Genomic DNA, 57,671 nt, shown 5'->3' with positions numbered 1-57,671 from the left:
TCTTTAGATACAATTGAAAAGTTAGGTGCTTCTGATTCAGTAGTGGCGGTTCCTAGAAAAAATGTTCCTGGTTATCTATCAGCTTTTGATAATGACAATGTAATCAATGCTGGCGGATTAAAAGAGCCAGATTTCGAAGCAATTAAAGAAGCGGAGCCAGATTTAATTATCATTTCTGGACGTCAAGCTGATTCGTACGATCAATTTAGCGAAATTGCTCCTACAATTTACATGGCTGTAGACGAAGCTGATTTTGTTAACTCATTTAAAAAGAACGTAACAACTTTAGGTGAAATCTTTGGAAAAGAAGATGTTGCAAAAACAGAACTTGAAGCAATCGATAAAGAAATTGCTGATGTAAAAGCAAAAGTATCAGCTGATAAAAAAGGTTTAATTGTACTATCAAGTGCGAAAGAATTAAGTGCTTATGGTCCGGGATCTCGCTTTGGGATTATCCATGATGTATTAGGAATTACTCCTGCTGATGAATCAATTAAAGTTTCTACACATGGTAATAATGTAACATCTGAGTATGTATTCGAGAAAAACCCTGATTATCTGTTTGTTATTGATCGCGACGTAGCGGTTGGTGAAAAATCAACATTAAAAGAAACGGTTCAAAATGAAATTATTGCGAAAACAAATGCTGCAAAAGAAGGAAAAATCATTCAGTTAAATCCGGAATATTGGTATTTATCAGGTGGCGGATTAATCTCTGTAGCTGAAATGGTAAAAGAAGTATCAGAAGGAATTGCTCAATAAGGTATAACCCTAATTAATGCTAGTTTTCATCATATATAGAGAGGCTACCCCCCTTTTCTATAAAAAGCCCATCAGCTCCCCCATAGTTGATGGGCTTTACTTGTTCTATTGTGTTATTTCGATTGATATGTCTTTGTATAAGGTTGTTTCGTAGAGATGGTTTCTAACAAGTTCGGTGAAAAAAACATAAAAAGGTCGATAGAAGCGGAAGGGACGAGATTTTTGTGGGCTAGGAGAGAGACTAACCAATTACTGTGTTCCTTGATACTCACCTGTCCCGTCCCACGCTTGTTCATAGACGAGAAAGTATGTGAAAACAACCTTCCCTAAAAATGTTAGAATGATATGTAAGCGTGTGAAAAAAGAAATTTTTATGAAATCGAAAGCTAAAAGGAATTGGTAATGTTTTTTTTATTGGAAAATGATATAAAACAAGGTAAAATCAATTACTGTAAAAGAAAACGAGAGAAAACTGATGGAGAAAGAGGTCAGTTGATAAATGAAAAAAGCAACCATTAAAGATGTAGCTCGTGAGAGTAAGTTTTCTATTGCAACTGTTTCAAGGGTTTTAAATGGTAAAGGTAATGTAAGTCCTGAAATTGCTTCAAAGGTATTGGAAGTGGCACAAAAATTACACTATACTCCAAATCAATTGGCGAAGGGTTTAAAAGAACAAAAAACAAATATTATTGGAGTTGTAGTACCTGATTTAGCAGATCCTTATTTTGTAAAAGTCATTCAGCTTTTGCAAAGAAAGTTGCAATTTGAGAATATACATGTACTTGTTACAGAGTCGGAGTACAACGCTAAAAAAGAACGAGAAATCTTACAACAGCTTGAGGCAAAGCGTGTAGATGCCATTGTCGTTGCTAGTACAGGAAATAATGAAAAATATTTAATGGATTTAGTTCTGAAAGGTATTACAGTTGTTCTATTTCATACGAAAATAAAAAATCTAGATATCGAAATTCCGCAAGTAATAGAGGATGAAGAAGAAATTGTGCGTGCATTAACGCATTCATTGATAAAGGATGGTCATCGTCATATAGCCGTGATAAATGGTACGAAGTCCTTTCCAAATGCCATTGAACGCTACATTGGTTATGTAAAAGCAATGTATACTGGTGGAGAGGTTTTGGATTCAGCGTATACATACGAAGGTAAGTATAGCGTAGAAAGTGGAAGAAAAGCAGTAAAACGATTTTTAGCATTACCTAAAAGACCTACTGCTATCGTATCGCTTCATCCGTACTTTACACAAGGGGCCATTGCGGAACTTCAAAAGCAGCAAATTCGAATACCGAGAGATGTTACGATTGCTTCTATTGGCAATGATTCATCACTTTTTTTGCTTGAAGATAAAGGGATTCAGCTTTACTCTTATGACGTTGCTCTTATTGTAGAAGAAATATTATTTTATTTAATTTAAGAAAAGAGAGTAACTTCTAAAGGTCGTTCATGATACGACCTTTAGAAGTTACTCTCTTTATTTTTTAGGAAGTAAGTATGTAAGGCACCGTTCTAAATCTTATTGAATAGTTTGTTAGTTTTTATAAACAATAATTTTGTTAGTTAAGTGACTCACTATAAATGTGTCTAAAATGTGAAATATTCAAGAAAACGTTTACTCGACTTTGTAAGTATTGTAAGATAACTTTAGTAAGTCAAATGAAAACGTTATCAAAAAACAATTGGAGGATGAAATATATGAATATCATGTTAGTTTGTTCAGCAGGTATGTCAACAAGTATGTTAGTAACTAAAATGGAGGCTGCTGCTAGTTCTCAAGGTATAGATGCAAAAATTTGGGCGATTCCTGAAGCTCAATTACAAGCAGATATTGATAAATGCGATGTTATTTTATTAGGACCTCAAGTTCGTTTCTTAAAATCAAAAATTGAAGCTGTAGCTGCTCCAAAAAATATTCCGGTTGAAGTAATTGATATGATGAATTACGGCGCAATGAACGGAGAAGCAGTGTTAAAGCAAGCTTTAAACATGAAGTAATTAGATAAGCTATACATTGTATAGCTTATCCTAATTAAGAAGTGAAGGAGTGAGAGCATGAATAAAATTATTCAGTTTTTAGAAAAATATTTTGTTCCCGTTGCTGGGAAAATTGGTAGCCAAAGACATTTAGTAGCTATCCGTGATGGATTCGTAGCAATTATGCCACTTATTATTTTAGGATCATTTGCTGTATTAATTAATGGTTTACCTTTTGAAGGATACCAAGATTTTATGGTTCGAGTATTTGGTGAAGGTTGGACTGATCTTGGAGGGAATATATGGAAAGGTTCCTTTGCTATCCTTTCTTTACTAGTTGGTATAGGTATTAGTTATAACTTAGCGAAATCATATGATGTAGATGGTTTATCAGCAGCATTAGTTGCTTTTGGTTCTCTTATTATTATGAGTCCTGTAACAGCTACTGAGGGCGGAGTAGATTTTGCTTGGACAGGCGCGCAAGGATTATTCGTAGCATTAATTGTATCTATCGTTTCGACAGAAATCTTCCGTTTCTTAATCCAGAAAAATTTCACAATTAAGATGCCTAAAGGAGTTCCGACGGCGGTAGCACGTTCGTTTGCAGCTTTACTTCCAGCGACTGTTGTATTTATCGTATTCGGAATGGCGTTCTTATTATTTACACATGCAGGAACATCGTTACACAAAATCATTTTTGATACAATTCAAGAGCCTTTACAAGGGCTATCAAATACACTACCATCAGCGATTATTGTTTCTTTATTAATTCACTTATTATGGTTCTTTGGATTACATGGTACAAACATTATTGGACCGATTATGGAAACAATTTACCTACCATCGTTAGAAACAAATATGGCAGCGTTTAAAGATGGAGTATCTGCATTTAGTGATCAATTAGCAGTAGTAACAAAACCTTTCTTCGATGTATATGTACACTTAGGGGGAGCTGGTGCAACATTAGCATTAATTGTAGCTATTTTCTTAGTAGCAAAAAGTGCTCAATATAGAAGTATCGGGAAAATTACAGCGCCTGCGGGTGTGTTTAACATTAATGAACCAGTATTATTTGGTGTTCCGATTGTATTGAACCCAATTTTACTAATTCCATTCGTGTTAATTCCAATCGTATTAACTTGTACGTCATTCTTTGCTATATCAATGGGACTTGTTCCGAAAACAGTAGCATTGGTTCCGTGGTCTATGCCACCAATTTTCAGTGGTTATTTAGCATCAGGTGGAGCATGGCAAGGTGTTGCACTACAAATATTTAACTTCTTATTAGCTGTGGCAATTTATATTCCGTTTATTAAAGTACAAGATATTCAAGCTATAAAAGCAGAAAACGGAGAACAGTAGAAGTACTGTAGGAGGATCATTATGGAAACAATCATTATGGGAATTATTCTAAACGCTGGGAACGCTAGAAGTACAGCGATGGAAGCTCTTAAAGAAGCTAAACAAGGTAACTTTGAATTAGCTGAAAAATATATTGAAGAAGCTACACAAGCACTTGGTGAAGCACATAAATCACAAACTGCTTTAATTCAAGGGGAAGCTCGTGGAGAAAAATCAGAAATCTCTATCTTACTAATTCACGCTCAGGATCACTTAATGACAGCAATGACATTAAAAGATTTAGCAGGCGAAATGGTAGAATTATACAAAAGAATTGGTTAATATGTAACTGTAAGGGGCTTTCCTAAAAAGCGATTTTCAATCACTTTTTGGGACGCCCCTACGCTTTATCTTAATTCATTTTTATAACACTTTGTTTACAAATGCATTCTTACTTTGTGAAAAAAGCTGATGTTACACATTAAGGTGCTATATTATATTTTTCCTCAAAGAAGAATATGAAGGTGCGTTAAAAATGGAAGAGGGAATCCGACAAAAATTTGATGTATAGAAAGCCGCTTTCTAAATAATGTAACGGTAGTACCTGCCCATTAATTTGATTAAGAGATTAATATTTGAGGTGTAGGAAATGAGAAAATTAGGTATTTCAATTTACCCAGAACATAGTACAAGAGAAAAAGACAAAGAGTATATTTCATTAGCAGCTAAATATGGTTTTAAACGTATTTTTACATGTTTATTATCTGTTCAAGGAAGTAAAGAAGCCATTATTGAGGAGTTCACAGATATTATTACACATGCTCGTAATGAAGGTATGGAAGTCATTTTAGATGTCGCGCCACACGTTTTCCCTACTTTAGGGGCATCATACGATAATTTAGAAGTGTTTGCTCAAATGGGTGCAACAGGAATCCGTTTAGATGAAGGATTTGGTGGACAGAAAGAAGCGTTAATGACACATAATCCGTATGGCTTGAAAATTGAAATTAACATTAGTAACGGTACAAAATATTTAGAGCAAATTTTAAGTTACGGTCCAAACCGTGATACTCTAGTTGGATGTCATAACTTCTATCCTCAAGAATATACTGGTCTTTCTTATAAGCATTTTGTTGAAACATCAGAACTCTTTAGAAAGCACAATATCCGTGTGGCTGCGTTTGTATCTTCTAAGGCTGCAACTTATGGTCCGTGGCCAGTGAGTGATGGTTTATGCACGTTAGAACAGCATCGTACTTTACCAATTGTAACTCAAGCGAAACATTTATTTGCAACGGATTTAGTAGATGATGTGATTATTGGAAATGCTTATGCTTCAGAAGAAGAATTAGCAGCTTTAAGTAAATTAAATCCAAATAAGCTATCTTTCCGTGTGAACATGAACAAAGAAGCTTCTGATCTAGAGAAGCTAATTGTGGAAAAGGAAATACATTTCAACCGCGGTGATGTGTCTGAATATCTTATTCGTTCTACACAAAGTCGTGTGAAGTATAAGACAGAAGCATTTCCAAAACACAATAATTATGATATTCAAAAAGGCGATGTATTGATGGGTAATAATGATTTCGGACAATACAAAGGAGAACTTCAAATCGCACGCCTTCCGATGAAAAATGATGGACGTAAAAACGTAATTGGAAGAATTGTTGAGGAGGAAGTATTCCTTTTAGACTATATTAAGCCTTGGGACTACTTTGAAATGGTTATCGAAAAATAAAATGAAATGCAATACAAAAAGCCTTCCGTAAAAAATGGAAGGCTTTTTGTTGAGGAAAGCGTGTATAAGTACTTGTTCTATAGCTAAAGGTCACTATTACAGTACCCATGAGTTTTGTTGAAAGCTTAATGCTTTTTGTTGTTCCACTAACTTATGACGTTGGGATCGTTGTTAATCTGAAATTCCCAAATTTTGATTGGACTAATGAGGTTACCGATACGATAAAGCAAAGTGCAGCATTTTTGATTGTGATTTTTGCAGGCTTGTTTAGTATTGTCGTTCTCGTTGCAATCATGTTTGCAGGTCTAATATCAATCAGACAATTTTTATGGGATGCTGGAGTATGGTGTTAATGCTACTCTGCATGGTTATGTATAGGTATATGAAAATGAAGGGTGAACGTGTTTTTAAGGCTAGTTAAATGACTCATTTTCCAATTATTGTTTGACGAAAGGAATAATACATGTTACATTAATCACATATTATAAAAAGGTGTGGTGAAGTATGTCGGGAGTAGGTATCAACTAAATTTTAGTTGAATAAGGATTTTAATTTCTGGATTTATTCCAGTTTATTAAGAATGCCTTTTTTCAATAATGTTTACCAACATTGTTGAATACCTACTATAAGACTGCTTCCTTTTCCATATATTCGTTTAACATGTAGAATGTTAAGGCGTAAAGCATGGTGGGATTTGTCCTACCATGCTTTTTGTTCAAAGGGTTTCTAGTACCCTTATTCATTTTGTGTGGGAAGGCGATATTGTGCCTTAGTTTATGTTACAAGGCTTATGCCCGCAGGAGCTTTCTATCCAATTATGCTAATTGGTATGGTAGGAAAGGCTTTTGCGGGCTATTTTATTATCTAAATCCCATGTTGAGTTTCTTGTGGTTCTAGACGTTTATTAAATGAAGTCTAAGTGATCTTAGATTATACGGTGCTAAAGGGAAGCTTGTACAATTCAGAAATGAGGAAAATAAAAATGAATACTATGACTTTTGATAAATTACAATATAACGAATTAAAAGAGAAAGTAAAAAGCTATTGTGTTAGTGGCTTAGGGAAAGCATTAATTGATAAGTTACAGCCAAGTTCTAATATAAAAGTAGTGAAAAATCGTTTGAAAGAGACGAGTGAAGCTAGGAAGTTATTAGATGCTGAAAAGCATTTGCCATTAACGGGCATATCTAATATAGCAAGTCATATTGAAAAGTTAGAAAAAGGTATGGTTTTAACACCAATAGAATTAACAGCTGTATCTGATTTTTTGAGAGGTTGTAGGAGAATTAAAAAGTTTATGGCTGATAAAGAATTTTTTGCTCCTGTACTTCATTCGTATGCCTTTTCTATGACTGAATTTCGCGATATTGAAGAGAGTATATTATTTGCTATCAAAGGCAGTCGAGTAGATTCAAATGCTAGCAGAGAACTAAAACGTATCCGGAATCAAATGGCTAAAACAGAAGAAAAAATTGAAGAACGACTTAATAAGTTTTTGAAAAGCGGTGCGAATAAAGAGTTCATTCAAGAATTCTATATTAGTAAGAAAGATGATCGTTTTACGATTCCAATTAAGGCTTCTTTTAAAAATCAAGTAGCAGGAACTATTGTTGAAATATCCTCAAAAGGTTCAACTGTGTTTATGGAACCGGCTGCTGTTTCAAAACTTAATGTAGAACTAGCTTGTTTGAAATCAGAGGAATCCGTTGAAGAATATCAAATACTGGCTACCTTATCAGGCACTATTTATGAGGCGATTCATGCAATTCGAATTAATATCGAATGTATTAGCCAATACGATATGATTTTTGCTAAAGCCAAATATAGTAAGAGTACAGATGGTATGGAACCAAAACTAAATAATCATGGCTTTATTAAATTAGTAGACAGTAAGCATCCATTATTAGAAGGAGATATTGTTCCACTTGATTTTGAGATTGGTCAAGATTATCGAAGTTTAATCATTACGGGACCGAATGCTGGTGGAAAAACAGTTGTTCTAAAGACAATTGGAATTCTAACATTAGCAGTTATGTCTGGTCTTCATATTATTGCTAAAGAAGGAACAGAAATCGCGATTTTCGATAATGTATTTGTTGATATTGGCGATAACCAAAGCTTAGAAAATGCATTAAGCACATTTTCTTCCCATATGAAGAATATTTCTGAGATTATGAGAGCCTCTAATAATAATACGCTTCTATTGTTCGATGAGATTGGAAGTGGCACAGAGCCGAATGAAGGTGCTGCGTTAGCGATTGCGATACTAGAAGAATTTTACCATATGGGATGTATAACAATTGCTACTACCCATTATGGTGAAATAAAACGATATTCTGAAATGCATGATGACTTCATGAACGCTGCAATGTTATTTAATAGCGAGGCACTACAGCCTATGTATAAGCTTCTAATCGGTAAATCTGGAGATAGTAACGCCCTTTGGATCTCTCGAAGAATGAATATACGTGAACATGTATTAAAGAGAGCGGAATTATATATTGAGAATAAGGCATATAACTTTGATACTGTGAAAGAAAATAAAATAAAAAAACCTACAGTGGAGGCAATTCTTCCGGAAGTGCATTACAATTATGAAATAGGTGATAGAGTGAAACTTTTGGAAGAAAATGATTATGCCATCGTATATAAGCCGTTAGATAAATATAATAATGTTGTCTTATTTTATAAAAATGAAATGATAGAAGTGAATGTGAAGCGAATTCAACTTGATATTAAGGCAACTCAATTATATCCAGAAGGTTATGATTTAAATATACTGTTTACAAGCTTTCAAGAGAGAAAGTTACAGCATGATTTGGAAAGAGGATCAAAAAAAGCACTTAGAAAAGTACAAAAAGAGATTAGAAAGAGAAGAGAAGAATAAAAAAGCGTTTATTTAAATAAGAAAAAACTCGTCTTGTTACATTTCAAGACAAGTTTTTTATGTTTTTTAAGCGCATAACCGAGGCGCTTCCGCTTTTCTTATAAGATTAGAAATATAATTTGGGACCAAGACAAATGTCTGCCTTGCTCGGCTATAAGCCATTCCTTTTTGATTCCATATCATGGAATGGAAGGTTAAATGGATTTACCTTTTCACTGAGATAATGATTATACTAAAAAGGATTGGTAACGGTTTTTCTTATTGTCGCTTAAGTTGATTATAGAAACGATAACGATCAGCTCGAAAAGATGATTTGACATATTCAATCGGTGTTCGATCTTCTAAATAAGTAACCTGTATGATTTTTAATACGGGGCTACCTTTTTTTATATGCAAATGCTTAGCATCATAATCACTAGCGGCAACTGCTTCAAGTTCTTGATCGGCAACATCAATTTTAAGCGAAAATTTTTCTTCAATGAACTGATAAATAGAGTCTTTAGCTAGTTCCTTAGTTAATCCTTCAATTAGATGTAATGGCATATAGGCTGTTTCGATAGCCATTGGTACGTCATCAGCTAATCGAATTCTTTCAATTTGTAATACAGGTTTTTCAACATCAATCTCCAGTTTTTGAGAAACAGAAGGGCTAGCAGGAACAACTTCGTAAGATAGAATTTCACTACTAGGTGTCAATCCTCTTTCAATCATATCCTCTGAAAAGCTTGTTAAACCTTGCATTACCCGTTCAACCTTTCGCTCACTAACAAATGTACCTGTACCTTTCTTTCGATAAAGTAATCCATCATTTACAAGGTTTGTTAATGCTTGTCGAACTGTCATTCGGCTTATTTGATATTGTTCCGTAAATTCACGTTCAGAAGGAATAGCTTGATTAGGTTGTAGCTGACCCGAATCAATTTGTTGTTTAATTAGCTCTTCAAGCTGGTGATAAATTGGAACAGGTGACTTTTTATCAATCATTTTTCTACAGCTCCTTGAACGGACACTTAGATTAATTGTAAAGCATCCTGGTCGGCAATAATTGTTACTTTATTGTGTAAACGTAGAGCTGATGCTGGGAATTCCTCTGAGATTTCACCGTAAATAAGACGTTTGATAGCTTCTGCTTTTGAAGCACCAGATGCTAATAAGATAATTTCCTTACTGTCCATAATACTTTGAATTCCCATAGTAATGGCCTCAGTAGGTACCTCATCAATGCTGTTGAAATAACGAGCATTTGCTTCACGAGTTCTTTCAGCAAGCTTGATTGTATGTGTTTTGCTTTTGAAAGAAGTACCAGGTTCGTTGAAACCGATGTGTCCATTATGGCCGATTCCTAGAATTTGTAGATCTACTCCACCGATGTCATGGATGTATTTTTCATAACGAGCTGCTTCTTCTTCCATATTAGTTGCTGTACCATCAGGAACGTTCGTGTTATTTAAGTCTACATCAATATAGTTAAACAATTTTTCTCTCATGAAAGTAAAATAACTGTTTTTATCCTCTTTGTCTAGTCCAACATATTCATCTAAATTCACAGTTTTTACTTCTTTATAAGAAGTTCCATTGGTTTTATGATCTTCAATTAATGTTTTGTAAAGTCCTTCAGGAGTACTACCTGTTGCTAAACCTAAAATAGCATTTGGTTTTCTTTCCACTAAACCGATAATTCTTTTTGCAGCAATACGGCTCATTTCTTCGTAGTTTTCTGCACGAATAATTTCAAATATCATTGTATTCACCTTTTTAGAAGAGTTTATTTCTTGTATTGTCATTATTTATCATCCTTTTTATATGCTAGTTCACCACGACAAATTGTCATTTCAATATCTAAATCATTGTTTAAGACTACAATATCAGCATCTTTTCCGATTTCGATGCTTCCTTTTGTATCGAACATTCTTATTTGTTTTGCAGGGTTGATTGAGGCAAGTTTCATCAAATCATGTAATGTAAGATCAGTAAATTTCAACATGTTTCTAACGGAATCAATCATTTTTAGGGTACTTCCCGCAAGAGTTCCATCCTCAAGTGTTGCCTTTCCATCTCCAACAATTACAGGTTGTCCGCCTAATTCATAACGTCCATTTTTTAGGCATTTGGCACGCATCGCATCAGTAATTAATAATGCACCGTCCGTACCTTTTGCTTTGATTGCTAAGCGAATCATTTCTGGACAAATGTGAATGCCATCTGAAATTAGTTCTACTTTTAATTCATCAAATAATAAAGCAGCTCCAGCTGTTCCAGGCTCGCGATGATGTAGACCGCGCATGCCATTATATAAATGGGTTATTTGTGTTGCACCTGCACTAACTGCATCTTTAACTTCAGCGTAAGCAGAATCGGTATGTCCGATAGAAGCAGTAACGTTGTTTTCTGCTAAATACTGAATAAATTCCATTCCATTTGGCATTTCAGGAGCGACAGTTACTAATTTAATTGTTCCGTCTGCCTCTTTTTGCCACTCTTTAAAGACTTCTACATTAGGATCGATAATGTATTCTGCAGGTTGCGCACCTTTTTTGCTCGGATTAATGAAAGGTCCTTCAAGATGAACGCCAACTACCTCTGCTAATCCGGTTTGATCGTGTTCTTTTTGATATGATGCAGCATTTTGTAATGCTTTAACAATGTTACCTGGTGCTTGAGTCATTGTAGTGGCAAGAAAGCTGGTTGTTCCTTCTTGTGGAAGATGAACAGCCATTGTATGAAGTGCTTCTGGTGTTGCATCCATAGTATCCGCTCCACCGGCACCATGAATGTGGACGTCGATAAATCCAGGTATGACCTTTGATCCATTTGCTAAAGAGATAATCTTAGCGTCGGAAAATGAGTTTGGTTGAAGTGAATCAGCGGCACCAATTTCGGTAATCTTTCCATCTGAAAGAAGAACATATCCGTTTGAAATAATTTCATTTTCTAAATAAATGTCTGCATTTTTTAATAAGATGCTTGAAGATACTTTTGTCATGGTGATCCCCCTCAAATTAAGTACATATTTATATTGCATGAATGGAATATTTATAGTCCTTATCTTGATTTTATCAATATATACATCTAGTTGTCTATACCAATTATATCGGAATTTTATGGGAATAACTTATTAGATTTTATCATTAGTGGATTTGTATTATAAGGTTTTTTCATATGTACTAGTAGTATGAACCTTTCATATAAAAAGTTATGTTGTTACATTTACCCATTCATTTAAAAGAATGTTTGTTTAAGAATGGGCTGTGTTAAAATTCTTTGGTATTATTGCCTCAAAACGATTGCTTCGTGCCTTACACCAAGGAGGTGCACTGTTCGTCTTGCAGAAAGTGACATCTTGGAGTGGAATTGAATCTATATTTACTATTTGTTAAAAGGCAACAAAGCATGTCAAAACAGTTATTAAAAAAAGAAAAAATATCCAATAATAGGAAGCGTTTTGGGTCGAATATCTTAGAGATATGTAATGGGAATATACTTGTGAAATCCATTTGAAATTTGATTCAAAAATATATGAGGAAAATGAAAAAATATTATTGAAGTTTTGTTAAATTCTTGTATAATAACTAGTTGTAAAAGTAAACTCCGAGTTACGTAATAATAAACAATAGTTACTAGAAGTTTACTAACTTTAAACACGATTGAGGTTATACAATCATGCAAATCGGAAGAAAAATAAAAAATCTACGATTAAAAAAAGGCTTAACACAAGAAGAATTAGGTGAGAGGACAGATTTAAGTAAAGGCTACATATCTCAGTTGGAGCGCGATTTGAGTTCACCTTCCATCGAAACATTTTTTAGCTTACTTGAAGTATTAGGCTGTTCACCTAAAGATTTCTTTAATGAGGAAGATCATATACAGAAAGTGGTATATGGAGAAGAAGATCAAACATGCTATGAAGATGAAGAAAGAGGCTATCACATTCAATGGTTAGTTCCTGAAAGCAACGAAAAGGAAATGGAGCCAATCATTTTAACGTTTAGTGAAGAAGGCGAGTTTAAAGTTTTTGAGCCTTCGTTATCTGAGACGTTTGGTTTTGTATTAGAAGGGAAAGTTAAAGTAAACCTAGGAAAAAGTGAATACTATGCAAAAGCTGGTGAAGCTATTTACTTTCACGCATCTGATCAGCATCAAATTGTTAATGCATCCTCAGGTAAAACACAATTATTGCTAGTAGCTACAGATTCTTATTTATAGTATGAGCGTGTACAATTTTCTAGAATGACTATGGATTTTAGTTGTGCCTTTTGGGTGCAAGCAAAGAACGAACTTTTAGCCAGCGCGATTGCTACTTGAGGCTAAAAGGTTGTGGGTCACTAAGATGGTTTTGCACTAGCGCTTTTCTTATAAAAAATAACGAAGTAGTTTAGGGGAATATACAGAAAAGGAGACCGATAATGACAGAAAAAACTATTATTCGATTTAATGGCGTTACGAAACAATACGATGATGATCCACCTGTTTTAAATAACGTTAGCTTTGAAATTGAAAGAGGTAAATTTTATACACTATTAGGACCTTCAGGTTGTGGGAAAACAACAATCTTACGTCTTATTGCAGGCTTTATTGGGCCTTCAAAAGGTGAAATATATTTTAATGGTAAGCTTGTGAATAATATACCGGCAAACCGTCGTCAAGTAAATACTGTTTTTCAAGATTATGCATTATTTCCTCATTTAAACGTATTTGAAAACGTTGCATTTGGTTTACGAATTAAAAAAATGAAAAATAATGTCATTGATCAAAAAGTTCGCGAAGCATTGAAATTCGTAAACCTTGAAGGGTACGAAAATCGTGAAATTAGTGAGATGTCTGGTGGTCAGCGTCAACGTGTTGCTATTGCTAGAGCGATTGTAAATGAACCAGAGGTTATCCTGTTAGATGAACCTTTATCAGCTCTAGATTTAAAACTACGTACAGAAATGCAATATGAACTAAGAGAATTACAACGTCGTCTCGGTATTACATTTATCTTTGTTACACACGATCAAGAAGAAGCACTTGCGATGAGTGATGAAATTTTTGTTCTAAATCGAGGTAACATTGAGCAGAGTGGTACACCGATTGATATTTATGATGAGCCAATAAATCGTTTCGTTGCAGATTTTATTGGAGAGTCGAATATAGTTAAAGGCAAAATGATAGAAGATTATTTAGTTGAATTTACTGGTAAACAGTTTGAATGTGTCGATGCTGGTTTAAAACCTAATGCGGCGATTGAAATTGTAATTAGACCAGAAGATTTAGAAATCACATCTCCTGAACAAGGTAAATTACAAGTAAGAGTAGATACTCAATTATTCCGTGGTGTTCATTACGAAATTTCCTGCTATGACCAAGATGGTAACGAATGGCTCGTACATTCAACGAAAAAGGCTACTGTAGGTGAACAAATAGGCTTGTATTTTGATCCTGAATCCATCCATGTTATGGTGCCAGGTGAAACAGAAGAAGAGTTTGATGCGCGCTTAGAGGCGTATGAAGAGGCAGAACATGAAGAGTAATCGAGTACTATATGCTATTCCATATTATTTATGGATGTTATTATTCGTAGTTGCACCGATTTTACTTGTTGTCTACTTTTCGTTTTTTAATATTGAAGGAGATTTTTCCTTCGTTAATTACCAAAAGTTCTTTACACCTGTTTATTTGAAAATGACTTTGAGTTCGTTTTGGTATGCTTTTTTAATTACAGCATTTGCACTTTTAGTTGCATATCCAACTGCATATCTTTTAACGAAAACGAAGCATAAGCAATTATGGTTATTGCTTATTATTTTGCCTTCATGGATTAACCTTTTATTAAAAGCGTATGCGTTTATGGGGATTTTCGGAACATACGGACCAATTAACGCCTTTTTAGAGGTAATTGGATTAGGGGAAAAACAAATATTATTCACAGACTTTAGCTTTGTGTTTGTATCAGTATATATTTTCATTCCTTTTATGATATTACCGATATTCAATGCGCTTGAAAAATTAAATCCTTCGTTAGTTTATGCATCGAATGATTTAGGTGCTTCCAATTGGGTAACGTTTAAGCGAGTTATCTTTCCTTTAACAATTGATGGTGTTAAAGCTGGGTGCCAAGCGGTTTTCATTCCTGCATTGTCACTGTTTATGCTTACGCGATTAATTGCCGGAAACCGTGTTATAACACTTGGTACAGCTATTGAGCAGCATTTCCTTATTACACAAGATTGGGGAATGGGTTCAACGATTGCGGTATTTTTAATCATAACAATGTTTATCATTATGGCTCTTACAAGAAATCGAAAGCGAGGTATGAAGCATGAGAAAAAATAACAAGCTTTCGAGACTGTATTTAGCTATTGTATTTATAATTTTATATGCGCCTATATTTTATCTTGTGTTTTATTCCTTCAATAGCGGTGGAAACATGTCAGGATTTGAAGGATTTACATTAGATTACTATAAAGAAGTACTTCAAGATACACGTTTATTAATTATAGTGTTAAATACGCTTGTTATTGCTTTATTGTCAGCAGCAATTGCGACGATTATCGGTTTGTTAGGTGCTCTGTCCATTATGTATGTGAAAAATTCTAAAGCAAAAAATACAATGCTATCTTTAAACAATGTGTTAATCGTAAGTCCTGATGTAATTATTGGTGCTTCTTTTTTAATTCTATTTACGATAATTGGAATTAAACTTGGGTTTACTTCTGTACTTCTTTCTCATATTGCATTTAGTATCCCAATTGTTGTTATTATGATATTGCCAAAGCTACAAGAGATGAGTCCAACATTAATAGATGCGGCACTTGATCTAGGTGCAAGTAAGTGGAACGTGCTAACAAAAGTTGTGATTCCATATATCACTCCTGGTATATTTGCAGGATTTTTTATGGCTTTAACTTATTCTTTAGATGATTTTGCTGTAACATTTTTCGTAACGGGTAATGGATTCTCTACTTTATCAGTAGAAATTTATTCATTGGCACGCCGAGGAATATCTCTACAAATTAATGCATTATCTACTCTGATCTTCTTATTCACGATCGTATTAGTAATAGGCTATTACTTCATTAATCAGCGCAATAGTCGTCCGAAAGGAGCTGGAATAAGAAAATGAGTAAGATAACGAAAGTATTTATAGCTGTTTTTGTTGTTTCTTTTGGCTTATTATTTTGGATTTCAGAATTGAATGCGTCCGAAGGTTACTCTGGTGGTAACACAATCTCCGTTTATAACTGGGGAGATTACATTGATACGGATTTAATTAAAAAATTCGAAAAGGAAACAGGATATAAAGTGGTCTATCAAACCTTTGATTCGAACGAAGCTATGATTGCTAAGTTAGATCAAGGTGGCACTGTATTTGATATTGCTATACCTTCTGAATATGCGATATCAAAAATGAAAGAGGAAAATTTGTTAACACCATTGGACCATAGTAAAATTCCGAACTTAAAAAACATTGATAGTCGTTTTATGAATTTACCATTTGATCCGGAAAATAAGTACTCTGTCCCATATTTTTGGGGGACTGTAGGTATTGTTTACAACAAAAAAATGTTGAATGGTAAAACAATTACAGGCTGGAATGATTTATGGGATCCTGACTTAAAAAATGAAATATTATTAGTCGATGGTGCCCGTGAAGTAATCGGAATGGGATTAAATACACTTGGTTATTCATTAAACAGTCATAATAAAAAAGAGCTAGTAGAAGCAAAAGAAAAACTTGATAAACTAGTTCCAAATATTAAAGCAATCGTTGGTGATGAGATTAAGATGCTTATGGCTAATGAAGAAGGATCTGTTGGAGTAGTATGGTCCGGTGATGCAAGTGAAATTATGAGTGAAAATGAAAATCTAGATTATGTAGTACCAAAAGAAGGTTCTAACCTTTGGTTCGATAATATTGTTATTCCGAAATCAGCAAAGAACATAGAAGGGGCACATGCTTTCATCAATTTCATGCTTGACCCGGAAAATGGTGCTCAAAATACGGACTACGTTGGTTATTCAACTCCAAATGAAGAAGCACTTAAGTTATTAGATAAGGAAGTTAGAGAAGATAAACGTTTCTATCCTGATTCTTCATTAACGGATAAATTAGAAGTTTACGAAAATCTTGGGAAGAAAATGCAGGCATATTATAGTGAACTATTCCTAGAATTTAAGATGCACAGTAAATAAGGTTGCCTCAAAAGCGATTTTTAGTCGCTTTTGAGCGGCCTTTTTGTATGTTACGGAATTTATATTTTGTGGACTACTTATTGCCGAATATGTAGTATTTTAGTTTCAACGCCTGCTCCTTAGGGCCATAAGCCAATCCGAATAATAACATTCTAGTCGGAATCGACTTATGTTGGTCAAGGCGCTTGTGCTTTTGTTCTTTGGTGTTTTAGGAAAGAATCAAATGGATCATTACTTTTAGATTGAAGGGAAGATTCGTTATTGAAATTTCAATAATCTAGACAGACTTTCCTGAGAAGGTATAAACGCTGATATGTATATTTTCACATCATATAGACAAAATAGTTATAATAAATACACTATTGACGTTTTGGAGTTATCGTAATATAATTTCGAGTATTATTAAAAATAGTAAGTATGGGCAAAGAAGAGAACATATTAAGCCGGTCTCCCTGTTATTAGAGAATCAGTGGTTGGTGAAAACTGATACAAAGATTAGGTGAATTTCATTCTTGGAGCTCTCTTTATGTTGCATCCTAGGCTCGCGGCATAAAGACGGAAAAAACCGTTATTTTTTTGAAGTGGGAAACAAGTATGACGTTTCCAATTAGGGTGGTACCGCGTGATAAGCCACGTCCCTATCGTTTTGATAGAGATGTGGCTTTTTTTGTTTGACAAAAGTATAAAAGAAAAGCCACTGTGCTTATGTTAAATGAAGTATAACTATACAACATAGATAGGAATGATCGTATGAAGAAACAAGCACAATGGTCGTCAAAGCTCGGCTTTATATTAGCTGCTGCTGGCTCGGCTATAGGTATAGGAGCTATTTGGAAGCTACCTTATGTTACAGGAACAAGTGGTGGAGGAGCATTTTTCTTTCTATTTATATTATTTTCCTTGCTTATAGGATTTCCGCTTCTTTTAGCTGAATTTGTTATTGGTAAAAGTACACAAAAAGAAGCAATCAGTGCGTATCGAACAATAGCTCCAAACACGAAATGGCATTGGATCGGTAAACTAGGTGTTGTAACATGCTTTTTATTGCTATCCTTTTATAGTGTAATTGGTGGATGGATAGTTATCTATCTCGTAAAAGGATTATTTGGAGGAGTAGTAGAGAACTCAGCCAACTATAGTGAGTTATTCAATAGCACAATTAGTAGTCCTGTCTTAACAATAGTAGCTCAAGGAGCATTTTTGGCAATTACTATTTTCGTAGTTGCTAAAGGGATACAAGAAGGTATTGAAAAAGCATCAAAAATATTGATGCCTGCCTTGTTTATCTTATTTATTGTCCTTATCGTTCGTTCTTTAACGTTGGATCATGCGACGGATGGCGTGAAATTCTTCTTAGCGCCAGACTTTTCACATATAAAATCAGAGAGCGTTTTATTCGCACTTGGGCAATCGTTTTTCTCTTTAAGTGTAGGGGTGTCTGTAATGGTAACATACAGTTCCTATTTACCGAGAAAATCTAATCTAATTCAACCTGCTATCTCAATTGTTTCAATGAATTTAATCATTGCGTTATTGGCTGGTCTAGCAATATTCCCAGCAGTATTTTCCTTTGGATTAGAACCAGCAGAAGGACCAGGATTATTATTCGTCGTTTTACCAACTGTATTTGATCAAATTGTTTTTGGTGAATTTTTCTTATTATGTTTCCTTGCTTTATTCTTATTTGCGACTTTAACATCTGCCTTTTCAATTTTAGAAATCATTGTTGCTTCATTAGTAAAAGGAAAAGAGAAACAAAGACCTAAATATGCAGTGATTGTGGGAATGTTAATATTCGTTGTGGGAGTTCCATCTGCTTTATCATATAGTATTTTGAGTGATGTAACGATATTTTCAAAAAGTATTTTTGATGCCGCGGATTATTTAGTTAGTAACATTCTTATGCCGTTAGGTGCATTTTTAATTTCTATTTTCGTACCTCTTAAAATGAAAAAGAATATTTTACAGGCAGAGTTATTAGAGCAATCGAAATGGGGTAAGAAAGCTTTTAATGTATGGTTCTATATAATGAGATACATTATTCCTATAGTGATTATTGTCGTATTTTTAGATACGATTGGTTTATTTTAATGATAAATGCTGAATGAAAAATCCTCTTTTCATTCAGCGTTTTTTTGAAGATAATAGTTGCGTAAAGTACATTTGGGGGATTGGAAAAAGTAACAGCACACATGGAAGTATAATAAATGAAAAAGAATTGTGAAAAAAATGTATATTAAATATAAAGAATGTTAGTAATTAGTAAACATTTGAGTTGTTTTAGTATAAAATAAAATTTGAGTCACTTTTTGTAGAAGACAATCTAAAGGTGCTAATAATTAATTGGAGGAAAGAAAATGATCTTCCGTGTTCAACCTTTGAAAGGAATCTTTAGACCAGTTAACTATCGTTATCAGTTATCAGAAGCAGAAGCGTTTAAAGGTTATAAAAGATACATAGCGTTCTTTTTTTTATTGAGCATTTGTGTGTATGGTATAAGCGCTGCATTTGGTATTGGAACAGAATCTTTGTCTAAGGAAATGACGAGTTTAAGTAGTGAAGAATTTGAAACGAGAAAGCAATTATTCTTTTTAGGTAGATTGCTACTAGGTATGATTATACCAGCTATTTTTTTGTTTTTAAGCTCGCTATATTATTGGAGCTTTGTAAACATTTCCTTTCAACAACTTGTTATCGTTCAAATGTCTGTCTTTTGTGTATTTTTATTGGAAAAAATCATTCAAATACCTTTATTTCTTCTTTTGCATATTGATGAAGCATCGAACCCATTTTCGCTTGGTGTAATCGTTCAATATATAACGAATAAAGAATTAATTGTTGATTTTTTTAGTCAAATTACTATATTTCAAATGTTAATGATTACGATAGTTGTACATTATTTGAATCATTTAACGGAAAAAAGTAAAAAAGTAATTCTGTCTATTGTTCTTGGATTTTTTATTTTTTGTTGGTTAATAGCAAGTTTACTATCTTATATAAAAATCGGAGTCTTTTTTTAAGGAGGAAGGAGAAGCTTGAAAAAGTGGAAAATATATACCATTGTAGCTATTGTCATCGCCTTTGTTGGCTGTAATCTTTTTCTCCTCATTAAAGAAGATAGTAAAGCAAACAAAACTGCCTACATAGCCGATTGGACAAGTGTAAAAAATGATGATGTAAAAAAGACATTTAAAACGGAAGGCGTCGTAAAACCAGAAGAAGAGCATTCCTTTTTCTATGATGAGAACCAAGGTCCATTTGCTTCATTTCAAGTAAAAGAAGGGGATATGGTTTCTGTAGGTACAGCATTATTTACATATGGTTCTAAGGCGTTAGAGGAAGAGAAAGCTGATATTGAGGCGGAAATAACCCAAATCAAAAGTGAGATAGAAAGCATAGAAGACCAAATAAGTGATTTAGAAAAAATTAATTCTACGTCATCTAATAATAGTACTACATCTAGTGACAAAGATACGAAAGTTCAAGTAGATGTACATGTAACAAACGTTATAGAAGGTGACATCGAAAAAGCGATAGCTGAAGCACAAAGTGAGATTGGTAAGCTAGAGGCGAAACTAGTGAAACGTGAAGCGGATTTATCAAGAAATACAGATAAATTAAGTGAAGTAACGGTAAATAGCGATGTAGCTGGTCAAGTAATCTCTATTAATAGAGACATTCAAAATCCTGTTATAACGATAGCTTCCAAGACTGTTGCGGTAGAAGGTGTTCTATCCGAGAAGCAGATGAAGGAAGCAGCTATTAATCAAAAGGTTTCCATGTATTCATCATTACATGATAAAAAGTATAACGGGTCCATTCAGCAAATAGTTTCTTATCCAAAAGATAAAATTAGCGTGAAGAAAACAGCTAATTATCCTTTTACGGTTCAACTGGATGAATCGGACGAAAAGCTCTTGCCAGGTGCAAAGTTACGTTTAACAGTAGTAGTTGACGAGGTAAAAGATGTACCTGTCATATCTAAAACAGCTACATTTAAAAATAAGAAAAAGCAATATGTGTATCAGCTGACTCAAAAAGGAACTGTAGAGAAAAAGTTGATTGAAACTGGGCTTACTTTCAATGGTAAACAAGAAGTTGCTAAAGGGTTAGAAGCTGGAAACTTTATTGCAACTAATCCTAGTAAAGTCGATACTGTTAATGCGAAATTCATTACACCTATGACAACTCTTCACATTGATAAGAACGAGTGGAAAGAATTATCCAAGAAAAAGATGGCGAAATATTTCTTAATAGGGTTGCTAGAAAAATAAAAAGCTAGACGCTCTTTGATTAATTATTTATTTTAAGTGCCAATTCGAACTGAAAAAAAACCTAATCAATCAAAATTTTGATTGATTAGGTTTTTTTTATGAAAGGAAAGGATATAAAGTAGAAACATAGAAATTTTTTATCTCATTTTTAACTAAATTTATTTGATTTCAATACGGAATTTAAAGAACCAAGTGGTTAATTTTACAAGTAACTTTATTTTATAAAGTTACTTTTAAAAATAAAGTTACTGTGCTATTTTGATAAAAAAGGAAACTTCGATGTAGAAAACAATAAGGAGGAGTTACTTGTGAAAAAATATGATGCGATTATTATTGGTTTTGGAAAAGGCGGAAAAACATTAGCGGCGGAATTCGCTTCAAGGGGTTGGAATGTGGCTGTTGTTGAGAGATCTAAGAAAATGTATGGAGGAACATGCATATTGGGTGTATCCCCACTAAATCGCTCGTACATCAATCTAAATTAATTGAAAATAAAGGATTACAGAACTTTCAAGAACAAGAGATAAACTATCGGGATGCAATAAAAAATAAGGACGAATTGATTTCGTTATTACGCAAAAAAATTATGATAATCTTGATACAAAAGAAGCGGTTACTATATATACAGGGGAAGCATCATTTACATCCGATCATGAAGTACTAGTTGAGACTGTGAATGAGACTATTACATTGTATGGTGAAAAGATATTTATTAATACAGGTGCTGAAACGATTATTCCTGAAATTAAAGGACTTAAAGAGAATAGAAATGTTTACACAAGTGCGTCTATTATGGAGTTAGATAACCTTCCGAAAAGATTGGCAATCATTGGTGGGGGTTATATAGGATTAGAGTTTGCCTCAATGTATAGCCGTTTTGGTTCCGAGGTTACTGTCATAGAAGGATCATCAACATTTATTCCAAGAGAAGATAGAGACATCGCTAATTTAGTAAAGGATAGTTTGGAGAAGAACAAGATCCAAGTTAAACTGAATGCAAAGGGGAAGGAAATTAGAGAACATCAAGCTGAAACGATCCTTTCCTATGATGTAGATGGTGAAAAAGCAGATTTACAGGTAGATGCGATATTATTAGCAACAGGAAGAAAACCAAATAGTGCTCATTTAAATTTAGAAGCAGCAGGAGTTCGGATCGATGAAAGAGGAGCAATAAAAGTAGATCAAACGTTGAGAACCAACATACCTCATATTTGGGCAATTGGTGATGTAAAAGGCGGACTGCAGTTTACGTATATTTCTCTAGATGATTATAGAATTATTAAGGATGACTTATTTGGTAATAAGAAAAGAAAAATAGAAGATCGAAAAGATGTTCCTTATAGTGTTTTTATTAATCCACCACTTTCAAGAGTTGGTCTAAGTGAAGAAGAAGCTATTGAAAAAGGCTATAAAATTAAGGTAGCGAAATTACCTGTAGCGGCCATACCAAGAGCACGTTTAATTAATGAAACAGAAGGTTTAATGAAAGCCATCGTAGATGAAGAAAGTAATAAAATTCTCGGCTGCACATTACTTTGTGCGGAGTCTAGTGAAATCATAAATATTGTAGATATTGCAATGAAAACTGGACAAGATTATACTTTTTTAAGAGATCATATCTTTACACATCCAACTATGAGTGAGGCACTTAATGATTTATTTTCTCAAATAAAGTAATCCTTCCATCTGAAGGATTCTATCTCTTCACCAACGATCAATCAATAAGTTGAGTGAAAGTTTGTTGGGAATAAAGCATAGGGTAGAGAAATCCTTTTAGGAGAGCTAAGGAAATGAAAAAACAATATAACTTAAAATGTAATATAGCTGAAACACTAAATATCGTAGGAGATAAATGGTCACTTTTGATATTACATGAATTATTAGTGGGGCATTCTACTTTTAAGGATATTCAAGTGGGGCTTGATGGTATTCCAACTAACCTATTGTCCGATCGATTAAAAAGATTGGAGAATGATGGATTAATTGAAAGTAGATTATATCAGTCGCATCCGCCGAGATATGAATATATCTTAACGGAGAGTGGTGCAGATTTGAAGCATGTCTTGAACGCGTTTATGATCTGGGGATACAAACATTTGAATAGTCCATATAAGAAATTAATTCATACTGAATGTGGAGAACCAGTTACGATGCAGTATTATTGTAATCACTGCAAAACTACTATTGATCAAAGTGAGACAAGTAGCTGTCAAACAACTGTATAATAACTTATCTAAACAATAACCCTTTGGATATAGAAGTATGTTACTGTCTATATCCAGAGGGCTATTTATTTCTTTCTGTATAACGCGGTTGATTTCGGTTTTTTCTTATTTCGCGTGGGACATATCGCCTTCGTATTCAATTACTAACGAGTTTCCATCATAAATGACTTTCGTTAAACTTGTGTTTCCTGGAGGGTTTTGTTTGAAAATATCAGAAACGGGTAAGTTTTTAATGATAGCAAACATCATACGTAGGAAGATGGAGTGTGCTACTACTAAAACTGTTCCTTCTTGATTTTGATCCAAAATTAATTGTAAGGCCTTTTTTACACGGTCTTGTAGGTCATAAAAGCTTTCGTGTCCTTCACGATTAAATAGGTGAGGTGTTTCCCAGAAACAATCAAAGCCTTCAGGATCTTTATCTATTACTTCTTGACGAAGAACACCGTCCCAGCTTCCAAAGTGCATTTCTCTGAAAAGATCATCTTTAATAATTGGGATATTACGTTTGTTTTCTACAATTTCGGCAGTTAAATAAGCACGTTTACTTGTACTCGCATATATTTTATCGATGTGGGTATCATTTAAACGAGTTGCTAAATTTTTGGCATCAGAAATTCCTAGCTCAGTCAGTTCACCGTTACCCCAGCCTTGTAATCGTTGTTCTACATTCCATTCTGTTTGTCCATGACGTGTGAAGTAGATTGTTAGCATATTATTATCTCCTTTTATTAAAAACGTAATCGTTCGATTTGTAATGTAAGATATATGTATAAATTGTACAGCAATCTGGTAGAAAATTTAATTGCTACTTTGACATAAAATTTTGGAAAAAAATGAAGTAAACCTATTTACATAGGATAGGGGGGTATGGTAAGTTAAATGTGAGGGGAGGCTAAATATGTTAAAAGAGGACTCTAATGACGTAACGATGGATGAATCTTGTTGTCACAATCACTCAGATCGTAGAAGTCATCATTCTGAGAAAGTTAAAAAGAATTTGGTTACCCGCTTGAATAGAGTTGAAGGACAAATAAGAGGGATTAAAGGGATGATTGAGAAAGATGTGTATTGTGATGATATCATCACTCAACTTTCTGCCACTCAATCTGCACTAAATAGTGTAGCTAAGTTACTTCTTGAAGGACATATGAAAAGCTGTGTAGTTGAACGAATTCAAGAAGGTGACATGGAAGTATTAGATGAAGTTTTGGTTACTATACAAAAGTTAATGAAAAAATAGAAGGAGAGATTATTCATGGAAAAAGCAACATTAAATGTAAAAGGCATGTCATGTGGACATTGTGTAAAAGCTGTCGAAGGTAGCGTTGGTGAACTTACAGGTGTTCAATCTGTTAAAGTTCATTTAAATGATGGTAAAGTGGATGTTGAATTTGATTCTTCGGTAGTAACGTTAGAAGCAATTAAGGAAACGATTGATGATCAAGGTTATGATGTAGAATAAAGGTGGTAAAGCTCGGTGTTAAAAACCGAGTTTTTCTAGAATAAAAATATACCCTATATGGGTATGGTGGGTGAAGATTATGAGTAATCAAACAAAAGAAACAACCTTTACAATTACGGGTATGACTTGTGCAGCGTGCTCGGCAAGAATAGAAAAGGTTTTAAATAAAATGGATGGGATAGAGAAAGCGAATGTTAATTTAGCAATTGAAAAGTCAACAGTTTCATACGATCCAAATAAAGTAAAGCCCGAGGATATTCAACAGAAAATTGAAAATATCGGATACGGAGTGGAAATGGAGGTTGATGATTTTACGATTACAGGTATGACCTGTGCAGCTTGTTCAGCAAGAATAGAAAAAGGCCTGAATAAAATGGAAGGTGTTTCGAAAGCTACTGTGAATCTGACATTAGAGACAGCTTCTGTCACATACAATCCTAATGAATTGTCATCAAAGGATATTATAGCTAAGGTTGAGAAGCTAGGCTACGGTGCGATTAGAAAGCAAGATGAAAAAGAAGATCACATCGACCATCGACAAAAAGCAATAGAAAAACAAAAATGGAAGTTTATCATTTCAGCTATTTTAGCATTGCCATTGTTGTATACGATGGTAGGTCACTTTTCCTTTACAAGCTGGATCTATATGCCGGATATTCTGATGAACCCTTGGTTTCAGTTTGCTTTAGCAACACCGATTCAATTTATTATTGGCAGTCAGTTTTATATTGGGGCATTTAAAGCATTACGGAACAAAAGTGCAAATATGGATGTTTTAGTCGTATTAGGAACTTCAGCAGCCTATTTTTATAGTTTGTATCAAAGTATTCAAGCAGTTGGAGGACACGTTCATAATATTTCTTTATATTACGAGACAAGTGCGGTTTTAATTACATTAATACTTTTAGGAAAGCTGTTTGAAGCGAAAGCGAAGGGGCGTTCCTCAGAAGCCATTAAAAAGTTAATGGGCTTACAGGCCAAAACGGCTATGGTAGAACGTGATGGAAAAGAGATAGAAATTGCCCTTGAGGAAGTAGTACAGGATGATATCGTATTTGTAAAACCTGGTGAGAAAGTGCCTGTAGATGGTGTGATTATTGAGGGTCAATCTGTACTTGATGAGTCGATGTTAACAGGTGAAAGTGTACCAGTCGATAAAGTGGTTGGGGATACAGTCATCGGAGCAACGATAAATAAAAATGGTTTCTTAAAAATAAAGGCTACAAAGGTTGGAAGTGATACAGCTTTAGCACAAATTATTAAAGTTGTTGAGCAAGCACAAGGTTCAAAAGCACCTATTCAGAGACTAGCTGATAAAATATCAGGTGTGTTTGTGCCAATTGTGGTCGGTATTGCGATTGTTACATTTATTATTTGGTATTTCTTTGTTGATCAGGGCAATTTCCAGGCGGCATTAGAAAAGATGATTGCTGTTCTTGTTATTGCTTGTCCTTGTGCGCTTGGGTTGGCTACACCTACTTCTATTATGGCAGGGTCAGGTAGAGCAGCTGAATATGGTATCTTGTTTAAAGGTGGAGAACATTTAGAGCAAACGCATAAAATTGATACGGTCTTATTAGATAAAACGGGGACTGTAACAAATGGCAAACCTGTATTAACTGATGTAGTAGCGGCAGGCAACTGGAATGAGGAAGAATTTCTTCAGCTGATAGCATCGGCAGAAAAAAATTCAGAGCATCCGCTAGCAGAAGCGATTGTTAAAGGTGTTCAGGATAGAGGGATTTCACTTATTCATTCAGATTCTTTTACGGCTGTCCCTGGTTATGGAATTGAAGCAATAGTTCATTCACAAACGTTGTTAATAGGTACAAGAAAACTAATGAACAAATATGGTGTAATTGTACCAGAAAATGGACTACAAACAATGCAACGTATTGAAGAAGATGGAAAGACAGCCATGTTAGTGGCAATTAATAATAGCTACGCTGGAATGATTGCTGTAGCAGATACGATTAAACAATCGTCTCAAGAAGCGATTTCTCGATTGAAACAATTAGGTATCGAGGTTTGGATGATTACTGGAGATAATGAACGCACTGCACAATCAATTGGTGCTGAAGCGGGTATTACACATATAATTGCAGAAGTTTTACCAGAACAAAAAGCTGCAGAAGTGAAAAAACTTCAAGACAAGGGTAAACATGTTGCGATGGTTGGAGATGGAATAAATGATGCTCCTGCGTTAGCAGTAGCCGACATCGGCATGGCAATCGGAACAGGTACAGATGTAGCAATGGAGGCAGCAGATATTACTCTCATGAGAGGTGATTTAAATTCCATTGCAGATGCAATTGCTATGAGTAAATATACGGTTCGCAATATTAAACAAAATCTTTTTTGGGCACTAGGCTATAATACGCTAGGAATACCAATTGCCGCATTAGGCTTATTGGCTCCTTGGGTAGCGGGAGCAGCAATGGCTTTTAGTTCAGTCAGTGTTGTGTTAAATGCCTTACGTCTACAAAAAATTAAACTTTAAAGATGTAATGTAGTTTCATTAATCAAACGTTTGATTAACTAAAGAACCCCTCGACGAATCGAGGGGTTTGAACATTTGTTGTCCAATTGTTTATAGGCTTTCTTTTATACCTTTAGATGAGCTTGATGAAACGGTGTATTCTCTATTCGAGAACATATAGCCTTTATTATAATATTGAAAGCTAAATATGAGCCCCATGGCTAGCATATTTCCCATTAACGAACTTCCTCCATAACTGATAAATGGAAGTGGAATACCTGTAATAGGGAGAACTCGTATAGCCATACCTATATTTTGAAAAACATGGAAGGTAATCATACTAATTACACCGGCACTTGCATAAGAAATAAAAGGATTTTTGGTTGAAAGAGCGATTTTGGTGATATGAAAAATTAAGATGAAGTATAAACCGATGACAACACTTCCCCCAATAAATCCCCATTCCTCACCAATTACACTAAATATAGAATCCGAGTGACTTTCAGGAATGTAAACGACCCGTTCCTGAAATCCTTTTCCTGATAGCATTCCTGATCCTATTGCACTTAATGATTTTTCAATATGATAACTTATATCTCCTGATGCTTCTTCTGGTTTTAGCCAAGCATAAATACGATTGAATTGATATTTTTGAACACCTAAATAACGTTCTAATAAATCAGGAAAATATAAAACTAAATATATTAAGAAAGAACCAATTGCTGCGACACTACCTAAAATAGGAAAAAGCAATTTCCAACTGATGCCTGAGACAAATACAATCCCTAAGAAAATAGCCATAATTACTAATGATGTTCCTAGATCTGGCTGAAGCATTATTAAAAATAGTGGAATTCCCGTAAGAGCCCCAAGCTTAAGTAGTAACATAAAATCTGTTTTCAATGTTTTATGAATGGTTTTTTCATTATGAATTACCGCCATTCGACTCAAAGCTAAAATCAAAAAGGTTTTCATAAACTCAGAAGGCTGTATTGCGCCGAGCATAGGAAGAACAAACCAGCTATAAGCGCCATTTCTTTCGGGAACTATTGTACCAGGAAGTGCAAATCGAATGACAACAAGCATGATAAGTAAAAAGATTCCAAAACCATATAGGTACCAAGAGAGTTTCTTTATTTGATCAGGATCGAAATACATAACAATTGCTAGCAGAATGATTCCGAATATATACCATCGAATTTGAAGGAATACAAAGTTGGTACGATATTGACCAGTAGTTTGTGCGCTATATATGGAAAATACACTAATTAATAGAAAAAGAAATAAAATGAGACAGAGAGTCCAGTCGAATTTTTCTGAAAAGGTTTGACGCTTCACGACATGTAGCACCTTTCTTATTGATATTAGAACTTAAATGTTGTAGCCAATTTTAGAAGAAGAGATCAAGGTTTAGGGAAGCTATAACAGTTAAATAGCAGGTAAATATTCTTGAAGATTAGAGCTTTTATCTTCAGCCTGTTGTCTTTAATAGTTGAGATTTGTTTATTTATATGTTTTTGTTCCGATATGTCTTATGCTACCATTTAATGCTAGTTCTTACAATTATGCAAATCTTAATTTTCTGTATAATTATTCTAGAAATAATAAAAATAAAGGAAAGTTATGATTTTGTAAAGTAACTGCCTTTAGTTCGTAAAAGAATTTTGATATACTTTACTAAGGTTTACATTTCCTACTAAATAGGAGCGTACGGTTTGTTTTAAAGGTGAAAAATCTACATATATTTAGCTTAAAGGACTTGTTTAGGAGGCTTACTAAATTGAGAAATGAATCAAGGGAATTGTTGTATATACATCTACATGCTTCTGAACGTTTTGCAATAACTAGTGGTATAACGTTTCAAGATTTTTATCAATCACTTGCTAAGCCTATTCAAAATATTCTTTTGCTAAAACATCAATATAAATATGCTGAGTATAATATGCATACGAAGTTAGAGTTTGTTTATCAAGAGGATGTGCCTAAGCTTATAAAGGGGCATGCGGAACGATCCGAAGATTTTTGTTGGATTGATTTTGAAGATGAGGCAGCTCTATCTGCATTAGAAGGACAGGAAATAGCTGAATTACTATATCTGAGCCATAGTAAAAATCATTTGCGTCCACCTTTTTATAGAATGTTAAATAATCAATATGCGTATCTCTCACAAAATGATGGTTACTTTAATAAAATGTATTTTCGTTCGATTGATCAATTCTTTTTGCTTCTAGGGAACGTTTTACCAGATAAAATGATTTCTTTAAAAGTGGAGAAAACATGGCTTGGTATGCGGAAGAAGAGTGAATATCCAAATATCCCTTTAGAAATTTTTATCAGGCTTTCTCCACTGATGGCAGAAGGAATTATTTTTTCTTTTGAAAAGGTAGAACAGAATCGAGTAAGAATGGAAATCCCATTATGGATTATTGGTGATCATATGGATGTCGATGAAATGGTTGATGATTACCTTGCGAATAATATGATGGAACCTGATGCAAAACTTATATATATAAAGAAAACAAGAGAATGGGCTCTTGTTTTGAAATAACAATAATAAAAGGCAGGAACACAATGTGAATGATTGTGTTCCTGCCTTTTTGTTTCTATATACTAAGCAGCTTTTTCTATTTCAGCTTGCTCAGAAGGTGCAAATTTATTAGCTATTGCAGTAATTGCTCCATCTCCTGTTACATTGCATGCTGTACCAAAGCTATCTTGCGCCAGATATAAAGCAATCATTAAAGATAGCATTGTTTCTGTAAATCCTAACATACTACCTAACAAACCAAGTGCAGCCATTACAGCGCCGCCTGGTACTCCTGGTGCTGCTATCATAGTAATACCGAGCATAAGAATGAATGGGAACATTTCACCAAAAGTAGTTGACTGTCCATTAATTAACATAACAGCCATTGAACAGCAAACTAATGTGATTGTACTACCTGATAAGTGAATAGTAGCAAGTAACGGAACTGAGAAATTTGCTACACGATCCTTTACTCTTAATTTTTTTGTGTGTTTAAGAGTTACAGGGATTGTAGAAGCAGAAGATTGCGTTCCTAAAGCTGTAAAGTATGCTGGCATCATTTCTTTTAACATAGAGATAGGATTATTTTTTGATAGTGTTCCAGCGACTGTGTATTGCAATAATAACATTGTAAAATGAAGAGCAATAATCATAATAAATACTTTAGCAAAGACGCTTATGATTGCAGTAATTTGTCCACCTTGAGTCATGTTAGCGAAAATGCCGAAAATATGAATAGGTAATAAGGGAATAATAAGGACGTTAATTACTTTCTCTACAATTTCTTTAAAGTCATTCATAACGTTTTGAAGTGTATTTCCTTTAATAACCGCTAGACCAAGGCCAATTGTAAAAGCAAGTAGTAGAGCGCTCATCACTCCCATGATTGGAGGCATATCTATTTGGAAAAAGCCACTTAATAACGCTTCTTCGGGGTTATCAAAGCTGGCACTTGCTTGATTAGATAATAAGATTGGATAGAATAGTTTTGCTGCACCAAACGCTAACAAACCTGCCAATACTGTTGATAAATAGGCAAATCCGGTAGTAATACCTAACATTTTACCTGCACCTTTTCCCATGCTTCCGATTCCTGGGGCAATGAAGCCAATAATAATGAGAGGGATTACAAATCCTAAGAAATTTCCAAATATACCATTAAATGTAGCGAAAACTCGAATTAACCATTGAGGAGCAATTAATCCAATTAAGATACCGAGAGCGATAGCAAGAATAATTCTTGGTAGTAAGCCGAACTTTTTCATTTTGTCCTCCTTAAAAAAACAATTGTATTTATTACATGGATTATACAATGACATTGAAATAAAGTTAAGGTGTTTTTAAAAAGAAAAATAATTCTGAATATTATACCAAAATAACGAATTAGAGAAAATAGAATGAATGGTTAGTATTTTAAGGTGAATATTGTTATCTTGATATATCAAAGGAATTTCTTGTACTAGTTGAATATCTTTTATTAGCTTGTATGATGAGAAAAGTCATTGAAACTTGCACGTATATAGGTTAATGTACATATTTAGAAAATAGGCATAAAATATATAAATGGTTGATCTTACAAATTTGTTAAGTGAACACAATATTGTTAACTTGAATGAAAAAGAAAGTGTTACAATAGAATGGCTGAAAGAGTAATGGAGGTATCATACATGAAAATGAAATTAGGATTACTTTATGGAGGAAAATCAGCGGAGCATAAAGTATCATTGCAAACAGCTCTAGCTGTAACGAAAGCATTAGATTTTAGAAATTTTGATATATATCCAATTTATATTACAACTGATGGTGCTTGGATTACAGGTAAGCAATTAACAGCACCTGCTGAATCTGTGCAACAGTTAGCACTTACTTCAGAAGAAGCTACAACTCCAGCTAGTTTAAATACAAGCTTATTTCCAGCAGAATCTGATCGTAATGCACGTCAATTTGATGTGATATTCCCACTTTTACATGGTCCGAATGGAGAAGATGGAACGGTTCAAGGGATGTTAGAAATATTAAATCTACCTTATGTAGGTAACGGTGTACTAGCTTCTTCTGCTGGAATGGATAAAGTTATCATGAAAAATATTTTTGCTCAAGCAGGTCTACCACAAGTGAACTATGTCTGGTTTACACGTAAACAATGGGAGCAAAATCCTGAAGTAGCATATGATAAAGTTGAGCAAAATTTAGGTTACCCTTGTTTTGTTAAACCAGCAAATTTAGGATCTAGTGTTGGTATTAGCAAATGTAATACAAAAACAGAATTACAAGCTGCTTTTGCAGAAGCTTTCCAATATGATCGAAGAATTATTATTGAAGAAGGCGTTACAGCTAGAGAAATCGAAATTGGCGTACTTGGAAATGATGATCCGAAATGTTCTGTAGCTGGTGAAATCATCCCTCAGGATGTGGCTTTTTATGACTATAAAGCAAAATATGAGGATGGCACAACAGGTCTAGTTATCCCTGCAGAATTACCTGATGGAAAATATGAAGAGTTGAAAGAGTTAGCCGTAACGGCTTTTCAATCATTAGATTGTGCAGGTTTAGTTCGTGCAGATTTCTTTCTAACAGAAGATGGTGAATTTTATATTAATGAAGTAAATACAATGCCTGGATTTACACCATTCAGTATGTTCCCATTACTATGGAAAGAAACTGGAGTAGAATATCCAGAGCTTATTGAAAAATTAATCAGCCTTGCATTAGAACGTTATGAAGTGAAACAGCAAATTAAGCATACTCTATAACATACTTTGATGAATATACACAGGAAAGAGTGTTGTTAAAAATACGACACTCTTTCTGTAATAAATTTTGAGCAGAAGCTAATTTCGAGTACATACGCTTCTGCTCTATTTAAATGATTATACAAATAATAATAGTACGGCTAACGGTTTCTTATTAGGAGGAAGTTTGATGATTAAACGTACATTACAACAAATTGCAGTGATGATTGGTTTGAAAAATGACCAATTTCAAGATGTGGATGTAAAAGGTGTAACGATCGATTCTCGAAAAATAGAAAAGGGGCAATTATTTATCCCTTTTAAAGGTGAAAATTCAGATGGACATAAGTATGTTGAACAGGCTATAGAAAACGGTGCAGCAGCAGCTTTATGGCAAAAAGATGTTCCGAACCCACCTGTTCACCTGCCGATTTTGTTAGTAGATGATACATTAACAGCGATTCAGCAACTAGCTAAACAATATTTGAATCAGACAACGCCTCAAGTAATTGGCATTACAGGTAGCAATGGAAAAACAACTACCAAAGATATGACAGCATCCTTATTATCTCAAAAATACAAAGTCCATAAAACGGAAGGTAACTTTAACAATCATTTAGGTCTACCTTTAACAATATTATCAATGCCAGAAGATACGGAAGTTGTTGTACTCGAAATGGGGATGAGTAGTAAAGGGGAGATTGAATTATTATCAAACCTTGCGGAACCAGACTTAGCAATTATTACGAATATTGGAGAATCCCATTTATTAGATCTTGGTTCTCGAGAAGCAATTGCTGAAGCGAAGCTTGAAATTGTTTCCGGTTTAAAAGAAGAGGGATTGTTAGTTTACAATGGTGATGAGCCACTTCTTCAAGAAAGATTAGTAAATAGAGAAGGAAAAATGGCTTCTTTCGGTAAAGAGAAGTTTAATACTATTTATCCATTGGATATCGAAACAGGTAGTGATTATACAACGTTTACATCAAACTTGTATCCAGAAGAACTAAAACTTCCTATTTTAGGTAACCATAATGTCTTAAACGCTATGGCGGCTATTTTAGTAGCACGTGAATTAGGTGTTAGTTTTTCTGAGATAAAAACAGGATTACAGCAATTGAAAGTAACGAATATGCGTATGGAAATGCTAGAAGGTATGCATGGAGCCAAAATTATAAATGATGCTTATAATGCAAGTCCAACAGCTATGAGAGCAGCAATTGATTTAGTCAGTCAATTAAAGGGATTTCAAAACAAGTATCTTGTTCTAGGTGATATGTTAGAACTAGGAGATGATGAAGTTAAGTACCATCAAAGTATTGGCGAATATATCCAAGAGGGTGCTGTGCATCAATTATTTACTTATGGGCAGTTAGGAGCCCATATTGCTGAAGGAGCAAAAGCGGTTTTAGGTGAAGAAAATGTTCAATCTTTTCTAGACAAACAACACCTAATTAATGAATTAAAAAATCGTATCGGGAAAGATGATTTAATCCTTGTAAAGGCATCACGAGGCATGAAATTAGAAGAAGTGGTTCATGCATTACAGATAAGAAACTAGATAATTTATAAATGAATGAAGGACTTCTGGAATTAGATTGAATCTTTTTTTAGAAGTCCTTCTTGTTTATTTTAAATGACTATGAACGATACATATATCATCATTTATTTCGGAATGTTTCATTCTAGACAGCATGAGATGTGATAATAGGTCATCTGTTGATGAATCACAACCAGATATAAAACTATTGCTAATGAAATCTAAAAGTGTTTCATGTGAAGCACTAGGAGTTACAATTAATCCATTAGTAAATAGTATGAAGTCCGTATCTATTTCGTAGTAGAGTTTTTCCTCTTGAATGTAAATCTTATCAACTAATCCTATAGGTATAGTGTTTTGAGGAAGAAGCAGTAGTTTCTTTCTCTTTCTTTGATATAACATACCTGGTGGATGTCCAGAGTTTACGTAAGTAATGGATTGCTCACTAGTATTTATACAGGCGACAATCGATGTGAAGAATGGTGAATCATATATATTTTTTAATTGAAATTCTTCACATAGCTTATTCATATGTTTATTTAATGCATGGGTAATTTTTTGGGGTTGTTGTGCTGTTTGGATAAACTCGTGAAGAAGTGAACGGATAGACATACTCATTAACGCTGCGTGAATTCCATGACCATTCATGTCCATGATAATAATGACGTATTTATTTTCAGAAATTTCAACCCATAAAAATAAATCGCCTAAAAGCTGAGCGGATGAATGAAAAGTACTCTTTAGAATTATTCTTTCTCTAATTAAGGGCAACGGATGTGTTAGGTGCTGGAAAGTTTTTGCTATAAAAAGATCTTCATCCATTCTTTTCTTCATGGTTTCAAATTCATTCTTTTTAAAGGTAGTAGATAAAATTTCAATGTTTAAGTTCAACAGAGATTTAACCTTAATTGAAAGCTCATAATCCTTAATCGGAGTACTAATAGTGTCGTATATGGTTTTTGTAGGATAAGGTAATTTCCACTTCCGATTTTTTGTACGATTAATAACGAATAAAATAGGTATTAGCTCCTTTTCAGCATACTCAATTACTTGCTCAAGAATCGGATTTTCTGTCTCGAGGAACAAGGGCAATAAGAAAAAGGACGGAGAGCCCTGCACATGAGTTTTAGTAGAGAGCTGTTCGATTGTGTCGTGATGTATCAACCTTATTTTCCAGCGGCGTTTATTTAGATTTTTAGTTAATAAATTTGTAGTTGGAGGGTTTACTGTGAAAACAATCATTATAGCTACTCTCCTAATTATTTATGTGATGTATATAAATGAATTTTACTAGAAAATTGTTAAAAAAAGTAAAATAACACATATAATTCATAATTATGTCGAAATATGTAAACAAATTATAGAAATATTCATATATAATTGGAAAAAGATTCATAATTGAATAGGAATATTGACTTATTATGATTCAATTATTGCAAGAGTATTGGGGGAAACAGAAGTGGGTGCTAGTCCATTTTCGCGTTTAGTCGGTGACAAAAAGGGAGCCATTGGTTTTAGCAAACGTATGTCGAATGAAGAAAGATTATACGATCTAGAAGCTAACAGGGATAAGGGTATAGATGTAGGAATGTATTATCATCAGTTACAAGAAAGTAAGGAGAATCAGCAATTAATATTTCTTGATTTAACTGAGGAAGACTTGCGAAATCTTGTGAACATGCAATCGATAATGGAAAAAAATGTATCGAGGATTGTGCAGGTTTTTTATGAGCGAATCATGAAGATACCAAGCTTGAAAAAGATTATTAATGAGGAATCAGCTATAGAGCGTTTAAAGCAAACATTACAAATCTATTTACTGGATATGGTATCTGGGGAGGTTGGAGTAGAGTACATTAATCGTCGGAAGATTATAGGCAATGTCCATAATCGAATCGGCCTCTTACCAGAATGGTATATGGGGGCGTATACCATTATTCAGAATGAAATGCTGCACATTTTACATTCTGAATTGCAAAATGATGAACAAGTTATTAAGTTACATAACTCTTTTCAAAAATTATGTTCGTTTGATAGTCAGATTGTGATTGCTACATATATTGATGCTTATACCTCTTCTATGATGAAATTGAATGAAATTGAGGAACTACAGTTTAAACTTAATGATTCAGCTGCAACTCTCGCTGCGACATCTCAACAAGCTAGCTCTTCTATAGAAAATAAAGAGAGACAGATAATAGAGATGTTGGCAGAGATTCAATCAATAAAAGAAGGTTCAGAAATACTTATAAAAAAAGTAGAAGAAGGAAAGCAAAATGTTTCAGATTCATTAACGAAGGTTGATGAAGTCGTTGAGTTAATTGATACGACGAAAGAATTAACAAAACAATTAGGTGTTAGCTCTGCTCAGATTGGTCAAGTAGTAAAGGTCATAAGAGGAATTTCTAATCAAACTAATATACTATCTCTTAATGCAGCCATTGAGGCTGCAAGAGCTGGAGAGCATGGAAGAGGATTTTCAATAGTTGCACAAGAGGTAAGAAATTTAGCCAGTCAGACGGAAAGGGCTCTTGACCATATTCAAAATCAAATTTTCTCCGTACAAGAAACCATTCATACATTTGAAAATAGTTATCAGACTATAGTTGATGAAACAAACTTATTTAGAGAGGTAAATCATAATATAATAGATATCCTTGATAATTCTGTTGAAAGTGTAAAAAAGAGTGAAAATAGAATTAGTCACTTTAGTCATTCAGTAAATGATTTTAAACGAACTTTCGAGGAAATCACAAAGGCCTCTTATGGTATTTCAGAAATGGCGGAACAGCTTAGTTATTTAAATAGTCAACTGACTGATAAATTTAAAGCATAAAAGTACAATTTTTGTTATATTTCTAGGGGCTATTTAAAAGATGGGTTTTCACTCACTTTTGGAAGCCTCTATCATTCTATAGGTTCCCCTGATAATTACGTCTTATGTTAAGATCCTATCCCTCCGACTTCGTGCGTCTTTTTGGCTGTTTCGTGTATTTCTTATGAACAAGTTAGCTTTCCATGGTGATTGGTGAGACTCCTTGTACATAGTGCTTGTGAGGTCTCACCTTCACTGACCGTATTTTAAATCAACAATCCAGCCTTTTTTAAAAACTAAAACATCAGGTATGGTCCTTAAAACATTTGAAAAACTACGATTATGGGTTATGTTATATGAGTTTCCTTTTCCGTAGCCGAAAAAAGAATAAATAACTGTGACCATCATTTGATTTAAAACATCTATAATTAAGAAAGATAACACATTTTTGTTATTAGAGAGGTAGAAAATTCTATTAACTTATGGTGATTAAGATGAAGAAAAAAGGATGTCTTTGTATTCATGGTTTCACTGGTAGCCCATATGAGGTAGAGCCATTAGCGCAATATATACAAATGCATATGGATTGTAAGATATTGGTTCCTACCTTACCTGGGCATGAACAACAAGGGAATTTAGCAGATGTTGTGTATGAAGAGTGGATTTATTGTGCGGAGAAATCACTTAAGGAATTAATACGAGAGTGTGAAGAGGTATATGTCATAGGCTTTTCTATGGGAGGAGTTATTGCTTCATATTTAGCATCGAAGTACCACATCGAAAAATTGGTATTATTGAGTGCTGCTGCAAAGTATGTCTGTGTTAAACACTCATGATTGATATTTTTGATGTTATAAAAGATGCGATTCGAGGAAACCTAAGAGATAATGATTTGTACGCAAGATATAAGTACAAAATCACTAAGACTCCTTTGCATGCTACTAGGCAGTTTCAGGCTCTAGTAGTGGCTAATTCTCAGGTATATGAACGAATTCATGTCCCGGTATTTATTGCTCAAGGTGGATGTGATGGAGTGGTACCGGCCAGAACAGCAAACTATATATATAACTAAATCGATTCTCCATGTAAAAAACTATACATCGAAAGAAATTCAAAACATTTAATCTGTCACTGTCAAAATAATGAAAAGCTTTTTCAAGAGATACAATCATTTTTAGAGAATGGTCATTAAATTGTCAATTTCTAAGTGGCTTCATTGCATTAAAGCCTAAATAGTGTTATTATTTTTTACAGACAATAATCATAAAAAGTAGTATAATTATTATTTATGATAACAAACAGTAATGTTGTATTATTGTTTTCTTTATAAGGTTCAAACTTTACCTATATTTTGAGAAAATTTTTAGGCCAATATTGGTTTTTTTAATGGTTAATAAGAAATTTAACTTACTTAGTAAGAATTAAAGAGTAAAAACCAGCATAAATCTATGTCTAATTTTTCACCTAACACGCTTAGAACATAAGCCATTTCTCTTTTGGAAATAATTTTTCGTACGGGGATTCGTCTTATGCGCCGGTGATAATATTTTTACCATCCCGTTAAATCGCGTGTCTCCTTCGTTTTGTATATACGTGGGTCGGTGACGTTTTTTCTTGAGATATATAAGTTATTTCTCGATAAAAAGGAGTTAGGAAAAATTGACTTTGTTTAGTGAATTAGGACTGCAAAAGTCCACAATGCGTTCGGTAGAAAAAATGGGATTTGAAGAGGCGACGCCAATTCAAGCACAAACAATTCCAGTTGCATTAGAAGGAAAAGATGTAATTGGTCAAGCGCAAACAGGTACGGGTAAAACAGTTGCTTTTGGTATCCCATTAATGGAAAAAATTGATACAAAGGCTGAACATGTACAAGGAATCGTAATTGCACCAACACGTGAATTAGCGATTCAAGTTTCTGAAGAGCTATTTAAATTAGGGTATGGAAAACGCGTTCGTGTTTTAGCTGTTTATGGTGGTCAAGATATTGAACGTCAGATTCGTGCCCTTAAAAAGAAACCACATATTATCGTTGGAACACCTGGTCGTCTACTTGATCATATTAACCGTAAAACGATTAAATTGGGCGATGTAGAAACAGTAGTACTTGATGAGGCAGATGAAATGTTAAACATGGGCTTCATTGAGGATATTGAATCAATACTTTCAAATGTACCAGCTGAACATCAGACACTATTGTTCTCAGCAACTATGCCTGAACCAATCCGTAAAATTGCAGAACGTTTTATGGAAGAACCTCATCTTGTAAAAGTAAAAGCTAAAGAGATGACGGTTGATCGTATTCAACAATATTATATCGAGCTGAAAGAAGCAGAAAAATTTGACGCACTTACTCGATTATTAGATATTCAAACACCAGAGCTTGCAATCGTATTCGGACGTACAAAACGTCGTGTTGATGAATTATCAACAGCTTTAAACCTTCGTGGGTACACAGCTGAAGGAATTCATGGTGATTTAAGTCAAGCGAAGCGTATGTCTGTTCTTAAAAAGTTTAAAGAAGGAAGTATTGATGTTTTAGTTGCGACGGATGTTGCTGCTCGTGGATTAGATATTTCTGGTGTAACACACGTTTATAACTTCGATATTCCTCAAGATGCTGAGAGTTATGTACACCGTATTGGTCGTACTGGCCGTGCAGGAAAAACAGGTATTGCTGTATCTTTTGTTACTTACAGAGAAAGATCTCAACTGCATGTTATTGAAAGAACAACGAAAAAGCGTATGGATCGTTTAAAAGCACCTACTGCTTCACAAGCTATTCAAGGTCAACAAAAGGCTGTTACAGAAAAAATCATGTCAACGATTGAAAATGAAGATTTAACAATGTACATGCCTTTAGCTGAAGAGCTATTAGAGAAGTACGATGCAAAAACATTAGCGGCAACTGTACTGAAGCTAATGACTAAAGAGCCAGATAATACTCCTATTAAACTAACTGGAGAAGCTCCAGCGTTTAGGAAGGAAAGAAAGTACTCTGGTAATGGAAATGGTTCTAAGCAACGTAATGGACGTGCTTACAACCGAAAAGATCAAGGTGGCAATCGTCGTCGCAATGATCGCGAACGTAATCGTAACAATAGTGACCGTCGTGGTGGCGGAAATAGATAAAAATCAATATTTCGATGTCATTTAGATGATTATAGTGTATTGTTTATTCGAAAAGCCCTATGGATGTTGGTAACATTCATAGGGCTTTTTCTGTTTTTATTTTCTTAATATAGGTTTTGATAAAAGTATAGAGTGAAGACCATTTTTTTTATAAGAAGTGAGCACTATATAAAAAGGAGGAATTCATTTATGACAATATTTCGTTTTGGATATGTGGCGATGAGTATGCATGTAAAGAATGCTTCGCCTTCAAAAACAATGACATATAGCCAGTTTGTGAAAATTGCAGATTACGATGCGGCCATAGCAAAACTTGTAAGGATAGCTCGTACCAATCTTCACAATTGCTTGAGATTATTGAGGCATAATGAAGTTCATGACATTCATTTTTTTCGTTTTAGCTCGAAGCTTATTCCGCTTGTTAATCATCCTGAAATTGAGAAATGGGACTATATTGCTCCTTTAAAAGAAGGGTTATCAGAAATTAGGTCATTTATCAAAGAGCATCCTTTCGTTAGAGTAGATTTTCATCCGGATCATTTTGTTGTTTTGAACACGAAAGACAAACATACATTTTCAATGTCTTTAAAGACACTACAAATGCATTATCTTTTATTGAGAGGAATGGGAATTGCTCCAAAACATAGATGTGTCTTGCATGTTGGAGGGGGTTATGAGGATAAGGAACAAGCGTTAGAGAGATTCATTTATAATTGGTCAATGATTCCACCTCATATTCAAGGAATGCTTATGTTAGAGAATGATGACACTACTTTTACATTAAAAGATACGTTGTACGTATGTGAAAAATTAGGAGTACCTTTGGTTTTTGATTATCATCATTATTTGGTAAATCATGAGGAAGGTAGTTGCTTGCAGGATGAGTGGAAACGGATTATTAAAACGTGGTCGTTTTCACCCTTACCTATTAAAGTACATATTTCAAGTCCGAGAAGTAATCAAGATTATCGTGCTCATGCAGATGGCATTGATCTTGAAATGTTTTGGGAATTTGTTCAGCTTGTTAAGGGGACTGTTGAACAGGTGGATGTTATGATTGAAGCAAAGCTAAAAGATGAAGCGTTGTTTCAATTGATGAAAGATATACGATTGCAAAAAAATGTGCAATGGATCAATGATTCAAGCTTTATTGTATAACAACAAGGAACTTTTTTTCAAAAAAACGTATATGTAACTATGATAGAAATCTATTTTATCTTGAATTAAGTATCGAGTTTTAATTGCGAAATGTAATAACGCTAGAATAGGAAGGGATCCCTTTATACTTGTAGTATAATAATGGGAAAAGGGGTGGGGAGAATGGACCTTCAAAATAGAATATCATTGAGAGCGCTTAAGGTTTGGCGAATAACAGGTATGATTACTACGGTTTTTGTTGGAGTTTTAGCAATTATTTTAGTCGTATTGACTGAAGTGTTCGATTGGTCGGTTTGGGTCACTATTATTTCAGTTATTAGTGTGGTTTTAATTGCTTTGTTCTCGATTTTTTTATTACCTAATCTGCGTTATAAGTGGTGGAGATACGAGGTAAGGGAAAATGAGATTGAAATTCAAAAAGGGATATTTATTGTAACAAGGACATTAGTGCCGATGGTTCGAGTTCAACATGTGGATACGCAACAAGGACCAATTATGCGTAGAAATGACCTAGCGACAGTAGAGGTGTCGACGGCAGCCACGGTTCATGAAATTCCTGCTCTGGATTTAAGTGAGGCAGAGAGTCTTCGACAATACATAGCAAAAATGGTTCAGATGGTGAAAGAAGATGTCTGAGGCCAAACGATTACACCCAATTACGATTGTTTTAAATGCCTTGGATATTATCAAAAGCTCGATTATTCCTTTTATTATTTTTATTGTGTTTCCTAGTAAGGGGGCATCGTCTTGGAGCTTTGAATTCATTTTTATTCTTGTTTATATTGTTGGAAGCGTCCTTTTTGGTATTTTATCATGGGTAAAGTTCACATACCGTATCGAGAATGATGAGGTTCGGATTGATCAAGGGATATTGATTAAAAAGAAAAGGTATATCAGATTGGAAAGGATTCAAAGTATCGATATAACAGAAGGGATTTTACAAAGGTTATTTTCTCTTGTAAAAGTAACAATCGATACAGCAGGATCTTCTAGTGGTAAAGCAGAAGCAGTATTAACTGCCATTTCAAAGGATGAAGCAAAACTTTTTCAAGAGTTGCTTAAAGAAACAAAAAGCAATTTTACAGAAGACGAAATGCTGGAAAATGAAGACGAAGAAAAGAAGATTTCAGTGGATGAGGATAAGGAAAACATCTTGTTCCAAATGTCTTTTAAAGAATTATTTATTATGGCGGCAACTTCAGGAGGAGTAGGGGTTGTTTTTTCGGGTGCGTTCGCACTGTTTTCTCAGTTTGGCGATCAAATTGAATACGATCATATTTACTCAGAAGTTGAAGCAATAATATCGATTATTTCGTGGGTCTTTATTGTTTTATTAATCGTTGTTGGATTGCTTGTAGCCTATCTCATTGCGACAGTAGGAATCTTGTTGAAATATGCCTTTTTTACTGTTAAAAAATCAGGCGAAGAAATTATCATATCAAGGGGACTGTTAGAAAGACGTAGACTAACAATCCCGATTGAAAGAATACAAGCAGTTCGGATCGTAGAGAATGTAATAAGACAGCCTTTAGGATATGCAACAGTATATGTGGAAACGGCATCAGGGTCTACAGAGGATAAGGATGATTCGAAAGTAATGTTATTTCCGCTTATAAAAAAACGACATTTAAAAGCTTCGTTGGCATCAGTGACAACTAGTTATATGGTAGACACACCTATGACTCACGTGCCAAAGCGATCATTGAAAAGATATCTTTTTCGAGGATGGTTATGGACAATTCCTTTAACAATAGCTGTCATATACTTTTTTGGACCATGGGGATATGCGGCTTTACTTTTAGTTTTAGTTGAAACCGTTCTATCTTACGCTTCTTATAAAGTAGCAAGTTGGAATACTCAAGAAGAACAACTAACATTGACTTATCGAACCATTTCTAAACAAACATATATGGTTCGTAAACGAAGAATACAATCATTAACAATGAAGCAAAGTATATGGCAAAAGAGTAAGCAACTAGGGACCATTAGTGCCTTTAGTAAAACAGGAATTGGTCCAAGTAATGGTTCTGTAAAGGATCTCGAATTTCAGGATGTGCTACTTATAAAAAAATGGTTCCAAAATAGCTAGTGATTTAAATTTTTTTGCTAAGGACAGTGGCCAGAACAAATCCAATAATATAGCCACTAATATGGGCGGTAATATTCGTGTTGGATTGAAAGAATGTCATAATAAAAGCGATAAAAGTTAATGCCTTTATCATGTGAACATCTTGTTTTGAGAGAAATGTAGAATTAAATAAAGCAAGATATAAATAAAAGCCTAAAAGGCCAAAAATGGCACCACTTGCTCCTAGGTGGGCGTACGTTAAGGGTTGTATGAAATAAGTGATAAGGTTAGCGGCGATGCCGCTGACTACGTATAATAAGAAAAATCGGAAAGATTTTATCATTTGCTCAATAGCCGGCCCGAAGATAATGAGAGCAAATGTATTAAAGATAAAGTGTATAAGTGAGCTATGAAGGAAAATCGGAGTGAGTAATCTCCAAAGTTGTCCCTCTTTTATGTATAAATTTATACCTAACATTTTGCTTATGATTAAATCATTTGATATTAAAGGTAAGTTAGCTAAAATGAAAACGACCATGTTTATACCTATAATAGATGTCACAACGGGGTACATTTTTATAAATTGTTTAAAGCTTTCTTTTCTAATAAACATAGCTCTCACTCCATTATTCATTGCGTGATATTCACATTTTATGCGCGTAATATCTAGATTAGAAGGAGAATAAGGATGATTACAGGAATTGGTTTAGATATTATTGAGATATCGAGAGTGCGACATCTTTCGGAAAATCAGCCTAAATTTGTGCGCCGTATATTAACAGAAAGAGAATTTGAATTGTATCTTACATATAGTAAAGAACGTAAGGTGGAATTTTTAGCTGGACGATTTGCTGCGAAAGAAGCTTTTTCTAAAGCGTTAGGAACTGGTATAGGTAGGGGCGTTGGATTTCATGATATTGAAATTGATTATGATGATAAAGGAAAGCCGATTATTATTGCTCCTAAATCAAAAGGAGTTCATTTGTCCATTACACATTGTCAGGAATATGCGGCTGCTCAAGTGATTATAGAAAGTGAATAGAGAAGAAAAGGATGAATTGAAAGAGAACTTTTGATTCATCTTTTTTGTTGTTTAGGAAATTATAAAATTTTTGACCTGTGAATTGTTTGTTTTTGAAAATGTTGAAGTCTAGCTCCAGTTCCTAGTCCCCAATGCCATAAATCAATCCCGTCCAGAAGGCGCTTGCGTTTTTGGTCTGTAGAAAGATTATGAGAAATAAAAGGTTTTTCTTAAATGCTTGTCATGACTTGGACATATTCGGTGAAGCACCGTCATATACTTTTATTGCTATAGGAGACAAGGTCGGTAATGGGAATTTTGGTGAAAAGATTGAGCTAATTTCATTTTCTGTTTGAAAAAAGATAATTACGATAGTAATCCATACCTAATCATAGCCTTTTTGTCTCTCTTTTTTAAATAATAAAAGGGGTTGAACGGATGAAAAAATTATTTGTGCTCGTTACAAGTATCTTATTGTTATTATCTTTGGCAGCGTGTGGGCAGAAGTCTCAAGAAGATGTAGTGAAATCTTTGAATAAAAAAGTCGCGGAAATGAAAAGTTATAAAGCAAATGCAAAAATGACTTTAAAGATGGGAGAGGATCCTCAAGTATATGATGTAGAGATATGGTATAAAAATCCTGATTTTTATCGGGTGAAATTAAAAAATGAGAAAAAAGAACAAAGTCAAATGATTCTTCGTAATAAGGAAGGTGTATACGTTTTAACACCAGCGTTGAATAAGAGTTTTCATTTTCAAAGTGATTGGCCAAAAAATAGTAGCCAGGCTTACTTATATGAATCGATTGTAAAGGATATTGTTTTAGATAAAGACGCAACATTCAAAGCAACTGATAAACAATATGTTTTTGAAACAAAGACAAGATATCAAAACAGTAAAATGCTTCCGTATCAAGAGATTGTTTTAAACAAAAAAGATCTTGCTCCAGTTAGTGTGAAGATAAAAGATCCTGATAAAAATACGCTTGTAACAGTAACGTTTTCTAAAGTAAGCTTTAATCCTTCTTTTGATAAGGATGCTTTTGATATGAAAAAGAACATGACAGGCGCTCTTATTGAAATACCAGCAATGGCAGAAGCGGATCAAGAATTTAGTTTAAATTATCCTACGGAAATTGAGGGTATTACGTTAAAAGAAGAAAAAGAATTCACGTCTGATGACAGCATAAGTTATGTATTAACGTATGAAGGAAAAGAAAAGAGCTTTACTATGATAGTGGAAAAAGCCAAAATTATTCAGACGATGAATGCTACACCGGTTATGGGGGATTTAGTTGACTTAGGCTTTACTATTGGTGTGATGACGGATAATAGTATTTCTTGGACATATGAAGGTGCTGATTATAAAATTGCATCCGATAGCTTGTCTAAAGCTGAAATGGCTGAAATCGCTCGTTCCGTTCAAACAAAGCCGGTAAAATAAGAGTACCTTAGAGTAAGGGTATAAATGAATAAAGTATTAATAAAAGAGAGTCATACAAATATTTGTGTGGCTCTCTTATCTAAAGAGAATAAAATGTTAAGAAGGGAAGGGGTTAAATAGCCCATTAGAAATCGTAAGAATTCTTCTTTTCTTTAATGGAAGTTTCTAATCTGTTATCCTATATATAGTTTACTCATAATAAGGGATGGGAAGAGACAAAGAAGGAAGGTTTATCAAAGTGAATTCAGCATTTTACAGAGATACATGGGCAGAAATAAATTTAGATTACATCTATGACAATGTAAGTAAAATGAAAAGTATGCTCAATGAAGATGTAAAGCTATGTGCAGTTGTCAAAGCAAATGGATATGGGCATGGAGACTTAGAAGTAGCTCAGACCGCGATAGAGGCAGGTGCTGACTTCTTAGCAGTTGCTTTCTTAGATGAAGCTATTATATTGCGTAAGAAAGGCATAGTATGTCCGATTTTGGTTCTTGGTGCAGTTCGAGCTTCGGATGTAGAAATGGCTGCTAGGTTACATGTGTCGATTACAGTATTTAATAATGATTGGCTAAATGAAGCATCAACTCATATTCCTCAAGGCCTAAAATTACCGATTCATATTAAATGTGATACAGGTATGGGGAGATTAGGATATAGAGATGCTAGTCAGCTAAAGGCGGCTGAAGAAATCATTCGTCAAACGGATGTTTTTATGTTTGAAGGAATTTATACGCATTTTGCTACAGCTGACGAATTAGATTTAACGTATTTCAATAAACAATATGAACGTTTTCAAGAAATGGTTGAACAATTATCGGAGAAGCCTGATCTTGTGCATTGCGGAAATAGCGCGGCTGCATTACGATTTCATAAGACATGGTGTAACGCAATTCGTTACGGGATAACCATGTATGGATTAAGTCCGTCTCCTGAAATAAAAGAGGAGATCCCTTTTGCCATCGATGAAGCCTTCTCACTTCATACGAAAATTGTTCATGTTAAGCAAATAGAAAAAGACGACCATGTTAGCTATGGGGCTACTTATACGGCGCAAGAAAAGGAATGGATTGCTACTTTACCTGTCGGTTATGCTGATGGTTGGATTCGGAAATTACAGGGACAAGAGGTTTTAATTAATGGGCAAAGAGTTCCGATTGTTGGCCGGGTTTGTATGGACCAATGTATGATTAAGCTTCCTTCTTATTATCCAGTTGGTACTGAAGTAACGTTAATAGGGAAGAATGGTAATCAAATGATTTCGATTGACGAAATAGCAAGGAAGTTAGATACGATTAATTATGAGGTTACGTGTATGATTAATTGGAGAATTCCTAGAATTTATAAAAGGCATGGACAAGTTTGTTCTACACGTAACGAGATACTAAAAATGTAAGAATGTATGAATAAAACTAAAGAGGCAATGCCTATAATAATATTATGGAAAAACCAATATTCCCTTTTCATTCTCCCATTTTAATGGTAATATGAAGGGTGAAAAAGTATAAAGTATAAAGTGTGTAGTGATGGTGGAGGTGTATGCTTGTGTCTGAACCCAGCGCAACAAGAGAAATATTAATTCAATTACCTCAAAATCTCTTGACTGAACTTGATGGATATGTGCAGGAAGACGATGTAAATCGTAATGAATTGCTATATCGTGCAACGAAAATGTATCTTCACGAACGAAAAAAGAGAAAAATTCGTGATGAAATGAAACGTGGCTATATTGAAATGGCTACAATTAATCTAAGCATTGCTTCTGAGGCCTTTCTTGCAGAATATGAGGCTGAGCACTGCGTTGAACGTTTAGTAAGCGGAGGATGATCCTTTGATCGTTGTTAAGCGTGGTGACGTATACTATGCAGATTTGTCCCCCGTGGTTGGTTCCGAGCAAGGAGGAACTCGCCCTGTGCTGATTATTCAGAATGATATCGGTAATCGCTTTAGTCCGACAGTAATTGTGGCAGCTATTACTGCGCAAATACAGAAGGCTAAGCTTCCAACACATGTAGAAATCGATGCGAAAAAGTATGGATTTGAACGAGATTCTGTCATTCTTTTGGAACAAATACGAACCATTGATAAGCAGCGCTTAACTGATAAGATCACTCATTTAGATGAGCTCATGATGAAGAAAGTAGACAATGCTTTACAAATCAGTATGGGACTAATAGAGTTTTAAATTTTTATAAGTTTCATTAACCCCTTTTAGTAAAGGGGTTATTTTTTTAAAGAAATTTAGACAATTGCATTTTGTATTAACGCTATTTATCTGTTAGTCGTATATACTTTTGCTTTTTATGTTTAATAATTTCTATAGCGGGTATTAAAGAAGTTTGAATATTTTTCACAATTTATTGATGATTCTCTATGCTGTGAATTTTCCTGGGAAAGGTTTAAACTTTGAGTTAGCGTGGTTTTTAATAAAAGAGAGAAAAAGTTGTTTTGGTTATAGTATGAAGGAATTATTATAAAAAAGTGATAATTATGTACTTATTCTTACAATAAGATAACATCTCGGGGACAAAATTATTTAAAAATTATTAATGTGTTAAAATGGGAGAGGGTAGTATGAAAAGAATAATGTTTGACTATATCTCAAAAAACAAAACTGAAATTTTAGATAAATGGGTAGATTTGATGAAAGAAGAGGCAGATGACCGTATGGTTAAAGTCGTATCAGATCAGCTGTTTTTTGAGACAAGCAATGAATTGATTGATCTCATTATCACTTATAAGCAAGAGTCGCAAAATGAATTTAAAGAAAAGCTAACGGAATTCACTGAGAAAATTGTCTGTTTTGGATGGCCTTTATCATTTGTCATTACGGGTCTTAAAAAGGTTAACCATTTAGTTTATAAAGGAATGAGAGAAAAAGGAAATTTTGTTACAATCGATGAAATGGAAATATGGTTCGATTTCGATGAATGGTTGAGTACATTATATTCAGATATTATTAATACATATACACAAACTTGGGAAAGAACGGTTTCTTTACAAAAAATCGCTCTTCAAGAATTATCTTCTCCTGTTATTCCTGTATTAGAAGGAATTACGGTAATGCCACTTATAGGGACGATTGATACTGAAAGAGCAAAACAAATTATGGAGAACCTATTGGTTGGAGTTGTAAAACATCGTTCAGAAGTAGTATTAATTGATATTACTGGCGTTCCATTAGTAGATACAATGGTAGCGCATCATATTATCCAAGCGGTTGAAGCTGTTAGATTAGTTGGAGCAACTTGTATACTTTGCGGAATTCGACCAGAAATTGCACAAACAATTGTAGCTTTAGGTATAAATTTAGATGGTATTAATACGAATAACTCTTTAAAGAGTGGGTTTGAGGCAGCATTGATATTAACAAATCGTAAAATTAAAGAGGTAGATGCTAAATGAGAATACCGATATTAAAACTATATGATTGTCTGCTTATTTCTATCCAATGGGAACTAGATGATGTAACGGCATTACAGTTCCAAGAGGATTTACTAAAGAAAATACACGAAACAAGTGCTAGTGGTGTAGTAATCGACTTAACTTCTATTGATTTTATAGATTCATTTATTGCTAAAGTGCTAGGTGATGTTGTGGATATGTCGCGTTTAATGGGAGCGAAAGTGGTGATTACAGGAATTCAACCAGCGGTTGCTATCACGCTTATTGAATTAGGGATTAATTTCCAAGATGTATTTACAGCGTTGGATTTGGAAAGAGGTTTAGAAAAAATACAACAGGAATTGGGGGATTGATTATATGGATCAATCCTACGTGAAAATATTCAATGAGTGGGATATTGTTGCTGCTAGACAACTTGGTAGAAATAAAGCGAAAGAATTAGGTTTTGGTGTTGTTGATCAAGCTCGCATAACGACGGCGATTAGCGAATTAGCGAGGAATATATATTTATATGCAAAACAAGGGAAAATTTTAATAGAACTTATTGAAGAGTCAGGGCATAAGGGCCTAATTATTATTGCAGAAGATAATGGTCCTGGTATTTTAGATATTGGTAGGGTAATGGAAGATGGCTTTACAACATCAGGTGGGCTTGGAGCAGGTTTACCTGGCGTAAAAAGACTAATGGATGCCTTTGATATAGAATCTATTCCTGAGAAAGGGACAAAGATTACTGTGACGAAGTGGCTTCGTTAGGGGGATACGATGGAAAAGGAAAGAAATGTTGAAGAGCTCTACCGAGAAGCGTTAACAAACTTTATAAAAGAGCAGTCGGAACAACATTTATATAAAGGGCTACAATTAAGTAGAAAAACGATGGAATATAATATATCACCAGAGGAAATAATTAATTGGCATAAAGATACGCTAATTCAATTATTTCCTGAAATACGACCTGAAATCATATATTCATTTGATTTTTTAATTGAAATGATGATGTGGTACGGTATTTCTTATAGTGAAACTCAGAGTCTACGTCACATACAACAAGAGCTGCAAACAGAAATGGAAGTAGCAGCAAATCTTCAAAGAACTCTTCTAGAAACAAAAATTCCAGAAATTAATCAATTAGAAATTGGTACGATTAGTGTACCGGCAAAACGGATGAATGGTGATTATCATCATTTTATGCTTGATGAAAAAGGTCGTGTTGGTGTCGCGATTGCAGATGTTATTGGGAAAGGTATTCCCGCAGCGTTATGTATGGCTATGATAAAATATGCAATGGATAGTATTCCGAACCAGGGACATATGCCAAGTAATGTATTACAATCTCTAAATAATGTTGTAGAGCAAAATGTAGAAGAAAGCATGTTTATTACAATGCTATATGGATTATACGATCCCGAGCTTCATACGTTTTCTTATTCATCTGCAGGTCATGAACCAGCTATGTATTATAGCGTGAAAAATGACCAATTCGAAGAACTGCAAGCAAAAGGTCTTTTGCTCGGTATAAACAAAAATACAACCTATCGGCAATATGATAAACATATTGAAATTGGAGATTTCATTATTCTTATGTCTGATGGCGTAACCGAATGTAGAACTGAAAAAGGATTCATAGAAAGAGATTATGTGATGGAGATTATTAAAGAAAATCTTCATTTAAGACCAAAAGAAATTGTACTTAATGTTTTTAAACATTTGGAAAAACTGCAAGATTTTCAACTGAGAGATGATTTTACCTTGATTCTGATAAAAAGAATGGAATAGTAGAAGTTATAATATAGTAGTTTAAAAGAGCAGATTAGGGGTATTATAAATTTTAGCATTTATTAACTGAGGTGAACTGTTTAATGAACATGGTGATTAATATTGAACAAGTTGAGTCAGGTGTGAAAATATCGATATCTGGAGAGATTGATGCATACACAGCTCCTGAACTTAGAGAAAAATTATTTCCTTTAGCAGAGCAAGCTTCAATAAAAATGACGATTGATTTAACAAATGTTTCTTATATGGATAGTACGGGTTTGGGAGTATTTGTAGGTGCGTTTAAAATGGTGAGAGCGAATGATGGAGAGTTCCAAATTGTAGGGTTATCTCAACGTTTAAAACGCCTATTTGATATTACGGGCTTAACAGAAGTTATGCAGATTAATAGCGTTGAAACAAAAGGTGGATTGTTATGAGTCAAAAATATGATTATATTGAAATGAAAATTCCAGCGAAGCCGGAATATATTAGTGTTGCTCGTTTAACGATCTCAGGTATTGCTAGTCGAATTGGCTTTTCTTTTGATGATATTGAAGATTTGAAGATAGTTATTAGTGAAGCCTGTACGAATGCTGTACATCATGCGTATGGAGAGCTTGAAGAAGGCGATATTAAGATTGGTTTTGGTTTATTTGAAGATCGTATAGAATTAGTCGTTGCTGATAATGGTCAAAGTGGTGATTTTGAAGAGATTAGACAAGGAATCGGACCTTACGGTAAAGAAGAAAATGTGGAATTGTTAAGAGAAGGAGGATTAGGTCTTTATCTAATTGAATCGCTAATGGATGAAGTTAAAATACATCAGCACCAAGGTGTTACTATTTTTATGACCAAGTATGTTCAAGGAGAGCAGGTGGAGAGTGATGTCAAGACAGTCTCAACCTAATCAGGAAACCCGAAAAAAGGTTAATGATTGGATTAAAGCTTATCAACTTAATCAAGATCAAGAGGCACAAGAACAACTTGTTCTCCACTATAAAGGTTTAGTTCAAATAATAGCTCATAAATATGCTAAGGGTAGAGCCTTTCATGAGGATATTTATCAGGTTGGGATGATTGGGCTTTTAGGTGCAATACGTAGATATGATGATGCATATGGTAAAACATTTGAAGCATTTGCAGTACCTACTATTATAGGAGAAATAAAACGATATTTACGTGACAAAACATGGAGTGTTCATGTACCTAGAAGAATCAAAGAATTAGGTCCGAAAATTAAATCTACAGTGGAAGAGTTAACAACACAGCTACAACGTTCACCTAGAGTGGATGAAATCGCAGCTTATTTAGAAGTTTCGGAGGAAGAAATTCTAGAAGCAATGGAAATGGGTAAGAGCTATCAAGCTCTTTCTATGGACCATAATATTGAAGCGGATTCAGATGGTGGCACTGTAACGCTTATGGATATCTTCGGAGAAGTAGAAGATGGCTATGAAAAGGTTGATCAAAAAATGGTGTTAGAAAAGGTCTTGCATGTTCTAACGGATCGAGAAAAGAAAATTATTCACTATACGTATTTAGAGAATATTAGCCAAAAGGAAGCGGGAGAAAAATTAGGGATGTCTCAAATGCATGTTTCTAGACTGCAGAGAAGAGCCATAAAAAAACTACGAGAAGCGATACAAGTAGAAGAGAACTCGGAGATTGCTAAATGATTGAAGATTACATCAAGAATGAAAAGTTGGAATTATCAATAAAGCAAGTGGCTAAAAATGATGCGCCGTTTTGTGGAGACTCTTATTTTTACATAATAGAAGAAGATTATTTTATCTGTGTTCTTGCTGATGGACTTGGAAGTGGAGAATTTGCGTATGAATCATCACAATCAGTAATAGATGTAGTGAAAGAATATCATCAACTTGAGTTAGAGACCTTGTTAGATAAATGTAATCGAGTGTTAATCAATAAAAGAGGGGCAGCTGTAGCGATATTAAAAGTTTATTTTAATAAACAACAGTTTCAATATATATCGGTTGGAAATATTCGTTTTTTCTTATTGCAGCCGTCATCAGATAAATTGATTTTCCCTCCACCTACCTCTGGTTTTCTTTCAGGTAGGGCGATGAAGTTTCAATGTAAAACCTTTCAATATGAACCATTTTCACAGTTTATTTTATATTCTGATGGGTTAGAATTGAAAGAGATTAAAACTTATTTAAATAGAAGAAATTCGATCAAGCAAATTACTAATGTGATTTGGAATGCGAATGTTGGACAATCAGATGATACAACGCTATTAATGGGGAGCTTATTTCAATAGAAGTAAGCTTTTTTGTTGCAAAGATAAGGAACTAAAGCATTGAAGATAATGAAAGCTAGAAGATAAATGAAGGTCTTTCTGAATTAGAATGATGGGGAACAATTTGGTAAAATAGAAATAGACTATGTGTTTGGAGGATATAAATTGACAATAGTAGAAAATCAATCAATAGATGTTAGTGGAGTAATTTCTAAAGAGTTAAAGCTTGGGCAAAAATCAGTTCAACAAGTAATTCAACTATTAGAAGAAGGTAATACTGTTCCGTTTATTGCACGTTATAGAAAAGAAATGACAGGTAGTTTAGATGAAGTGCAAATTAGAGAAATTATGAATCGTTGGCACTATCTTGAGAATTTACATAAAAGAAAAGAAGAAGTTATTCGTATCATTGATGAACAGGGTAAACTAACACCAGAACTGCAAGCGGCTATTCTTCAAGCAGATAAGCTACAGGTTGTAGAGGATTTGTATCGTCCATATAAACAAAAAAGACGTACAAAAGCTACAGTAGCAAAAGAAAAAGGTTTAGAGCCTTTGGCGCAGTGGATTCTTACTTTTCCGAAACAAGGAAAACTCGAGGATTATGCTAAAGATTATATCAATGAAGAAAAAGAAGTTCATACAATAGAGGATGCTATTAATGGTTCGAAAGATATTATTGCAGAAATCATCTCGGATGATGCGAATATCAGACAATGGATTCGAACAACTACTTTTAAAAATGGAAGCATTCAGTCTGTACTAAAAGATGAGGAGAAGGACGAAAAGAAAATCTTTGAGAATTACTATGAATATGAAGAGCCTGTACATAAAATCGTTCCTCACAGAGTATTAGCTTTAAATCGAGGTGAAAAAGAAGAAGTTCTAAAAATATCTATAAAAATCGATTCGGACAGAATTCTTTCATACATCTCGCGTCAAATCATTAAGGTTACGGCCTCAATCGTAGAAACGGTTGTGAAAGAAGCTATTGAAGATGCATACAAGCGCTTAATCCAACCTTCTATTGAAAGAGAAATTCGTAGTGAGTTAACAGAAAAGGCAGAAGATCGAGCTATTCATATTTTTGCAGAGAATTTAAGAAATCTTCTTCTTCAACCACCTTTAAAAGGAAAAGTAGTTCTAGGATTAGATCCTGCTTATCGAACGGGGTGTAAGCTCGCAGTGGTTGATGAGACAGGGAAGATGGAAGAAATAGCTGTTATATATCCTCATCCACCTGTTTCTAAAAAAGAAGAAGCGAAGAAAAAGTTCATTTCAATCTTAGAACAATATCAAGTAGAGCTAGTGGCGATTGGTAATGGTACAGCTTCTCGTGAATCAGAACAATTTGTTGCGGATATTTTACGTGAAATGGACCGTGATATTCACTATATTATTGTTAATGAAGCTGGAGCAAGTGTTTATTCAGCATCTGACTTAGCTCGCGAAGAGTTTCCTGATTTACAGGTAGAAGAGAGAAGTGCTGTTTCTATTGCAAGAAGGCTTCAAGATCCGCTTGCTGAATTAGTTAAAATTGATCCGAAATCAGTTGGGGTTGGGCAATATCAACATGATGTATCACAGAAAAAATTAAATGATTCATTAACGTTTGTTGTGGAAACAGCAGTAAACCAAGTAGGTGTGAATGTTAATACAGCCTCCTCGTCATTATTACAATATGTTGCTGGATTATCGAAAACGGTGGCTAATAATATTGTGAAAAAACGTGAGGAGGAAGGGGCTTTTGTTTCGAGGGTTCAATTGAAGAAAATTCCTCGACTTGGAGCGAAGACTTATGAGCAATGTATAGGCTTCTTAAGAATATTAGAGGGGAAAGAACCGTTAGATGGAACAGCGATACATCCAGAAAATTATAATAATGTACTAAGCTTGTTAGAAAAATTGGGCTTTAGCACAAAAGATATCGGTTCTAAATCATTGCAAGAAGCATTACAAACCATTGATTATGCTTCAGTCGCTAGCGAAATGAATATTGGTGAAATCACATTAAAAGATATTGTTGATTCCCTTATGAAACCTGGTAGAGACCCTCGTGATGAATTGGCTAAACCGTTATTAAAACAAGATGTATTAAAAATGGAAGATTTATCACCAGGTATGGAGCTTCAAGGAACGGTTCGTAATGTTGTAGATTTTGGAGCGTTTGTGGATATAGGAGTTAAACAAGATGGTTTAGTTCATATATCTAAATTAAGTAACCAATTTGTAAAGCATCCTCTTGATATTGTTTCTGTTGGAGATGTAGTAACAGTTTGGGTGGATAGTGTAGATACGAAAAAGCAGAGAGTAGCTTTAACAATGTTGAATCCTTCAAAATCATAAATTGTATTATATGAAGAGGAAGGGAACTCCGAAAGTTTTATATGGGAGATTCCTTCCTTTTTATCGTCAATATATACTTATTACACTGGTTTAAAATTTGTTTTAACTTCTAGGAATTCTATGAAATGTGTTTAGAATTAGTGTAGAAGAAAAAAGTGAGATAACAGTTACAGTTTAACTTTATTAGTTTTCATATAGAAATACCAGCATTGATTTAAGACATGAATTTGATACGTATCTTTTTCATAAAAGGCTCTACGGATTTGACTTTTTAACCAATTTGGCATATTTATACCTCCATTAGGTTAGCTAGGTATTGATTATTGTATGCTATAATGGTTGTCATGTTTCTAAAAAGGAGGGAATTAATCTGAATGACATTCAATTACAAAAATTAACGGAAGAAATATCACTACAGTATTTTCACAAGCCATTTAAACATACAGCATTTTTTAATAAACGATTGCGTTCTACTGGTGGGAGATACATGTTAGATAGTCATAATATAGAAATTAATTATCGTCATTATGAAGAGTATGGTGAGGATGAACTGATAGGTATAATTAAACATGAACTTTGTCATTATCATTTACATATTGAAAAAAGGGGTTATAAACATAGGGATGCAGATTTTAAAAATTTGTTAAAAATAGTCAATGCTCCTAGATTTTGCTCACCGTTATTACATAATAAGAAAGCGAAGGCAAGTAAACGCTATGTCTTTCAATGTACATCCTGTAAGACAGAATTTATTAGGAAAAGAAATATGGATATAAGTAAGTATGTTTGCGGAAGATGTAGAGGAGTATTAAGAAAAATAAGTAACTCTTAGTAGAGCTTCACTATTTTTTAAAAAATATAGGATCTACTCTTGACATGAAATAAGAACATCTTTATAATTCAAATAGTCGATAATGTATTTTACTTATCGATTTAAATGATAACTCTTTATTCCGCAGTAGCTCAGTGGTAGAGCACTCGGCTGTTAACCGAGCGGTCGTAGGTTCGAATCCTACCTGCGGAGCCATTTTTATGTATTGGGGAAGTACTCAAGAGGCTGAAGAGGCGCCCCTGCTAAGGGTGTAGGTCGGGTAACCGGCGCGAGGGTTCAAATCCCTCCTTCTCCGCCATACTTTAATTATGTTGGCCCGTTGGTCAAGCGGTTAAGACACCGCCCTTTCACGGCGGTAACACGGGTTCGAATCCCGTACGGGTCATATTAACAAATGGGAAGCGATTAATCGCCTCCCATTTGTTAACCACTCATATCAATATTATGATTAATGCTTTGAAAGTTTTTTTAAAAAAAGACTTGCTTTCAATATTGTGGGTATGGTATTATAAACGGGTTGCTTCTTAAAGGAATGTTAAGAAGATAACAATCGAAAAAAGTTATATTAAAATACTTTCTTCTTCAATGGGCTATAGCCAAGCGGTAAGGCAACGGATTTTGATTCCGTCATGCGAAGGTTCGAATCCTTCTAGCCCAGCCATTGAGCCATTAGCTCAGTTGGTAGAGCATCTGACTTTTAATCAGAGGGTCGAAGGTTCGAATCCTTCATGGCTCATTTTCACAGCATGCGGGTGTGGCGGAATTGGCAGACGCACCAGACTTAGGATCTGGCGCCTTACGGCGTGGGGGTTCAAGTCCCTTCACCCGCATTTCAAACTTTTAAAAATAACAGTTGACTTTAATAAGTTATGCTGATATAATAGATTTTGTCAGTTTGCGACTTTGCGGTCGTGGCGGAATGGCAGACGCGCTAGGTTGAGGGCCTAGTGGGGGAAACCCTGTGGAGGTTCAAGTCCTCTCGGCCGCATCAAATGACATCTTAGATTAATATGCGCCCGTAGCTCAATTGGATAGAGCGTCTGACTACGGATCAGAAGGTTATGGGTTCGACTCCTTTCGGGCGCGCCATAAAATTTTATATTCATATTTAAAAACCGGGGAGTAGCTCAGCTTGGTAGAGCACTTGGTTTGGGACCAAGGGGTCGCAGGTTCGAATCCTGTCTTCCCGATCAATCTCCTAAATTTTATATATGCGGGTGTAGTTTAGTGGTAAAACCTCAGCCTTCCAAGCTGATGATGAGAGTTCGATTCTCTTCACCCGCTCCAATTTTAAAACCGAATGTT

Annotated in this window: 56 protein-coding genes, 10 tRNA genes, 1 pseudogene and 1 other annotated feature (1 of these 68 running past the window's edge); of the genes and pseudogenes, 58 read left to right on the top strand and 9 right to left on the bottom strand. The window is 34.4% G+C overall.

Features of this window, described 5'->3' with window-relative positions; all coding sequences use genetic code 11:
* The 8 genes from BN349_RS20410 to BN349_RS20370 all read left to right on the top strand — a co-directional run.
* Window positions 1-762, top strand: the 3' portion of a protein-coding gene (locus tag BN349_RS20410) for a siderophore ABC transporter substrate-binding protein (RefSeq protein ID WP_019244166.1). It extends 204 nt beyond the left edge of the window; 762 of the gene's 966 nt are visible here — the last part of the coding sequence; its start codon lies off the left edge, out of view; the stop codon is at window positions 760-762.
* Window positions 763-1,261: 499 nt separating this feature from the next.
* Window positions 1,262-2,191: a LacI family DNA-binding transcriptional regulator gene (locus tag BN349_RS20400; RefSeq protein WP_019244164.1), complete on the top strand. Its 930-nt coding sequence runs from the start codon at window positions 1,262-1,264 to the stop codon at window positions 2,189-2,191.
* Between the two features lie 278 nt (window positions 2,192-2,469).
* Entirely contained in the window at window positions 2,470-2,769 is a 300-nt protein-coding gene (locus BN349_RS20395) for a PTS sugar transporter subunit IIB (RefSeq protein WP_019244163.1), read from the top strand.
* Between the two features lie 57 nt (window positions 2,770-2,826).
* Complete coding sequence (gene celB, locus BN349_RS20390) at window positions 2,827-4,110, top strand: PTS cellobiose transporter subunit IIC (protein WP_019244162.1); 1,284 nt, start codon at window positions 2,827-2,829, stop codon at window positions 4,108-4,110.
* Between the two features lie 21 nt (window positions 4,111-4,131).
* On the top strand, window positions 4,132-4,431 hold the full coding sequence (locus BN349_RS20385; protein ID WP_019244161.1) for a PTS lactose/cellobiose transporter subunit IIA: 300 nt from the start codon (window positions 4,132-4,134) through the stop codon (window positions 4,429-4,431).
* Between the two features lie 307 nt (window positions 4,432-4,738).
* Complete coding sequence (locus tag BN349_RS20380; RefSeq protein ID WP_019244160.1) at window positions 4,739-5,827, top strand: DUF871 domain-containing protein; 1,089 nt, start codon at window positions 4,739-4,741, stop codon at window positions 5,825-5,827.
* Window positions 5,828-5,934: 107 nt separating this feature from the next.
* On the top strand, window positions 5,935-6,180 hold the full coding sequence (locus BN349_RS20375; protein WP_148335093.1) for a hypothetical protein: 246 nt from the start codon (window positions 5,935-5,937) through the stop codon (window positions 6,178-6,180).
* Between the two features lie 629 nt (window positions 6,181-6,809).
* Complete coding sequence (locus BN349_RS20370) at window positions 6,810-8,714, top strand: endonuclease MutS2 (RefSeq protein ID WP_019244158.1); 1,905 nt, start codon at window positions 6,810-6,812, stop codon at window positions 8,712-8,714.
* Window positions 8,715-8,972: 258 nt separating this feature from the next.
* On the opposite strand, the gene BN349_RS20365 is transcribed toward BN349_RS20370, so the two are convergent.
* From BN349_RS20365 to nagA, 3 genes are read right to left on the bottom strand one after another with little or no spacing between them, the layout of a single operon-like run.
* Window positions 8,973-9,698, bottom strand: coding sequence for a GntR family transcriptional regulator (locus tag BN349_RS20365; RefSeq protein WP_019244157.1), 726 nt, complete (start codon window positions 9,696-9,698; stop codon window positions 8,973-8,975).
* A 26-nt stretch (window positions 9,699-9,724) separates the two neighbouring features.
* Window positions 9,725-10,498: a glucosamine-6-phosphate deaminase gene (gene nagB / locus BN349_RS20360; RefSeq protein WP_019244156.1), complete on the bottom strand. Its 774-nt coding sequence runs from the start codon at window positions 10,496-10,498 to the stop codon at window positions 9,725-9,727.
* Window positions 10,498-11,697 carry an N-acetylglucosamine-6-phosphate deacetylase gene (gene nagA / locus BN349_RS20355; RefSeq protein ID WP_019244155.1) on the bottom strand — a complete coding sequence of 400 codons (1,200 nt, stop codon included), beginning with the start codon at window positions 11,695-11,697 and terminating at the stop codon, window positions 10,498-10,500. Before nagA ends, nagB begins: the two co-directional genes overlap by 1 nt.
* 677 nt (window positions 11,698-12,374) lie before the next feature.
* Between nagA and BN349_RS20350 the strand changes: the two genes are divergently transcribed.
* From BN349_RS20350 to BN349_RS20305, 11 genes are all read left to right on the top strand, one after another.
* On the top strand, window positions 12,375-12,917 hold the full coding sequence (locus tag BN349_RS20350; protein WP_019244154.1) for a helix-turn-helix domain-containing protein: 543 nt from the start codon (window positions 12,375-12,377) through the stop codon (window positions 12,915-12,917).
* A gap of 200 nt (window positions 12,918-13,117) precedes the next feature.
* The gene (locus BN349_RS20345; RefSeq protein WP_019244153.1) at window positions 13,118-14,224 is read left to right on the top strand and encodes an ABC transporter ATP-binding protein; all 1,107 of its coding nucleotides are present in this window, start codon (window positions 13,118-13,120) and stop codon (window positions 14,222-14,224) included.
* Complete coding sequence (locus BN349_RS20340; RefSeq protein WP_019244152.1) at window positions 14,214-15,026, top strand: ABC transporter permease; 813 nt, start codon at window positions 14,214-14,216, stop codon at window positions 15,024-15,026. The genes BN349_RS20345 and BN349_RS20340 overlap by 11 nt, the downstream gene beginning before the upstream one ends.
* The gene (locus BN349_RS20335) at window positions 15,013-15,816 is read left to right on the top strand and encodes an ABC transporter permease (RefSeq protein WP_019244151.1); all 804 of its coding nucleotides are present in this window, start codon (window positions 15,013-15,015) and stop codon (window positions 15,814-15,816) included. The genes BN349_RS20340 and BN349_RS20335 overlap by 14 nt, the downstream gene beginning before the upstream one ends.
* Complete coding sequence (locus BN349_RS20330) at window positions 15,813-16,886, top strand: ABC transporter substrate-binding protein (RefSeq protein ID WP_019244150.1); 1,074 nt, start codon at window positions 15,813-15,815, stop codon at window positions 16,884-16,886. The genes BN349_RS20335 and BN349_RS20330 overlap by 4 nt, the downstream gene beginning before the upstream one ends.
* Before the next feature lie 415 nt (window positions 16,887-17,301).
* Window positions 17,302-17,529: a binding site (T-box leader), on the top strand.
* 107 nt (window positions 17,530-17,636) lie between these two features.
* The gene (locus tag BN349_RS20325; RefSeq protein WP_019244149.1) at window positions 17,637-18,977 is read left to right on the top strand and encodes a sodium-dependent transporter; all 1,341 of its coding nucleotides are present in this window, start codon (window positions 17,637-17,639) and stop codon (window positions 18,975-18,977) included.
* Window positions 18,978-19,243: 266 nt separating this feature from the next.
* On the top strand, window positions 19,244-19,906 hold the full coding sequence (locus tag BN349_RS20320) for a hypothetical protein (RefSeq protein WP_019244148.1): 663 nt from the start codon (window positions 19,244-19,246) through the stop codon (window positions 19,904-19,906).
* Between the two features lie 15 nt (window positions 19,907-19,921).
* A complete protein-coding gene (locus BN349_RS20315) occupies window positions 19,922-21,160 on the top strand; it encodes an efflux RND transporter periplasmic adaptor subunit (RefSeq protein ID WP_019244147.1) in 1,239 nt (412 codons plus the stop codon).
* A 308-nt stretch (window positions 21,161-21,468) separates the two neighbouring features.
* Window positions 21,469-21,645 carry a hypothetical protein gene (locus tag BN349_RS26485; RefSeq protein WP_232423583.1) on the top strand — a complete coding sequence of 59 codons (177 nt, stop codon included), beginning with the start codon at window positions 21,469-21,471 and terminating at the stop codon, window positions 21,643-21,645.
* Window positions 21,646-21,718: 73 nt separating this feature from the next.
* Window positions 21,719-22,837 carry an FAD-dependent oxidoreductase gene (locus tag BN349_RS24435; RefSeq protein WP_332306690.1) on the top strand — a complete coding sequence of 373 codons (1,119 nt, stop codon included), beginning with the start codon at window positions 21,719-21,721 and terminating at the stop codon, window positions 22,835-22,837.
* A 113-nt stretch (window positions 22,838-22,950) separates the two neighbouring features.
* Entirely contained in the window at window positions 22,951-23,385 is a 435-nt protein-coding gene (locus tag BN349_RS20305) for a winged helix-turn-helix transcriptional regulator (protein ID WP_019244146.1), read from the top strand.
* Between the two features lie 105 nt (window positions 23,386-23,490).
* Here BN349_RS20305 and BN349_RS20300 read toward each other — a convergent pair whose 3' ends face one another.
* Window positions 23,491-24,099, bottom strand: coding sequence for a histidine phosphatase family protein (locus BN349_RS20300; protein WP_019244145.1), 609 nt, complete (start codon window positions 24,097-24,099; stop codon window positions 23,491-23,493).
* Window positions 24,100-24,286: 187 nt separating this feature from the next.
* Here BN349_RS20300 and BN349_RS20295 point away from each other — a divergent pair, with 187 nt between their 5' ends.
* The 3 genes from BN349_RS20295 (at window position 24,287) to BN349_RS20285 (ending at window position 27,350) form a co-directional block, all read left to right on the top strand.
* Window positions 24,287-24,628 carry a metal-sensitive transcriptional regulator gene (locus BN349_RS20295; RefSeq protein ID WP_019244144.1) on the top strand — a complete coding sequence of 114 codons (342 nt, stop codon included), beginning with the start codon at window positions 24,287-24,289 and terminating at the stop codon, window positions 24,626-24,628.
* A 15-nt stretch (window positions 24,629-24,643) separates the two neighbouring features.
* Window positions 24,644-24,850 (top strand): copper chaperone CopZ, encoded by a 207-nt coding sequence (gene copZ / locus BN349_RS20290; protein WP_019244143.1) that lies wholly within the window; start codon window positions 24,644-24,646, stop codon window positions 24,848-24,850.
* 79 nt (window positions 24,851-24,929) lie between these two features.
* A complete protein-coding gene (locus BN349_RS20285) occupies window positions 24,930-27,350 on the top strand; it encodes a heavy metal translocating P-type ATPase (RefSeq protein WP_019244142.1) in 2,421 nt (806 codons plus the stop codon).
* Between the two features lie 90 nt (window positions 27,351-27,440).
* Here BN349_RS20285 and BN349_RS24430 read toward each other — a convergent pair whose 3' ends face one another.
* On the bottom strand, window positions 27,441-28,667 hold the full coding sequence (locus tag BN349_RS24430) for an FtsW/RodA/SpoVE family cell cycle protein (RefSeq protein WP_019244141.1): 1,227 nt from the start codon (window positions 28,665-28,667) through the stop codon (window positions 27,441-27,443).
* Window positions 28,668-29,109: 442 nt separating this feature from the next.
* Between BN349_RS24430 and BN349_RS20275 the strand changes: the two genes are divergently transcribed.
* Window positions 29,110-29,877, top strand: a complete 768-nt coding sequence (locus BN349_RS20275) for a hypothetical protein (RefSeq protein WP_019244140.1) — start codon at window positions 29,110-29,112, stop codon at window positions 29,875-29,877.
* A 62-nt stretch (window positions 29,878-29,939) separates the two neighbouring features.
* On the opposite strand, the gene BN349_RS20270 is transcribed toward BN349_RS20275, so the two are convergent.
* Window positions 29,940-31,121, bottom strand: coding sequence for a dicarboxylate/amino acid:cation symporter (locus BN349_RS20270; RefSeq protein ID WP_019244139.1), 1,182 nt, complete (start codon window positions 31,119-31,121; stop codon window positions 29,940-29,942).
* A 402-nt stretch (window positions 31,122-31,523) separates the two neighbouring features.
* Here BN349_RS20270 and BN349_RS20265 point away from each other — a divergent pair, with 402 nt between their 5' ends.
* Window positions 31,524-32,609 (top strand): D-alanine--D-alanine ligase, encoded by a 1,086-nt coding sequence (locus tag BN349_RS20265; protein WP_019244138.1) that lies wholly within the window; start codon window positions 31,524-31,526, stop codon window positions 32,607-32,609.
* Between the two features lie 169 nt (window positions 32,610-32,778).
* Complete coding sequence (locus BN349_RS20260; RefSeq protein ID WP_019244137.1) at window positions 32,779-34,149, top strand: UDP-N-acetylmuramoyl-tripeptide--D-alanyl-D-alanine ligase; 1,371 nt, start codon at window positions 32,779-32,781, stop codon at window positions 34,147-34,149.
* A 66-nt stretch (window positions 34,150-34,215) separates the two neighbouring features.
* On the opposite strand, the gene BN349_RS20255 is transcribed toward BN349_RS20260, so the two are convergent.
* Window positions 34,216-35,370 (bottom strand): PP2C family protein-serine/threonine phosphatase, encoded by a 1,155-nt coding sequence (locus tag BN349_RS20255; RefSeq protein ID WP_019244136.1) that lies wholly within the window; start codon window positions 35,368-35,370, stop codon window positions 34,216-34,218.
* Window positions 35,371-35,653: 283 nt separating this feature from the next.
* Here BN349_RS20255 and BN349_RS26985 point away from each other — a divergent pair.
* The 8 genes and pseudogenes from BN349_RS26985 to BN349_RS20225 form a co-directional block, all read left to right on the top strand.
* Window positions 35,654-36,187, top strand: a pseudogene (locus BN349_RS26985) (protoglobin domain-containing protein); the annotation flags it as partial.
* Window positions 36,188-36,208: 21 nt separating this feature from the next.
* The gene (locus tag BN349_RS26980; RefSeq protein WP_425457672.1) at window positions 36,209-36,964 is read left to right on the top strand and encodes a methyl-accepting chemotaxis protein; all 756 of its coding nucleotides are present in this window, start codon (window positions 36,209-36,211) and stop codon (window positions 36,962-36,964) included.
* A 473-nt stretch (window positions 36,965-37,437) separates the two neighbouring features.
* Window positions 37,438-37,779 carry an alpha/beta hydrolase gene (locus tag BN349_RS26795; RefSeq protein ID WP_332306689.1) on the top strand — a complete coding sequence of 114 codons (342 nt, stop codon included), beginning with the start codon at window positions 37,438-37,440 and terminating at the stop codon, window positions 37,777-37,779.
* Between the two features lie 56 nt (window positions 37,780-37,835).
* On the top strand, window positions 37,836-38,015 hold the full coding sequence (locus BN349_RS26790; protein ID WP_332306688.1) for a hypothetical protein: 180 nt from the start codon (window positions 37,836-37,838) through the stop codon (window positions 38,013-38,015).
* Between the two features lie 587 nt (window positions 38,016-38,602).
* Window positions 38,603-40,075, top strand: a complete 1,473-nt coding sequence (locus tag BN349_RS20240; protein ID WP_019244134.1) for a DEAD/DEAH box helicase — start codon at window positions 38,603-38,605, stop codon at window positions 40,073-40,075.
* Between the two features lie 189 nt (window positions 40,076-40,264).
* On the top strand, window positions 40,265-41,233 hold the full coding sequence (gene uvsE / locus BN349_RS20235) for a UV DNA damage repair endonuclease UvsE (protein ID WP_019244133.1): 969 nt from the start codon (window positions 40,265-40,267) through the stop codon (window positions 41,231-41,233).
* Window positions 41,234-41,395: 162 nt separating this feature from the next.
* Window positions 41,396-41,869, top strand: a complete 474-nt coding sequence (locus BN349_RS20230; protein ID WP_019244132.1) for a PH domain-containing protein — start codon at window positions 41,396-41,398, stop codon at window positions 41,867-41,869.
* Window positions 41,862-43,322, top strand: coding sequence for a PH domain-containing protein (locus tag BN349_RS20225; protein WP_019244131.1), 1,461 nt, complete (start codon window positions 41,862-41,864; stop codon window positions 43,320-43,322). Before BN349_RS20230 ends, BN349_RS20225 begins: the two co-directional genes overlap by 8 nt.
* A 4-nt stretch (window positions 43,323-43,326) precedes the next feature.
* Here the strand turns inward: BN349_RS20225 and BN349_RS20220 are convergent, their stop codons facing one another.
* The gene (locus BN349_RS20220; RefSeq protein WP_019244130.1) at window positions 43,327-43,914 is read right to left on the bottom strand and encodes a rhomboid family intramembrane serine protease; all 588 of its coding nucleotides are present in this window, start codon (window positions 43,912-43,914) and stop codon (window positions 43,327-43,329) included.
* A 75-nt stretch (window positions 43,915-43,989) separates the two neighbouring features.
* Here BN349_RS20220 and acpS point away from each other — a divergent pair, with 75 nt between their 5' ends.
* From acpS to BN349_RS20145, 14 genes are all read left to right on the top strand, one after another.
* Complete coding sequence (acpS, locus tag BN349_RS20215) at window positions 43,990-44,343, top strand: holo-ACP synthase (RefSeq protein ID WP_019244129.1); 354 nt, start codon at window positions 43,990-43,992, stop codon at window positions 44,341-44,343.
* Window positions 44,344-44,760: 417 nt separating this feature from the next.
* Window positions 44,761-45,765, top strand: a complete 1,005-nt coding sequence (locus BN349_RS20205; RefSeq protein ID WP_019244127.1) for a LolA family protein — start codon at window positions 44,761-44,763, stop codon at window positions 45,763-45,765.
* 238 nt (window positions 45,766-46,003) lie between these two features.
* The gene (gene alr, locus BN349_RS20200; RefSeq protein WP_019244126.1) at window positions 46,004-47,161 is read left to right on the top strand and encodes an alanine racemase; all 1,158 of its coding nucleotides are present in this window, start codon (window positions 46,004-46,006) and stop codon (window positions 47,159-47,161) included.
* A 149-nt stretch (window positions 47,162-47,310) separates the two neighbouring features.
* Window positions 47,311-47,592 carry a CopG family ribbon-helix-helix protein gene (locus BN349_RS20195; protein WP_019244125.1) on the top strand — a complete coding sequence of 94 codons (282 nt, stop codon included), beginning with the start codon at window positions 47,311-47,313 and terminating at the stop codon, window positions 47,590-47,592.
* A 7-nt stretch (window positions 47,593-47,599) separates the two neighbouring features.
* On the top strand, window positions 47,600-47,950 hold the full coding sequence (locus BN349_RS20190; protein ID WP_026089415.1) for a type II toxin-antitoxin system PemK/MazF family toxin: 351 nt from the start codon (window positions 47,600-47,602) through the stop codon (window positions 47,948-47,950).
* A 389-nt stretch (window positions 47,951-48,339) separates the two neighbouring features.
* On the top strand, window positions 48,340-49,170 hold the full coding sequence (locus BN349_RS20185) for an STAS domain-containing protein (RefSeq protein ID WP_019244123.1): 831 nt from the start codon (window positions 48,340-48,342) through the stop codon (window positions 49,168-49,170).
* Window positions 49,167-49,523, top strand: a complete 357-nt coding sequence (locus BN349_RS20180; protein ID WP_019244122.1) for an STAS domain-containing protein — start codon at window positions 49,167-49,169, stop codon at window positions 49,521-49,523. Before BN349_RS20185 ends, BN349_RS20180 begins: the two co-directional genes overlap by 4 nt.
* Before the next feature lie 4 nt (window positions 49,524-49,527).
* Window positions 49,528-49,926 carry an anti-sigma regulatory factor gene (locus BN349_RS20175; protein ID WP_019244121.1) on the top strand — a complete coding sequence of 133 codons (399 nt, stop codon included), beginning with the start codon at window positions 49,528-49,530 and terminating at the stop codon, window positions 49,924-49,926.
* 9 nt (window positions 49,927-49,935) lie between these two features.
* The gene (locus BN349_RS20170) at window positions 49,936-50,946 is read left to right on the top strand and encodes a PP2C family protein-serine/threonine phosphatase (RefSeq protein ID WP_019244120.1); all 1,011 of its coding nucleotides are present in this window, start codon (window positions 49,936-49,938) and stop codon (window positions 50,944-50,946) included.
* Between the two features lie 83 nt (window positions 50,947-51,029).
* On the top strand, window positions 51,030-51,365 hold the full coding sequence (locus BN349_RS20165) for an anti-sigma factor antagonist (protein ID WP_019244119.1): 336 nt from the start codon (window positions 51,030-51,032) through the stop codon (window positions 51,363-51,365).
* On the top strand, window positions 51,362-51,835 hold the full coding sequence (gene rsbW, locus BN349_RS20160; RefSeq protein WP_019244118.1) for an anti-sigma B factor RsbW: 474 nt from the start codon (window positions 51,362-51,364) through the stop codon (window positions 51,833-51,835). Before BN349_RS20165 ends, rsbW begins: the two co-directional genes overlap by 4 nt.
* Window positions 51,813-52,604: an RNA polymerase sigma factor SigB gene (sigB, locus tag BN349_RS20155; RefSeq protein WP_019244117.1), complete on the top strand. Its 792-nt coding sequence runs from the start codon at window positions 51,813-51,815 to the stop codon at window positions 52,602-52,604. The genes rsbW and sigB overlap by 23 nt, the downstream gene beginning before the upstream one ends.
* Window positions 52,601-53,209, top strand: coding sequence for a PP2C family serine/threonine-protein phosphatase (locus BN349_RS20150; protein WP_019244116.1), 609 nt, complete (start codon window positions 52,601-52,603; stop codon window positions 53,207-53,209). Before sigB ends, BN349_RS20150 begins: the two co-directional genes overlap by 4 nt.
* 144 nt (window positions 53,210-53,353) lie before the next feature.
* Window positions 53,354-55,534 (top strand): Tex family protein, encoded by a 2,181-nt coding sequence (locus BN349_RS20145; RefSeq protein WP_019244115.1) that lies wholly within the window; start codon window positions 53,354-53,356, stop codon window positions 55,532-55,534.
* 167 nt (window positions 55,535-55,701) lie between these two features.
* On the opposite strand, the gene cmpA is transcribed toward BN349_RS20145, so the two are convergent.
* On the bottom strand, window positions 55,702-55,821 hold the full coding sequence (cmpA, locus tag BN349_RS25655; protein WP_019244114.1) for a cortex morphogenetic protein CmpA: 120 nt from the start codon (window positions 55,819-55,821) through the stop codon (window positions 55,702-55,704).
* 83 nt (window positions 55,822-55,904) lie between these two features.
* On the opposite strand from cmpA, the gene BN349_RS20135 reads away from it, so the two are divergent.
* From BN349_RS20135 to BN349_RS20085, 11 genes are all read left to right on the top strand, one after another.
* Complete coding sequence (locus BN349_RS20135; protein WP_026089412.1) at window positions 55,905-56,366, top strand: SprT family protein; 462 nt, start codon at window positions 55,905-55,907, stop codon at window positions 56,364-56,366.
* Window positions 56,367-56,486: 120 nt separating this feature from the next.
* A tRNA-Asn gene (locus tag BN349_RS20130) sits at window positions 56,487-56,561 on the top strand.
* Window positions 56,562-56,573: 12 nt separating this feature from the next.
* A tRNA-Ser gene (locus BN349_RS20125) sits at window positions 56,574-56,664 on the top strand.
* 15 nt (window positions 56,665-56,679) lie between these two features.
* Window positions 56,680-56,751: transfer RNA gene (locus BN349_RS20120), tRNA-Glu, on the top strand.
* 201 nt (window positions 56,752-56,952) lie between these two features.
* Window positions 56,953-57,027: transfer RNA gene (locus BN349_RS20115), tRNA-Gln, on the top strand.
* A 2-nt stretch (window positions 57,028-57,029) separates the two neighbouring features.
* Window positions 57,030-57,102: transfer RNA gene (locus BN349_RS20110), tRNA-Lys, on the top strand.
* A 12-nt stretch (window positions 57,103-57,114) separates the two neighbouring features.
* Window positions 57,115-57,196: transfer RNA gene (locus BN349_RS20105), tRNA-Leu, on the top strand.
* A 75-nt stretch (window positions 57,197-57,271) separates the two neighbouring features.
* Window positions 57,272-57,354 (top strand) — tRNA-Leu (locus tag BN349_RS20100).
* Between the two features lie 24 nt (window positions 57,355-57,378).
* Window positions 57,379-57,455: transfer RNA gene (locus tag BN349_RS20095), tRNA-Arg, on the top strand.
* A 27-nt stretch (window positions 57,456-57,482) separates the two neighbouring features.
* Window positions 57,483-57,556: transfer RNA gene (locus BN349_RS20090), tRNA-Pro, on the top strand.
* A gap of 23 nt (window positions 57,557-57,579) precedes the next feature.
* A tRNA-Gly gene (locus tag BN349_RS20085) sits at window positions 57,580-57,653 on the top strand.
* The last annotated feature ends 18 nt before the right edge of the window (window positions 57,654-57,671 follow it).

The sequence above is a fragment of the Bacillus sp. AP8 genome, assembly GCF_000321185.1.
In the GTDB taxonomy this organism is placed as follows: domain Bacteria; phylum Bacillota; class Bacilli; order Bacillales; family DSM-1321; genus Bacillus_AD; species Bacillus_AD massilioanorexius.
Note: the sequence above shows the minus strand (reverse complement) of the source record. Positions and strands in the feature narration are given on the sequence as shown.

Bases quoted from the DNA above. Each gene is read 5' to 3' on its own strand.
- BN349_RS20180 (WP_019244122.1), top strand. From the start codon at position 49,167: ATGAGAATACCGATATTAAAACTATATGATTGTCTGCTTATTTCTATC.
- BN349_RS20260 (WP_019244137.1), top strand. From the start codon at position 32,779: ATGATTAAACGTACATTACAACAAATTGCAGTGATGATTGGTTTGAAA.
- BN349_RS20220 (WP_019244130.1), bottom strand. From the start codon at position 43,914: ATGTTTATTAGAAAAGAAAGCTTTAAACAATTTATAAAAATGTACCCC.
- BN349_RS20185 (WP_019244123.1), top strand. From the start codon at position 48,340: ATGAAAAGAATAATGTTTGACTATATCTCAAAAAACAAAACTGAAATT.
- copZ (WP_019244143.1), top strand. From the start codon at position 24,644: ATGGAAAAAGCAACATTAAATGTAAAAGGCATGTCATGTGGACATTGT.
- BN349_RS20165 (WP_019244119.1), top strand. From the start codon at position 51,030: ATGAACATGGTGATTAATATTGAACAAGTTGAGTCAGGTGTGAAAATA.
- BN349_RS20345 (WP_019244153.1), top strand. From the start codon at position 13,118: ATGACAGAAAAAACTATTATTCGATTTAATGGCGTTACGAAACAATAC.
- BN349_RS20300 (WP_019244145.1), bottom strand. From the start codon at position 24,099: ATGCTAACAATCTACTTCACACGTCATGGACAAACAGAATGGAATGTA.
- BN349_RS20385 (WP_019244161.1), top strand. From the start codon at position 4,132: ATGGAAACAATCATTATGGGAATTATTCTAAACGCTGGGAACGCTAGA.
- BN349_RS20335 (WP_019244151.1), top strand. From the start codon at position 15,013: ATGAGAAAAAATAACAAGCTTTCGAGACTGTATTTAGCTATTGTATTT.
- acpS (WP_019244129.1), top strand. From the start codon at position 43,990: ATGATTACAGGAATTGGTTTAGATATTATTGAGATATCGAGAGTGCGA.
- sigB (WP_019244117.1), top strand. From the start codon at position 51,813: ATGTCAAGACAGTCTCAACCTAATCAGGAAACCCGAAAAAAGGTTAAT.
- BN349_RS20380 (WP_019244160.1), top strand. From the start codon at position 4,739: ATGAGAAAATTAGGTATTTCAATTTACCCAGAACATAGTACAAGAGAA.
- BN349_RS20170 (WP_019244120.1), top strand. From the start codon at position 49,936: ATGGAAAAGGAAAGAAATGTTGAAGAGCTCTACCGAGAAGCGTTAACA.
- BN349_RS20305 (WP_019244146.1), top strand. From the start codon at position 22,951: ATGAAAAAACAATATAACTTAAAATGTAATATAGCTGAAACACTAAAT.
- BN349_RS20285 (WP_019244142.1), top strand. From the start codon at position 24,930: ATGAGTAATCAAACAAAAGAAACAACCTTTACAATTACGGGTATGACT.
- BN349_RS20205 (WP_019244127.1), top strand. From the start codon at position 44,761: ATGAAAAAATTATTTGTGCTCGTTACAAGTATCTTATTGTTATTATCT.
- BN349_RS20375 (WP_148335093.1), top strand. From the start codon at position 5,935: ATGAGTTTTGTTGAAAGCTTAATGCTTTTTGTTGTTCCACTAACTTAT.
- BN349_RS20365 (WP_019244157.1), bottom strand. From the start codon at position 9,698: ATGATTGATAAAAAGTCACCTGTTCCAATTTATCACCAGCTTGAAGAG.
- BN349_RS20225 (WP_019244131.1), top strand. From the start codon at position 41,862: ATGTCTGAGGCCAAACGATTACACCCAATTACGATTGTTTTAAATGCC.
- uvsE (WP_019244133.1), top strand. From the start codon at position 40,265: ATGACAATATTTCGTTTTGGATATGTGGCGATGAGTATGCATGTAAAG.
- BN349_RS20395 (WP_019244163.1), top strand. From the start codon at position 2,470: ATGAATATCATGTTAGTTTGTTCAGCAGGTATGTCAACAAGTATGTTA.
- BN349_RS20295 (WP_019244144.1), top strand. From the start codon at position 24,287: ATGTTAAAAGAGGACTCTAATGACGTAACGATGGATGAATCTTGTTGT.
- BN349_RS20270 (WP_019244139.1), bottom strand. From the start codon at position 31,121: ATGAAAAAGTTCGGCTTACTACCAAGAATTATTCTTGCTATCGCTCTC.
- BN349_RS26795 (WP_332306689.1), top strand. From the start codon at position 37,438: ATGAAGAAAAAAGGATGTCTTTGTATTCATGGTTTCACTGGTAGCCCA.
- nagB (WP_019244156.1), bottom strand. From the start codon at position 10,498: ATGACAATACAAGAAATAAACTCTTCTAAAAAGGTGAATACAATGATA.
- BN349_RS20370 (WP_019244158.1), top strand. From the start codon at position 6,810: ATGAATACTATGACTTTTGATAAATTACAATATAACGAATTAAAAGAG.
- BN349_RS20340 (WP_019244152.1), top strand. From the start codon at position 14,214: ATGAAGAGTAATCGAGTACTATATGCTATTCCATATTATTTATGGATG.
- BN349_RS20330 (WP_019244150.1), top strand. From the start codon at position 15,813: ATGAGTAAGATAACGAAAGTATTTATAGCTGTTTTTGTTGTTTCTTTT.
- rsbW (WP_019244118.1), top strand. From the start codon at position 51,362: ATGAGTCAAAAATATGATTATATTGAAATGAAAATTCCAGCGAAGCCG.
- BN349_RS26980 (WP_425457672.1), top strand. From the start codon at position 36,209: ATGATGAAATTGAATGAAATTGAGGAACTACAGTTTAAACTTAATGAT.
- BN349_RS20175 (WP_019244121.1), top strand. From the start codon at position 49,528: ATGGATCAATCCTACGTGAAAATATTCAATGAGTGGGATATTGTTGCT.
- BN349_RS20255 (WP_019244136.1), bottom strand. From the start codon at position 35,370: ATGATTGTTTTCACAGTAAACCCTCCAACTACAAATTTATTAACTAAA.
- BN349_RS20230 (WP_019244132.1), top strand. From the start codon at position 41,396: ATGGACCTTCAAAATAGAATATCATTGAGAGCGCTTAAGGTTTGGCGA.
- BN349_RS20325 (WP_019244149.1), top strand. From the start codon at position 17,637: ATGAAGAAACAAGCACAATGGTCGTCAAAGCTCGGCTTTATATTAGCT.
- celB (WP_019244162.1), top strand. From the start codon at position 2,827: ATGAATAAAATTATTCAGTTTTTAGAAAAATATTTTGTTCCCGTTGCT.
- BN349_RS20350 (WP_019244154.1), top strand. From the start codon at position 12,375: ATGCAAATCGGAAGAAAAATAAAAAATCTACGATTAAAAAAAGGCTTA.
- BN349_RS20320 (WP_019244148.1), top strand. From the start codon at position 19,244: ATGATCTTCCGTGTTCAACCTTTGAAAGGAATCTTTAGACCAGTTAAC.
- BN349_RS20400 (WP_019244164.1), top strand. From the start codon at position 1,262: ATGAAAAAAGCAACCATTAAAGATGTAGCTCGTGAGAGTAAGTTTTCT.
- BN349_RS20265 (WP_019244138.1), top strand. From the start codon at position 31,524: ATGAAAATGAAATTAGGATTACTTTATGGAGGAAAATCAGCGGAGCAT.
- BN349_RS20150 (WP_019244116.1), top strand. From the start codon at position 52,601: ATGATTGAAGATTACATCAAGAATGAAAAGTTGGAATTATCAATAAAG.
- cmpA (WP_019244114.1), bottom strand. From the start codon at position 55,821: ATGCCAAATTGGTTAAAAAGTCAAATCCGTAGAGCCTTTTATGAAAAA.
- nagA (WP_019244155.1), bottom strand. From the start codon at position 11,697: ATGACAAAAGTATCTTCAAGCATCTTATTAAAAAATGCAGACATTTAT.